The organism is Roseobacter sp. OBYS 0001 (assembly GCF_019654895.1).
Taxonomy (GTDB): domain Bacteria; phylum Pseudomonadota; class Alphaproteobacteria; order Rhodobacterales; family Rhodobacteraceae; genus Roseobacter; species Roseobacter litoralis.
Map to the genome: position 1 here is coordinate 344,069 of NZ_BPES01000004.1, position 57,288 is coordinate 401,356.

A 57,288-nucleotide genomic window follows, 5' to 3' on the forward strand; every position below is an offset into this window, starting at 1 on the left:
GATCGACAATACCATGCGCCGTCATCGCGGCTCCATCGCGAGTGTGATGGATGAACTATGCCTGCCCAGACGCACGCTGAACGAAAAAATGGCGAAATATGGTCTGCAGCGCTCGGATTACCTTTAAATGCTGGTATTTGGTGAGCAAAAGCAGCGGTTTATGCGATTCAATTCAGGGTTGAGGCAGGTTATTGTCGATTGACCATTGTGTTTTTCAGGCATGTGGCATTATCTAGCACTGTAGAGAAGTGAACAGTTATGGTTCGATTTCTACAGAGAGATTCGCTGTCGCGGGCGCGGTTTGACACAGCTCATGCACCCCACGGCAGACCGATTGGACCGGAAACGGTTAAGGAACCGCTGACGTATTATTGGGTTTACAACCTGGATTGCGCAGTAAAAAATGGATGCGAGGCCGTAAAACGTGCCCGTGTCGGAGAAGAAACGCGATGACGCGCGCAAATGCATTGAGCAGATCGGCAAGGGCCTCAAAGGCCCGGCCATGCAGTGCGTCTCAGATCGCCCTGACAAGACATACCCCCCATTGCAACGCTCCCCCGGGGGCTGTGCGGTCGCGGCTATGCAATTTGGAAATATGGCTAAGAAAATGCTTATCGATGCCACCCACGCGGAAGAAACCCGCGTTGTGGTGGTGGATGGAAACAAGGTTGAAGAGTTCGATTTTGAATCCGAAAACAAACGCCAGCTTGCTGGCAACATCTATCTCGCAAAAGTAACACGGGTCGAGCCGTCCTTGCAGGCGGCCTTTGTGGAGTATGGGGGGAACCGCCACGGTTTTCTCGCATTTTCGGAGATACACCCCGATTACTATCAAATCCCCGTCGCTGACCGTCAGGCCCTGATGGAAGAAGAACGTGCCTATGCCGAAGCGCAAAAGGCCAAGGAAGACGAGGACGAAAAGCCCAAGCGCCGCAGATCGCGCAGTCGGACAAAGGCCAAGGCCGAAGACACCACGTCAGAGGACGCGGTCGCGACAAAGGACGTGGAATCCGATCAGATCGGCGGGATGGAAACCATTGATCTGGATGACAGCGAAGAGGGGTCCTCTCCGATGGAGCGGGTCGCCGAGACACCTGTCGAAGAGCCCGAAGGCGATGATGCAAGCGCGGAGGCTGCGCAGACGGCTGACGCGTCCGATGATCACGTCGCACAAGCAGCGTCTGAGGATGCCTCGGAAGACGATACCGCGTCTGAAGATGGCGACGATGATGACGACGACGATGCGCCGCGCAAACCTGACGCATCCTCCAAAGACGATACCATCGAGTCTGTCGCGGATGACGATGATCACGAGGACATCCGTCCCGTGCGCAAGCCCCGCCCACGGCGTTATAAAATTCAGGAGGTCATCAAGGTCCGCCAGATTTTGCTGGTGCAGGTCGTCAAGGAAGAGCGCGGCAACAAGGGCGCGGCCCTGACCACATACCTCAGCCTCGCAGGGCGCTATTGTGTCCTGATGCCCAACACGGCGCGCGGCGGTGGTATTTCGCGCAAGATCACGAATGCCGCAGACCGCAAGAAGCTCAAGGAGATCGCAAATGAGATCGAAGTGCCGCAAGGCGCGGGTCTCATCGTGCGCACCGCCGGGGCTAAACGCACCAAGGCCGAGATCAAACGCGACTACGAATATCTGCAACGCCTGTGGGAACAAATCCGCGAGCTGACGCTGAAATCCGTTGCACCTGCCAAAATTTATGAAGAGGGCGATCTGATCAAACGCTCGATCCGCGATCTTTATAACCGCGAGATTGACGAGGTTTTTGTCGAAGGTGAGCGGGGCTATCGCATTGCCAAGGACTTCATGAAAATGATCATGCCGTCTCATGCGAAAAACGTGAAACTTTACACCGAAGGCCTGCCGCTTTTCGCGCGCTATCAGGTCGAAAGCTATCTGGCGTCGATGTTCAACCCGACTGTGCAGCTTCCGTCAGGGGGCTATATCGTGATCGGTGTGACCGAGGCCTTGGTGGCGGTCGATGTGAACTCTGGTCGCGCGACCAAAGAGGGGTCGATCGAACAGACTGCGCTCAAGACCAACCTCGAGGCCTCGGACGAAGTGGCGCGCCAGTTGCGCCTGCGGGATCTCGCGGGCCTGATCGTGATCGACTACATCGATATGGACGAGCGCAAGAACAATGCGGCCGTCGAAAAGCGCATGAAAGACAAGCTCAAGACGGATCGCGCGCGCATTCAGGTCGGTCGTATCTCTGGCTTTGGTCTCATGGAAATGTCGCGCCAGCGTCTGCGCCCCGGCATGATCGAGGCAACAACGCAGCCGTGTCAGGCCTGTCATGGTACCGGTCTGATCCGGTCTGATGATAGCCTTGCACTTTCTATCCTGCGTCAGATCGAAGAAGAGGGCACGCGCAAGCGGTCCCGTGAAGTGCTGATCAAGGCACCCGTTGGCATTGCCAATTTCCTCATGAACCAGAAGCGGGAACACATTGCGCATATCGAAGCGCGATATGGGCTGTCGGTGCGGATCGAAGGCGACCCCATGCTGGTCAGCCCTGATTTCAGCCTTGAAAAGTTCAAGACGGCCACACGGGTTGTGCCGGTTGCTGCGCAACATGTTGTTTCTGTTGATACTTCCTTGATGGATCAGGTGGATGCAGATGACGAAGAGATCCCGGCAGAGGTTGCCGAACATGCTGTAGAGACGCCAAATACGGAGAATAACGTCGAGAATGATGGCGAGGATCGGCCCAAACGCCGTCGTCGGCGTCGTCGGCGTCGCAACAAGAACGGCAATGGTGAGGCGCAGACCGCATCCGATGAGACTAATGCGGAGGCGTCCGATGCCCCGACTGCTGAGGCTCCAAAGGAAGCAGAGCCAACACCTGAAAGCCCTGTAGAGGCGTCTGCTGCGAAAACCGATGACGCACCAGCCGCTGCCGCAGAGCAGGAAGAAACACCCGCGAAACCGAAAAGAACACGGTCACGCACGCGTAAACCTAAGGTTGAAGTCGTTGCAGAGGATGCTCCAGAAGCAGTGGTGAAGACGGAAACCGCCGCACCAGTGGAAGAGGCTGAACCCGCCGAGGCAACTGAAGAAGCCCCTGCAAAACCAAAGCGCAAACGGGCCAGCCGGGCCAAAAAGGCCGATCCGGTTGAAGCTGCACCAGACGCGGATGCCGCGCCCGTGGCGCCGGAAGTCGAGTCTGCGCCCGTGGCAGAAGAGCCAGCGCCCGCGGCTCCTGCACCGGAACCCGCAGGTGCTGAGCCTGAACCAGTGGCGGCCGAGGCCGCGCCTGAGCCAGCCAAGCCCAAGCGGCGCGGGTGGTGGTCGATCGGGGGCTAAAGGCTTCCCATCGCCGGAAACTCAAAAAGCGCGTCCCAAGTGGGCGCGCTTTTTCTATGTCACCTCACTTTTTGCGGATGACATAGACCTGCACCGGCCCATCCAGTTCGCTTGACACAAGGTGATGCCCTGTCTCGCTGCAAAAATGGGGCACATCGACAATTGCCGCGGGATCATCCGCGTGCATCGTCAGCATCTCGCCCGACGTTAACGATTGCAGTCTTTTGCGCGCCTTGAGAACAGGCAAGGGGCACAGCAGACCAGTGGCGTCCAGTACGTTTAAGTCTTTTGTCATACCGCTCAGATAGGCGCGATGTTTCGTCCTGTCCACAAGGTTGTGACCGGGGGCGGGGTGACGCTATCGTTTGGATAGGCTAAGGGAAGCTTATGTTCGGAATTGAAATCATTGATGCGGGCCTGTTGCCTGCCATGACGGTGGCGCTACTCGCGGGAATAATCAGCTTTCTCAGCCCCTGTGTCCTGCCAATCGTCCCGCCTTATCTTGCGTATATGAGCGGTGTCAGCCTGAATGAAATGAGCGGAGAGGGTGCAGCGCGGCGACGCGCCATAATCGCGGCCTTGTTCTTTGTGATGGGCCTGAGCACGGTGTTTCTGATTCTGGGCTTTACGGCCTCGGCCTTTGGCGCCTTTTTCCTACAGAACCAAATACTGTTTGCCCGTATTTCAGGCATTGTCATCATCATCTTTGGGCTGCATTTCCTTGGTATATTGCGGATCCCCTTTCTCGACAGAGAGGCGCGCATGGATGCCGGGGACAAGGGCGGCTCAAGCTTTGGGGCCTATGTGCTGGGGCTGGCGTTTGCCTTTGGCTGGACGCCTTGCATTGGCCCGCAACTGGGCGCGATCCTGTCGCTGGCGGCCTCCGAGGCCTCTGTGACCCGTGGGACATTGCTTTTGGGGGTTTATGCGGCGGGCTTGGGCATCCCCTTTCTGCTGGCCGCCATGTTCATCACACGCGCGATGGGGGTCATGGACCGGCTCAAGCGCCATATGAAGATGATAGAGCGCGTGATGGGTGGGCTGCTGCTTGTGGTCGGCGTTGCGATGGTCACTGGTGCGTTCACAACGTTTTCCTGGTGGCTTCTTGAACGGTTCCCGGCTTTGGCGACTCTGGGCTGAATTGCGTGCCGTGACGCCTCAGGGGCGCAATGGGCTGCGGCTTGTCCGGCGCTAACATATATCATCTTTTGACAGCTTGATTTAAGGACGGGTGATCGTTCGGAATCATAGGAAGAGGTAGGAATGTCAGACCACAGTAAGATGCGTGAACAAATGAAATCGGGCGCGGGCTTTGTTGCCGCGCTGGACCAATCTGGCGGGTCCACGCCAAAAGCGCTGAGCCTGTATGGCGTTGAACCCACGGATTATGAGGGTGACGAGGCGATGTTCAAGGCGATGCATGATATGCGCGCGCGGATTATTCTTGCGGATGACTTTACCAATGCCAAGATCATCGGTGCCATCCTGTTTGAGCGCACGATGCATGATGAAATTAACGGCACGCCCGTCGCGGAACTGCTTTGGAACAGCCGGGGTATTGTTCCCTTCCTCAAGATCGACAAAGGTCTGGAAGAGCAGGCGAACGGTGTGCAGATGCTCAAACCGATGCCGGGTCTCAACGAGGTGCTGGCCACTGCCAAAGGCAAAGGCGTGTTCGGAACAAAAGAGCGTTCCGTAATCAATGAGGCAAATGCTGAAGGGGTCGCGGCAATTGTGGCCCAGCAATTCGAGGTGGCCCAGACTGTGCTTGCAGCAGGTCTTGTGCCGATCCTTGAGCCGGAAGTTAACATCCACTCAGAGACCAAAGCTGAAGCCGAGACGCTTTTGGAGGCGGAGATCGCAAAGCATCTTGATGCGTTGGATGATGGTGTGGATGTGATGCTGAAACTGACATTGCCGGACCAACCGGGCCTCTATGATGGGCTTGCGCAGCACCCGCGCGTGTTGCGTGTTGTTGCCCTGTCGGGGGGGTATTCAACGGATGTCGCATCGGCGAAACTCTCAGAAAACACGCATATGATCGCGAGCTTCAGCAGAGCGCTGAGCGAAGGTCTGAACGTCAAGATGACAGATGCTGAGTTTGGTGCCGCATTGGGCAGCAACATCGACAAGATCTATCAGGCGTCCATCTGAGCGCGCTCAAGCTGCGCCTTTAAATCTTCGAGAACAAACACCCGGATCGCGGAGGCCAGCCCAAGTCTGGTCCCGCGTTTCACATCAATGTCGGCTACTAAGGCATTGATTGGTTTGTTGGTTTCTGCCGAAATACGCCGCAGTTCCATCCAGAACGCGTCTTCAAGCGATATGGACGTTCGGTGACCTTTCAGGGTCACCGAGTGTTTGACCGGCCGCCCGCTCATGTTTCTCGCTTATGGGCGTCCAGGTTGCGCGCGATCTTGTCGGCCTTTGCTTTCAACAGTTCTTTTTGTGATTTGCTCTGGCCGAAATTGACAGCGTTTTCATCAGCCCGTGCCTTGCGCGATGCGCGATTGCGTTCTTTCTTGACCTTGTTGAGGTTAACGGGCGTGATCATTTGGGTCCAATCATGTTTTCCGGACGCACAACGCGTTCGAAGGTTTCTGCGTCGACAAAACCCAGCGCAATGGCTTCTTCCTTGAGGGTCGTGCCGTTTTTATGCGCTGTCTTGGCGACTTTGGTGGCGTTGTCATAGCCGATTTCCGGGGCCAGAGCTGTGACGAGCATCAGGCTTTCGCGCATCAGGCGCTCGATGCGGTCCGCATCCGCTGTCAGCCCGTCAATGAGGTTGTCCGTAAAGGTTGATGCTGCATCCCCCAACAGCTGCATGGATTGCAGGACGTTATACGCCATCATCGGTTTATACACATTCAATTCGAAATGCCCTTGCGAGCCGGCGAACCCAACGGCTGCGTCATTGCCGAAGACATGCGCGCAAACCTGCGTCAGGGCTTCGCACTGCGTCGGGTTGACCTTGCCGGGCATGATGGAAGAGCCGGGTTCGTTTTCGGGCAGCACCAGTTCACCCAGACCGCACCGCGGTCCTGACCCCAGAAACCGGATGTCATTGGCAATTTTGAACAGGCTCGCGGCAACGACCTTCAGCGCACCCGATATTTCAACCATGGCATCATGCGCGGCGAGCGCCTCGAATTTGTTCGGCGCGGTGATGAACGGCAGCCCCGTGATGTCGGCCATGTTCTTGGCGACCATCACATCCCAACCCACAGGCGTGTTCAGACCAGTGCCCACGGCCGTACCCCCCTGTGCAAGCTCATAAATCCGACCCAAGGCATCCTTGACACGCTGGATTCCCATGGCAACCTGATGCGCATAGCCCGAGAATTCCTGACTGAGGGTCAGAGGGGTCGCGTCCTGCGTATGCGTGCGCCCGATTTTGATGATCCCGTCGAATTCTGCGATTTTGACTTCAAGAGCGGCATGCAGTTTTTCCAACCCCGGCAACAGAACGTCGCGGGCCGTCATGGCTGCAGAAATATGCATGGCCGTGGGGAAGGTATCGTTTGACGATTGCCCCATGTTACAGTGATCATTCGGATGAACGGGGTCTTTGGAGCCGATTTCCCCGCCCATGATTTCAATCGCGCGGTTGGCGATGACCTCATTGGCGTTCATGTTCGACTGGGTCCCGGACCCGGTCTGCCACACGACAAGCGGGAAATTGTCGTCAAACTTGCCCGCCACCACTTCGCTTGCGGCCTGAATGATCGCGTCACCGCGTGCATCATCCAGTTTGCCCAGCTCAAGATTTGCCTGCGCACAGGCCTGTTTGATCACCCCCAGGGCGCGGACGATCGCGACGGGTTGTTTTTCCCATCCAATGGGAAAGTTGATGATCGACCGCTGCGTCTGAGCACCCCAGTATTTGTCGGCAGGGACCTCAAGCGGGCCAAAACTATCGGTTTCTGTGCGGGTTTGGGTCATTCTGCGCTCCGTTACACTGGCTTTCTATGCGGTTTAGCGGTGCCGACCGTATCGTGCAACAGCACTGCGGACAGCCATAGCCATTGTTTGACCATCCAAAGGCATTATCTGATATCTTGCAGCTACCGCTTGGGCTAGACTCAAGCAGCGAAGAGGGTCCAGCCTTGGAGGATTTCATATGAACCGCCAATTCTTGCAGTGTCGTTGGGGTTTTGCCTGTACGGCATTGATCATGTGCCTGTTGATCGCGGCCTCTTCCGCAACTGCTGATATTTCGCGGTTTGTCGGGAGCTTTGTCGGGTCCGCTGATGTCCAATCCGCTGATGGTTCAACGCGACCGCGGGATATGAGTGTTCAGATATCTGAAACCAAAGAAGGGTTTCGGGTCTATTGGAAGTCGACAACCTATCGCAAAGATGGCACCGCCAAAGAAAAAGCCTATACCATTGATTTCGTACCGAGCGCGCGCCCCGGGGTCTTCGCCTCAGCCATGAAGCGCAACGTTTTCGGACATACAGCGCAGCTTGATCCGATGAAGGGCGAACCCTACGTCTGGGGACGGATCGTCGGAGAAACGCTGAGTGTTTACTCAATGTATGTTACCGAAGACGGGGGCTATGAAATTCAGCAGTTTGACCGGTCGCTGGCCTCACGCGGACTAATGCTGGAGTTCCAGTCCATTCGGGACGGTGAAATCCAACGGACGGTTTCAACCCTTTTGAAACGCGAGTAGCGCGCGCCTACTTGCGGAAACTGTCCAGTGATACGATCTCAGCATCTTTGGTGCCATCGTCAGTTTCTGCTTTCGCCGTGTCAGGTTTTTCAACCTGCGATGTGGCGGGCAATTGTGACTGCGCTGCCTCTTCGTCCTCATCACTTTGCGTCTCAAAACGCAGCCCGAATTCAACCGACGGATCAACGAACGTCTTGATTGCGTCATAGGGAATATACAGTGGCTCTGGCGCATCGCCAAAATTCAGCGTGACGGAAAACCCTTCGTCGGTCACCTCTAGGTTGTCATACCAATGCTGCATCACCACCGTCATTTCGCCAGGGTAGCGGTCAAACAACCAATCGGCCAGTTCTGCATCGGGGTGCCCGGTGTCGAAGGTGATGAAAAAATGATGCTCCCCCGGCAGGCCGTTATCGCACACATCCAGCAGCACTTTACGGATCAGGCCACGCATGGCCTCGTGCATCAAGTTGCCGTAATCAATGGAGCGGGTCATCTTATTCCTTGAAGCAAAGAATTCTTCTGTTGCAAGCATAGCCGATTCCTCCGGGGATAAAAGAGGTGTCTGCGTCAATGCGTGCGTCGTCTTAAAGAAGGCTCAGGCCGAGCCCCGCAAGAGCCAATATGCCCAAAGTTTCCGCAATACCGCGCTTGAGCAGCAGCAAAATGACAGTGGCCAGCATCGTCAGGCCGAGCGCTTTGAGATCCAGCGATGTCAACACGGGGGCAGGGGCTTGCAAACCGGGCAGGGTGGTGACCTGCGCAAACAGCACATGGATCGAAAACCACACCGCGAGATTTAGGATCACCCCCACGACCGCTGCGGTAATGGCCCTGAGCGCGGCCGACAGGCGCGGGCGGTTTGCGATCACATCCAGATAGGGACCGGCGAGGAAAATCCATAAAAAGCAGGGAGTAAACGTTACCCAGAGCGCAACGGCACCCGCGGCCAGCGCTAAAAGAGGCCCGCTTTCATTGAACCCGGCAATCATTGCGACAAATTGCGTGACCAGAATGAGCGGCCCGGGCGTGGTTTCCGCAAGACCCAAGGCATCCATCATCTGCCCTGTCGTAATCCAGCCGTAATCTGCCACCACAGTTTGGGTCATATAGGCCAGCACAGCATAGGCCCCGCCAAAAGTCACAATCGCCAACTTTGAAAAGAACAGCGCAATCTGCATCAGGAACGTATGGTCCATCAGCGCCAGCAAGATGATCGGACAGGACCACAAGACGCCCCAGATCAGAAGGGTGGAAATGGGATTTGTTGCTTTGGGTTTTGCGTCGATGACCTGCGGTTCTGTTGTTTTCATTGCGACAGCCCCGACAGCGGCGGCGCTTGCGATAATGATCGGGTAGGGAACACTGAGGAAATACAAAGAGACGAAAGCCGCGCCTGCAAGCGCCCATGCACTTTTGCTGGTCAGCGCTTTGTCAGATATTTTGACCAGCGCTTGCAGGACGATCACGATGACGGCCGCTTTAACCCCGGTGAAAGCGGCCTGAACCAGCGGCACTTGACCAAAAGTCGCATAAATCAGGGCGAGGGCAAGGATCACGACCGCGCCGGGCAGCACAAACAAAAGCCCTGCGATCAGCCCACCTCGCACACCGTGCAAACGCCAGCCCGCGTAGGTTGCGAGTTGCATCGCCTCGGGTCCGGGCAGGAGCATGCACAGCGAAAGCGCACGCAGAAAGACATCTTCGGACAGCCATTTGTTTTCTTCAACCAGCGTTCGGTGCATCAGCGCAATCTGCGCAGCCGGTCCCCCAAATGATAAAACGCCGATACGGGCAAAGACCCGGCATAACTGGATGGGTGTTGGCGCGGTCATTTCCGTCACTTTCATGGCTTGCCATGGTGGTGCGGGATGTTACGCGAAGGGACGCATCGCCAACCGCTCTGGCCTCGGTGCTAGATGTGACACATCGCCATGCTTTGGGTCAATTGTGAACCGTTACTTGAGGACCGTACCGCTGAGCAGCAACTCAAAACTGTTTGGCGGTAACTGGCCCAGCTGTTCAAAAAGCGACACGAAATCAACCGCCGGATAGCTCTCAACGATAATTTCTTTGTCAAGGCGCACCATGGTCAGCCACCGCATGTTGATGGGTTTGTCAGTGCCCGCCTTGAACCCATACATCTCAACCAGAGCAGAAACCCACTCACCGTCTGCGACGCAATGGACAATCCGGATCTTTTGATCCGTGATCAGGTTGTTGAAAATTGTAACCAACTCGCGTGCTTCGAGCGTGTCGATCAAACCACCCGGTATGAGCGATTCACTTTCAGGCGCAGGTCGGTAGATCTGGTCGATCATACCCCAGTTTCCCTTGACCCATATCTCTTCATACCATCTTTGGATGATTTCAGTTTTGCTCAGCATTTGTTTTCCCGCCTATACAGGTGGAATACCACCTATCGGCGTATAAAGAGTAAATTTATGCAACCTAAAGTTGCTCTAGGAGAAATTCATTGGGGGAGAGGTGTAAAGTGCAGGCTTCTGTTGCCAGGTGCCTGCGAACCCCGCCCTAGGTCGCTAAACCCAGGGAGTTAAGTTTCAGTGGCTGAAACCGCTTACGCGGCCATCGCTACTGGAGCACGATTGTCATTTGCAATTGTACATGTTTCGCCGATAACGGTGGCAGACAGCCGAAACAAAGCAAACCCCTTTAGACGTTCGTCGATCCTGTTTCGACCCCATGATCCCCAAATGAAGGATGTTTGGTGGAGTCGCCGGGTACCGCCCCCGGGTCCGATCCGCTTATTACGAGCGCGTTTATGTTCATAGTCCCGAGGGACATCGATTACATAGGCGAAGTGTTCGCAAATCTCAAGAGGCAACGATCTTACGGCGAAACTGGACTGCAAGCCGCATAAGGAAATAATAGTGTTTAAATACAGTGTTTAAAGATGTTTTTTTAATGTAAATTCTGCGTCGCGGCCACGACAATTTTTGCGGCTGTCGTGTTTCAGGTCGAATCTAAGGACGAGTGGCGCGCAACAGGCCTGTTGTCTTATCAATCCTGAGCAGTACAATTTAGGAATGAACATCTGGCGACCACGGCAGAACATAGAGGTCAAGGCTTTGGGACTTGTCTGGCGTGACGGTCTGTTGCTCGCGAGCGAGATTTGCCGTGATGATGGCACTGTCGATGGGGTCAGACCACTGGGCGGTCGGGTGGAATTCGGTGAAACCTGGCGCGACGCGTTGGTCAGAGAGTTTCGTGAGGAACTTGGTGTTGTGGTCGAAGTGGTTGGTACCCCAATGGTTCTGGAAAATATCTACATGCACCAAGGTATGGTTGGACATGAGGTCGCGTTTGTTTGTGATGTCACATTTCCAGCAGATGCTTATGTGAGCGAAGGACCGATTGAGTATTTTGAGGACAATGGCGACAAGTGTCTCGCCCGCTGGTACGATGTGGCGCAACTGGATTGCGGGGCTTTGGAATTGTACCCCACTGGCCTCAAGACCCAGCTTCGGGAAAGATCACAATCAACGTAGTATCGTAAGCTGTTCTGTCGGCACTCAAAGCGCTGGTGGGCAGCGTGGTAATGGATGCAGTCCAAGGACAACCCTGTGCTCTCCATTCGCCCTATTCGAAGCAGTCGGGTGAACGAATATCTGTGGTGTCAGCCCAGATTGGCGATCAGGAACCACGCGGCCAGCGCCGCCTCGATCCCGCCAAAGATCAGGACTTTGATCACAGGTGGCTTGTCAAAGATCAGCGATAGCACGCGGCCCAAAGCAGCCCCCGCAAAGGCAAAACCGATCATCGCATAGGCCAGCGGGTCGCCCAGCCAGATGGCAGCGAGGCCGGCCATCACAAAGAGCCCACCGACCGAGGCGCGCAGTTCCGATAGCCCCATGGTCGAGGTGGTCGGTTCCAGATCAAGCACGGCGGCGGTGTAACGCGGGGCGAGAAAGCCGAAGAGACCAAATCCGATGGTGAGTATTGCGCCGATCAGGTTGAGAATATCTGTCATGGTATCGCATCTAGCCGGGATGCGCGTCGATGCAAGGGGCAGCGACCGGGGCATGTGCTGGCGGGAAGTCCCTGCGCCAATACCACGAGACCTGTGGGCTCAGGATTTGCCGGCACGGGCGGCGAACACGCTTTGGGCGAGGTGTTGAGTCTCTTGTTCCAATGCCGAAAGGGCGCGGACAGTGGCATCGCCTTCGGCGCGTTCAATGGCGTCAGCGATGTCTGTATGCAGAGCGACAATGCGCGCGCGGTCGCGGGCAGTGAAGGTGATCATGTTCATCAAGGGTTGCATGGCCTCAACCGCCCCGGCGAGTTGATAGCTCAGCACCGGATTACCTGCACCATCCACCAGTGCACGATGGAACGCGACATCGGAGGCGCAAAAGGCTTCATCCGTCAGGCCCGGTTGATTTTGGCGGTGAATTTCGGCCCGCATGGTCGCAAGGTGATCCGCCGTGCGCCGCTCTGCCGAAAGGGGCGCGCAGGCGCGCTCCAGCGCATAGCGCGCTTCGCAGGCGGTGCTGAAGCTGACGGCATTCATCGACAACAAAAGGGTCGAGGTGGTGATTTGCTGGGGATAGGCATCCTGAAAGGAAATCCGGTTCACAAAGGCCCCGCCCGTTGCGCCGCGCTGCGTGCGGATCAGCGATTGCGCGGCCAGCCGTTTGAGTGCCTCGCGCACGGTCGGGCGCGAGACGTCGAATTGTTCCGCCAGTTCGGCCTCCGACGGCAGTCGTGCATCCACCAGCAACGTGCCGGCCACGATGGCATCCCGGATCGCGGCTGCAATCTGGGCGGATAGATCAGCGGGGTTTTCAGGATCAATTTTCATATGTCTTACATTTAATGTTTGCCCGTTTTCTAATTGTCTGGCATTTGAAGTGCAAGGAAAAGGAATCCCCCCGTGCACGGTATTATGCGCTCCACCCTCTGGCTTGGTTTTTTCGGTGCCATTCTGGCGGCGTGGTGGGTGATGTATACAATGGCGATTGACATGGATGTGGATATGCTGGGGCGTCCGGGTGAAATGGGCGCGCGGATGGCGGCCATGGACCCGCGCATGCCGATGTATATGCCGATGGCAAATTTCGGACCGCTGTTCTGGATGTGGGCGATCATGATGGCGGCGATGATGCTGCCGACGCTGGTGCCGACGCTGCGCGCCTATGAGGACCTGATGGTAAGCGCGACGGGAACGCGGGCCGGGTGGTCGGGCGTGTTGGTGGGGTATTTCATCGTCTGGGTTGCTTTTGCTGCGCTGATCACCGGGGTGCAGCTGGCGCTGTTGTTTGGCGGCGTGATCGATATGCTGGGCATCGCCAAAAGCCCTTGGGTGGCAGGGGGCTTGCTGATCCTTGTGGGAGCGTTCCAGTTTACCCGCACCAAAGAGATTTGCCATGGCGTGTGTCATTCCCCGATGATGTATTTTCTGGGCCACTGGCGTGAGGGCTTTGCGGGTGGTTTGCGCATGGGGATTGGCCTTGGTGCGTTCTGCGTGGGATGTTGCTGGGGGTTCATGGCGCTTGGCTTTGTCGGCGGGGTGATGAACCTGGCATGGATGGGGCTGGCCACATTTTTCATGGTCATCGAGAAATTGCCCCAGATTGGGCATTACGTAACAAAACCAATGGGGTTTGCCTTGATCATCGCGGGACTCGCGGTGTTGGGCTGGCCCGTCTTTTCGGGAGGATAAGGCATGGCGAAGAACAGAAGGGCGGATGCGGATCGGTTGCCGATCAGTCAGCGCATTGATCAACGAATGCCGAACCCAAAACGTCGGCAAAGCAGCCCGACCGAATGGGCGATCAAGGGCGAGTTGTTTCTCAACTGCTCCTGCACGGTTTTTTGTCCCTGCGTGGTGAGCCTTGGTGCGCACCCGCCCACAGAGGGGCATTGTCATGCGTGGATGGCCATTGCCATCGACGAAGGGCATTACGAGGGCGAAGACCTGTCGGGCCTTAATATCGGTCTGCTCGTCGATATTCCGGGCCGCATGGGAGAGGGCAACTGGAAGGTTGCCGCCTATGTGGATGAACGCGCCAGTGGTAAGGCCTACAACGGTATTCTGCAGATCTTTTCGGGTGCTGCGGGCGGTACGACGGGACTGTTCACCATGCTGGTGAGCGAGATCATCGGGGCGGAACGTGCACCGGTTGAGATCGTGCGCGAGGGCAATCGCCGCTCCATCATGATCGGGCGCAAGATACAGGGCGAGATCGAGATGCTCGCGGGCAAGGACCCGGAGCACCCGGTGATGGTCAGCAACTCCAAATACTGGATGGGCCCGGATATTATCGCGGCCACGGGGCTCAAGAGCCGGGTGCGTGACTATGGCCGGATCTGGGATTTCGGCGGCAAATCGGCAGAGATATGTCCGATCGACTGGAAAGGTCCCAAGCCGTGATCGACCCGCGCTATGTGCAAACCATGGCGCGCTACAACAGCTGGCAAAACAACCAATCCATGCCAGTGTTGGAGGCCATGTCACACGATGAGCTGACCAAAGATCACGGGGCGTTTTTCGGCAGCCTTCTGGCGACCGCGAACCATCTTCTGTGGGGCGACATCCTGTGGATGAGCCGTTTTGACCCTTCCGTCCAGCCGCCCGAGGTGGGCGGCGCGGACAGCACGGGCCTGCACCCCACGGTGATGTCGTGGGCGGCGGATCGGTTCCGTCTGGATGGCAAGATCCGGTTCTGGGCCGATGGTTTGCGCGCTGTCGATCTTATTGGCGACCTGACGTGGTATTCCGGCACAGAGGGGCGCGATATGACCACGCCAATTTCAACAGCTGTTATTCATTTTTTCAACCACCAGACCCATCACCGTGGTCAGATCCATGCGATGCTGACCGCTTCGGGGCGCAAAGCTCCGGTAAGTGATCTGGTCTTCATGCCGCAGGATATCTGATATGGCACTTATCTCTCCATCGCGCAGACTACGCCGCACACCTTTTTCTGATGGTGTGGAGGCCGCAGGGGTCAAGGCCTACACGGTCTACAACAGGATGCTACTGGCAACCGTTTTTGAAAGTGTGGAGGCTGACTACCGTCACCTCAAGGAACATGTGCAGGTCTGGGATGTCTCGGTCGAGCGTCAGGTCGAACTGCGCGGCCCGGATGCGGCACGCCTGATGCAAATGCTGACCCCGCGCGATCTGCGTGGCATGTTGCCGGGGCGGTGCTTTTACATCCCGATCGTGGATGAGACAGGCGGCATGCTCAATGACCCGGTGGCGGTCAAACTGGCAGAAGATCGCTGGTGGATTTCCATTGCGGACAGTGATCTGCTGTTGTGGGTCAAGGGGATATCCAATGGCTATCGGCTGGATGTGCTGATTGATGAACCGGATGTCAGCCCGCTGGCCATTCAGGGTCCTAAGGCGGACGAGCTGGCCGCCCGTATCTTTGGCGACAGCATCCGTGACATCAAGTTTTTCCGCTTTGGTCTCTTTGAATTTGACGGGCGTGAAATGGTGGTGGCGCGTTCGGGCTATTCCAAACAGGGCGGTTTTGAGGTCTATGTCGAGGGCGCAGATATCGCGATGCCGCTATGGGATGCGCTGTTCAAGGCGGGCGAGGACCTGAATGTGCGGGCAGGGTGCCCCAATGGCATTGAACGGATCGAGGGCGGATTGCTGTCTTATGGCAACGACATGACGGATGACAACACGCCACATGAATGCGGGCTTGGGCGCTTTTGTGATACACAGACGGCCATCGGCTGTATCGGTCGGGATGCCTTGTTGCGCGTGGCCAAGGAAGGCCCGGTCCAACAAATCAGAGCGATTGCGGTCGAAGGCGACCAGTTGCCGCTGTGTGACCGTGCCTGGGGGCTCTACGCCGGTGATACGCGGGTCGGGCAGCTCACATCTGCCGCCTGGAGCCCGGATCATCAGACCAATGTCGCCATCGGCATGGTGCGCATGACCCATTGGGATACCGGCACCAAGCTGCGCGTTGAAACGCCGGATGGCGCGCGCGAGGCGACCGTGCAGGCCGGTTTCTGGCACTGACAGGTTTTGCTTTTGCCGCGGTTTTCGGCAGAGGCGTCCAACACAATAACAGGGGCACAGTCCCCGGATAGGAGAACTGAATGTTTAAGGCGCTTGTGGTCAACAAGGACGAAGAGAGCGGCAAGACGTCGGCGGCAGTCGAAGAGATGACCGTTGATCAATTGCCCGCTGGTGAGGTCACGGTTGCGGTCGAATATTCGACGGTGAACTATAAGGATGGCCTGTGCATTGGGCCTGGCGGCGGTTTGGTCCGTCATTATCCGCATATTCCGGGGATTGATTTCGCGGGTACAGTCGAGACGTCCGAGGACGCACGTTACGCGCCCGGCGACAAAGTCGTGCTGACAGGCTGGCGCGTGGGCGAGGCGCATTGGGGCGGATATTCTCAGAAGGCCCGCGTCAAGGCGGATTGGCTGGTGCCACTGCCTGCGGGTCTGGACACGCGGCAAGCCATGGCCGTGGGAACGGCAGGTTTCACCTCGATGCTGGCGGTCATGGCGCTTGAAGATCACGGTCTGACACCGGGCAACGGGCCGGTTCTGGTGACCGGGGCTGCAGGCGGTGTCGGGTCGGTCGCGGTCGCGATCCTCGCAAATCTGGGCCATGAAGTGGCGGGTGTCACCGGGCGGCCCGAAACCGGGGATTACCTTCAATCCCTTGGGGCTACGCAGATTGTTGCGCGTGATGAGATCAACGAGACCGTCAAACGCCCGCTTGAAGCTGAGACATGGGCCGGCTGCGTCGATGCGGTCGGGGGTGCCATGCTCGCGCGGGTGCTGGGGCAGATGAAATACGGTGCATCGGTGTCAGCGGTTGGATTGGCCGGGGGCGCGGGCCTGCCTGCCACAGTGATCCCGTTTTTGTTGCGCGGTGTGAACCTGCTGGGCATTGATTCCGTCATGCAGCCCTATGACAACCGGGTACGGGCCTGGGAACGGATCGCGCGTGATCTGCCGATGGACAAGCTCGAAGCGATGGTGCAGCCCGCAACCCTTTCGGACCTGCCCAAGCTCGGCAGCGATATCCTCAAAGGTCAGGTAAAGGGCCGGGTGGTGATTGACGTAAACGCATAAACCAAGCGGTTTCGTTCTTCCGGATTGTTTGTCCGGCCTTGGGTCACCGGGTGATCCGACACCTTTGGAATGCGCTGAATGTTCCGGCAACCGGGCGCATTAAAACGCACGCAAAAGACAAGACAGCGCGCCACACTGTGGCGCGCTAGCGTATTTAGATCAGACGGGGTTATTCGGCTGGCTGTGCTGCGGCATCGCCGATACCTGCTTTGTCACGGCGCCCGTCGTTGAACAGCGCCTTGATGAGCGACAAGACCATCAACACCATAATCATGGTAAAGGGCAGCGCCCCGATGATCATGGCGTTTTGCAGCGCGGATAACCCGCCACCGCCCGCCAAAAGCAAGGTGCCAATCACCAAAGTCAGGATAACACCCCAGATGATCCGATGCTTGACGCCGGTTTCTTCTGCACCACCGGACATGATGGTGTTCATGACCAGAATACCGGAGTCCGCCGACGTCACGAGAAAGGTCATGATCAGCACAACGCACATGATGATCAGCGCTTGCAGCACGCCACCAGACAGCATTTGCTCAAGCGTGACGAATAACTTGGCCGAATTTGAGGCCGCAATGATCACGCCATCCGCACCGCCATTGATCTCAAGATCAATCGCGGTACCGCCCAAGATCGTCATCCATGCAAAACACACAAGCGCAGGCGCGAAAACGGCGCCCAGCACAAATTCGCGCACCGTGCGGCCCCGCGAGATACGCGCAAGGAACAACCCCACAAAGGGCGAGAATGCAATCCACCACGCCCAGTAGAATGTCGTCCATCCTGCTTGCCATCCGAACAAACGGCCCTGTTCGCCAGCCGCATAGGCGGCGTCCAGATCGGCAGCGGGCAGGGCGGCAGCGGCCCCTTCAAGCCCGCCTGTAAAGCCTGCATAGCTGCCCCACTGGTTGGTGGCGCCCGAATAGACGGCGGACAACTCTTCGGCGGGCAGGGCCTGCACCGCAGCAGGCGCTGCGGTTGCAAAGGCATCCTGCGCCAGCGGCGCATAGGCCTCAAAGCTCAGGTTCACAAAATGCAGCAGATAGTCGATCAGGGCGGTCGCATAGGTCGTCATGGCAAAAAAGAACGAGCCAAAGATCACGAATGTCATCAGCAGGATCAGCGACAGGACGAGGTTGAGGTTCGACAGGTATTTCACGCCGCGCCCCACACCTGACACGGCCGAGATGATCGACATGCCCATGATGACAACAAGCGCTGCAATCAGGCCCGCCTTGGTCGCAACAGGGGTGTCGCCCGTTGTATCCATCATCCATTCGGCACCGGTGATTGAATATACACCATCCACCAGCTGGCTGACGCCGAAACCGATCGTGACCGACACGCCCAGAATGGTCGCCACAACGCCCAGAACGTCGATCAGGTGGCCAAAGGCCCCGTTTGCAAACCGACCGATCAGAGGTGTCAGCGCCGAACGGATCGTCAATGGCATGCCGCGGGTGTAGGCGTAATAAGCCAGGCTCAACCCGGTCACCACATAGATGGCCCAGGCATGGAACCCATAGTGCAGGAAGGTGTAGCGGAACGTGGACTGCAGCGCTTCGGGTGTGTTGCCCGTGACTTCACCCGATACCACCGAGGGATTTGATCCCCACAAACCAAGCGGTTCTGCCGTTGCGAATGTCATCAGACCCACGCCGAGACCTGCGCCGAACATCATGGAGAACCAGCTGAAATTGGAAAACTCAGGCCTTTGTCCGGGTGTTCCGAGAACGCGTTTTCCTGTCGCGGGGATGATTGCGACAATGATCAGAAAAAACGCAAAGGCCCCCACAGAGAGGATGTAAAAAGTATTGAATGAGTTCAGCAACGTGCTGTTCACATCCGCCAAGATCGCCCCTGCACCTGCAGGAAAAACCAATGCCCAGAGGACCAGAAGCACCATGCCGATCTTTGAGACCAGCGCGATGGGAAGGCTGTAGCCTTCGTAAAAGCCGGAGTCCTGAGTGTTGATCTCAAGGTCCGTGAATGGGGGTTTGACTGTCATTTTTGTTTCCCTGTTTTCGAAACGCTGTTTCAGCGTGTTTTTTATTTCTGAGACAGAGTAGCACAAATGAGTCCATTTTTCGCAGGATGAGTGGTTTTGGACTTAAACGGGTGACATCCGTTCTTTTTTTGTGCAACTATTGCTGCCTACCGATGGGCAGGATCATGATGCTGACCCCAAGAGCATAAGGGGCGGTTTTTGTATCTTCATGACTGATTGCGGCGTTTTGGCCTGCAAAACTGTCGTTTCTCTTCGTTGTCCGTCGGGCAGCTCAATTAGCGTTAAGAAACAATAACGAACAGGGAACAGTAAAAAAATGGCTCTTAAACCCCCACTTTCTGATCTGCCGATCAAAACGGCAGACAAGGGATTTTACCGCGGCTTCAGCGTCGATGTGACGGTGGCCAGTAAAATCATCATCAGCGTATTGGTCGTCTGGTGTATCTTCTGGCCGACGCAGTCAGGCCGGGTCCTCAGTGATCTCAACACCGTTATTCTTGCGAATGCGGCGGGGTGGTACATCTGGACGGTCGCTTTCTTTATCATCGTCTGCCTCGGGTTGGCACTATGGCCGACAGCGGGCAAAATGAACCTCGGCATGGATGGTGAAAAACCTGAGTTTTCAAATTTTTCGTGGTTTTCGATGATGTTCGGTGCCGGTATCGGCGTGGGCATGTTGACCTGGGCCGTGGCCGAACCGGTCGCACATTTCGGCAGCAATCCTGAAACAATTCAGGGCCTTACGACGGGTGGCGCCGCCGACAACGTGCGGATGGCCTATAAATGGTCCTTCTTGCACTGGGGTCTTGGGGCCTGGGCCTGTTATGCGGTTTGTGGCTTGTCTCTGGCGTTTTTCAGCTACCGACGCGGATTGCCACTGACGATCCGGTCAGCGCTGACGCCTCTGTTTGGCAAAGCTTTGTCGGGCAAATTGGGCCATATGATCGACATCGTCGCCGTGGTTGCGACCATTCTTGGTGTCGCGCAAACGCTCGGCTTTGGTGTTGAGCAATTCGTGGCTGGTCTGACGCGGATCGGTATTGGTGGTCTGGTCGATGCAGAAGGGGGTGCCACCTTTGTTGGTATTGTCGTCGCATTGCTTGTGATCATGGGCGCTTCAACGCTTTCAGCACTTTCGGGTGTGGGCAAGGGGATCAAGTGGCTGTCCAACATCAACATGGTGCTGTCCATATTCCTCCTTGGCTTCTTCATCCTGTTTGGAGCGACATGGTTCGGGGCGTCAGCGATGTTCCTTGGGCTGATTGATTATCTGCTGGCCTTGCCACAGATGAGCTTCAACGTCTGGCAGTCTGATGGTGTCGAGGGATCGCAAGCCTTCCTGTTGGCGCAGTGGCAGGGCTGGTGGCCCGTGTTCTACTGGGCTTGGTGGATCGCATTTGCACCCTTCGTGGGACTGTTCCTTGCGCGTATCTCGCGCGGTCGCAGCATCCGTGAATTCGTGCTGGGCGCGATGATCGTACCATCGCTGATGTGCTTTGTCTGGTTCGCATGGGCTGGCGGCACCGCGATTGATCTTGAATTGAACGGTGGCGCGAATGGTGTAATTTTTGATGCCGCCAATGGTGACAAGATCTTTGCAATGACCGAATTCATGCTCGCACCGATTGCCGACGCGCTGGCATGGGGCATGGCCTTTTTGATCGTTGTTCTGCTGATGACGTTCCTCGTGACGTCTGCTGACTCTGCGGTACTGATCGTAAACACGATCAACGCCGGGGGCGACGAAGGTCCAAAAGCACGGCCTCATATCCTTTTCTGGGGTGCCGCTTTGGGTCTCGTGGTCGCAGGTCTGTTGCTGTCGGGCGGGACATCCGCCATTCAGACCGCCATGGTCATCGGTGCATTGCCATTCTCGATCGTGATGGTGCTGATGTGCATTTCGTTGATCAAAGCGATTTACAATGACGGGCGCCGTGAGGCAGCTGGCATTCCGGCTGTCATCGACACGGATGCAACGCCTGCCGAGTAAAGGCCTGTATCAACGTGAAAGAGGGCCGCAGTTCACGCTGCGGCCCTTTTTCGTGCAGAGTTCGGTTTCTCATGCAGAAAGGTGCTTGACGCTCCCTGCGCCGCGGACAACTTTGCCATCATGAGACTAGATTCAGATTTCGTGCGCGCGCAGTTCCCCGCGTTTCAGGTGCCCGCCTTGCAGGGTCAGGCGTTTTTCGAGAATGCGGGGGGGTCATATACGTGCAAACATGTGATCGACCGCCTGACGCGATTTTACACGGAACGTAAGGTGCAACCCTACGCTCCTTATGTGGCCAGCACGCTTGCAGGCGAGGAAATGGATGAAGCGCGCAGCCGCATGGCCGCTCTGCTTGGTGTTGAAACCGATGAGCTGAGCTTTGGTCCGTCCACGACGCAAAACACCTATGTGCTGGCGCAGGCCTTTGCCGAGTTCCTGCAACCGGGCGAAGCGATTGTCGTCACCAATCAGGACCACGAGGCAAACACCGGGCCATGGCGGCGCTTGGCCAAACGCGGCATCGATATCCGCGAATGGCGTGTGGACCCGGTCACCGGGCATCTTGACCCGGAGGACCTCGAAGCCTTGCTGGATGAAAACGTGCGTCTTGTGTGTTTCCCGCACTGCTCAAATGTCGTGGGAGAGATCAACCCGGTGATCGAGATTACCGCGCTTGCCCATGCGGCAGGCGCCTTCGTCTGTGTGGATGGGGTGTCTTATGCGCCGCATGGGTTTGTGGATGTCGGCTCTCTCGGGCCGGACATCTATCTGTTTTCGGCCTATAAAACCTATGGTCCCCATCAGGGTCTGATGGTGATCCGCCGCGTTCTTGGGGGGCTGTTGCCCAATCAGGGCCACGAATTTAACGGCGATGCCTTATACAAAAGGTTCACACCCGCCGGACCCGATCACGCACAGGTTGCTGCCTGCGCGGGCATGGCCGATTATATTGACGCGCTGTTTGATCATCACATCGGCGGACCTGCCAGTCCCGCAGAGCGGGGGCGCGCGGTGCATGACCTTATGCGCGCCCATGAAGAAGCGTTGCTTGCGCCCTTGCTCGATGCGGTGAGCGGGCGCAATTCGGTGCGTCTGATTGGCCCCACGGAGGCCGCAGGTCGCGCGCCAACGGTGGCCCTCGCGCTTGAGCGTCCGGGCGAGGATGTGGCAGCTGAACTGTCGCGCCATGGGGTGATGGCGGGTGGCGGTGATTTCTATGCAGGCCGCGCGCTTTCGGGCATGGGGGTCGACGACAGCCTTGGCGTGTTGCGCCTGAGTTTCACGCATTACACGACCGCTGAGGAAGTCGCGCAGCTGATTGATGCTCTGGACAAGGTGTTGTGAGCGGCAGGACTGATCCAAGGCAGGATCGCGCGCGTAAAAGTTATAATAAATTCAGAAGGGTTACGGCTTGAGCACATCTCCCGTTTTGGTCTGGTTCCGGCGCGATCTGCGCCTGAGCGATCACCCCGCATTGAACGCTGCCGTCAAATCCGGCAATCCGGTCATTCCCGTATTCATCCACGACGATCAGGTTGAGACGCTTGGTGCGGCACCCAAATGGCGTCTCGGTCTTGGGGTCGACCATCTGTCAGAAACGCTGGAGGGCCTCAACAGCCGCTTGATCCTGAGGCGCGGTCCGGCGATTGAAACGGTCCGAACGCTCGTTCAAGAGACGGGGGCAAGGGCCGTGTTCTGGACACGCCTCTATGACCCGGCTGCGGTGGAACGCGACACCGAACTCAAGGCGGCACTCAAGCACGACGGCATCGATGCGCGCTCCTTCGGGGGGCACCTGATGTTTGAACCCTGGACCGTGGAAACCAAGACGGGCGGGTTTTACAAAGTCTATACGCCCTTCTGGAACATGGTCAAAAACCGCGATGTTGACGCGCCCCTGTCGGCACCGGCAAAGATCCCGGCACCCGACGCGTGGCCAAGCAGTGAAGCGCTCAGCGATTGGAACATGGGCGCTGCGATGGATCGTGGCGCGGCAGTGGTTGCACCCTACGTCCGGCTGGGGGAGGCCGCCGCACAAACGCGCCTCAGCACTTTTATCGACAAGATTGTTGCACGCTATGACACAACCCGCGATCAGCCTGCTGTCGATGGCACATCGGGGCTGTCGGAAAACCTCGCCCTTGGAGAAATAAGCCCGCATCAATGCTGGCACGCCGGGCTGCGCGCGCGCCAAGAGGGAAAACCCGGCGCTGAGACGTTCCTAAAGGAACTGGTCTGGCGCGAATTTGCCTATCACCTGATGCACCGCACGCCGCGCATTCTGACGGACAACTGGAAAGAGGGCTGGGATAGTTTCCCCTGGAACCGGGATGAAACGACCGAGGCCGTCATGCGCTGGCAACAGGGGCGCACGGGTATCCAGTTTGTGGATGCCGCCATGCGAGAGCTTTATGTGACGGGCAGGATGCACAACCGGGGTCGCATGATCGTGGCGAGTTACCTGACCAAACATCTCCTGAGCGATTGGAAGATCGGATTGAAATGGTTCGAGGACTGTCTGATCGACTGGGACCCGGCCAGTAACGCAATGGGCTGGCAGTGGTCTGCAGGTTCTGGCCCCGACGCGACGCCCTATTTCAGAGTGTTCAACCCCGTGACACAGCTGGATAAGTTCGACAAGGACCGCCAATACGTAAAGCGTTGGATCGCGCAGGGGCGGCGTGCGCCCTCAGAAACCGCGCTGTCGTTTTATGATGCAATCCCGCGCGCATGGGGTCTGAGCGGCGATCAGGAATATCCCGCCCCGGTTGTGGCGGCAGATGAGGGCCGTAAACGTGCTTTGGAAGCCTATGAAAATAGAGGGTTTTAATCGTTTGAAACGCTTGATTACAGCCCTAACTCTGTCTTAATGATCTGTTAACACGCGGCAAGAAACGAGCACCTCATTCATGATCCTGACATCGACAGACGGCCAGACAAACTTGCCGCGCTATTTCGTGCAAAGCTTTAAAGTTGCTCAGAAAATCAAGGCCGGGCGTCTGGACATCATCCTGCCGGATGGACGGACGTTTTCCGCCAGCGGAACCTTGCCCGGCCCAATCGCTGTGCTTGAGGTCAAGAATACCGACCTTTTCGCGCGGCTGGTCCGAGAGGGATACGTCGGGTTTTCAGAGGCCTATATGGATGACTGGTGGTCTACGCCTGACCTGCAGGCCTTCATGGATCTTGTGAACAGCGACAATGACGACATGTACAACGGCTATCCCGGGCAGAAACTGGTGCAATTGTTCGAACGGCTGCGGTTTTGGCTGCAACGCAATCACAAGGCGCAAGCGCGCAAGAACATCAGCTATCACTATGATCTGGGAAATGATTTCTACGGATTGTGGCTCGATGACAGCATGACCTATTCCTCGGCGCTGTTTGAAACGGGGCAGGAAAGCCTCGAAGCAGCACAAACTGCAAAATACAAGCTCATGGTGGATGAAATCGGCGCTAAACCGGGCGATCATATTCTGGAGATAGGCTGTGGTTGGGGCGGTTTTGCGGAATACGCCGCTAAGGAGCGTGGGCTTAGGGTAACTTGCCTCACAATCAGTGAAGAGCAGTTTAAGTACGCCAAGGAACGAATTGAAAAAGCTGGACTTTCTGATCTGGTAGATTTCAAACTGCAAGACTATCGGGATGAAAGCGGGTCCTACGATGGCATTGCCAGCATCGAGATGTTTGAAGCCGTGGGTGAAAAATACTGGCCAACCTACTTCAGTAAAGTCAGGGACCGGTTGAAACCGGGCAAATCCGCGACGCTGCAAATCATTACCGTCGCAGATGACCGCTGGGAAGCCTATCGCAGCGACGTCGATTTCATTCAGAAATATATCTTTCCCGGCGGCATGCTGCCCAGCCCCAGCGCGCTGAAGGATCAAGTCGTGCGTGCGGGCATGGGGGTCGAACGCTCCGTCGAGTTCGGCCAGAGCTATGCGATCACGCTCAAGCGCTGGCACGAGACGTTTAATGAAAAGTGGGATCAGGTCAGTGCAATGGGCTTTGATGAACGTTTCAGGCGCATGTGGAACTACTATCTGACGTCCTGTGCGGCGGCGTTCGAAACCGCAAATTGCGATGTGACGCAGATCACGATCAAGCGTCCGGCCTGATCTCGCGCGCAAAAGTCGCCACGCTTCTGCCTTAGTTTTTACACGCTTCAGTGACATGATCGGACCATTCTCGGCTTAGCAAAAAGCCGGAGATGAGGTTCGCACATGAGTATCCGAGGTTGGTTATGCCCGACGCCGCCAGATTGATCGCCGCCATTTGCATTGGCGCGCTTGCCTATGTCGTGTCACTGCAGATCAAGCCGCTGATGCCGGAAAGCACGGCCTTCGGATCATTCGCCTATATCAACGCGATACTGGGCATTGTCTGCGGCTGGACAGTGATGGGCAAACGCGCTGGTCGTGGTGTGGTTGCGGCGATCAACAACGGGTTGAGCAGCGCGTTGGTCCTCGTTATTTGGGGTTTGCTGCTGCACGCCAGCTACCAGATGTTCGACCGGGCGATGGACAATTGGTACAACGGCTTCTTTACCGCGATGGCGGCGATTTTTCAGTTCATGGCGGAATACGCGCTTGTCATGGTGGACCCGCTGGTTCTGTTTTCCCTGATGGCGGGCGGTATCATTGCGGGGCTTGCCACGGAATACGCTTGGCGCACGTGGCGATAGCCTTTAACAGTCGGGCATGAGATACCTTTTCCTGTTCGGAACACTTCAACATCGACCGCTGCTGGATGCCGTATTGGGGCACAGCAATGACGTGACAATCGCTGCGGCTGTGTTGCCGGGATATACGGTTCAGGCCGTCGCCGAGGGGCCTTTCCCCACGATTATGGCGCAAGACGGCGCGCGGGCCGAGGGGGCCGTGATCAGCGGGCTCACCCCGGACGATCACGCGCGGCTCGGCTTTTACGAAGCTGCCTTTGGATACGCTCTTGCGCCCGTCACCCTTGAGAATGGTGATACTGCCGAGGCTTATTTTCCGCAATCGGACATGTGGACACCGCAAGGCGCGTGGTCGCTCGATGATTGGATCAGGGACTGGGGCGAGTTGAGCGTGCGCGCGGCAATCGAAGTGATGCACTATCTCCATTCAAAGCGGCCCCATGAGGTCGCTGGGATGTTCCCGATGATCCGCGCGCGGGCGTGGTCACAGATCAACGCCAAACAGTCGCGTCACGGTGCCATGACGCTGATGGGTGACACACAGATTGACGCCGTGCGGCGACCCTATGCGCATTACTTTGCGCTTGAGGAATATGACCTCAGGCATCAGCGCTTTGACGGGACCATGACGCCACAGGTGGAGCGCGCGGTGTTTCGCGCGCCCGATGCGGCATTGGTCCTGCCCTACGATCCGGCCCGGGACTGTGTCATGCTGGTGGAACAGATGCGCATGGGCCCCCTTGCACGGGGGGACCGGGCGCTGTGGCAACTTGAACCCATCGCGGGCCGTCTGGACCCCGGCGAGGCACCCGAGGCGGCGGCAAGGCGCGAAGCGGTCGAAGAGGCCGGTCTTGAGATGGGCGAACTGATTGCCGTGGCTGAAACCTATTGCTCACCGGGCAATTCATCAGAGTTTTATTACATATATGTGGGGCTTGCTGATCTGCCGGAACGCGCGGCCGGTCTGGGTGGGGAAGAGGCGGAGGATGAAGACATCCGCTCGCATATCCTGCCTTTTGAGCAGCTGATGCAGATGTGTGATGATCTGCTGGTGGCAAATGCGCCTCTGGTCATGGCTGCATATTGGCTGGACCGTCATCGTGCGCGGCTCAGAAAAGCGTAAATTTAAAGCGGCGTATGGCGGCGGTTCATCACATTCTTTTGCACAGCGCCATCACAGGTCCGCGTTGCTAAGCCTTGAGGTCGGGCGGGTGCCCCGATAGAGGTAAATGAAATTCGGCTAAAAAGAGGACAGGCTGATGCGTGTCGCGCGCGATCTTGAGCAGGCAATCGGAAACACCCCGCTGATCCGGCTGAAAGCCGCAAGTGAGGCAACAGGGTGTGAAATCCTCGGCAAGGCCGAATTCATGAACCCCGGGCAATCGGTCAAGGACCGCGCCGCCCTGTTCATTATCAAGGATGCCATCGCAAAGGGTATGTTGAAACCCGGCGGCACGATTGTGGAAGGGACCGCGGGCAACACAGGTATCGGTCTCGCCCTTGTGGGGGCGTCGATGGGCTTCAAAACCGTGATCGTCATTCCCGAAACGCAAAGTCAGGAGAAAAAGGACATGTTGCGGCTGGCCGGTGCGGAACTGGTGCAGGTGCCCGCAGCACCCTATCGCAACCCCAACAACTTTGTGCGGTACTCGGAGCGACTGGCCAATGAACTGGCGCGCACGACAAACGAAGGCGTGATCTGGGCCAACCAATTTGACAATACCGCCAATAGGCAGGCGCATATCGAAGGCACAGGGCCGGAAATCTGGGAACAGACAGGCGGCAAGGTCGATGGTTTCATCTGCGCCGTGGGCTCAGGGGGAACGCTTGCGGGTGTGTCCGAGGCGCTCAAGCCCAAGGGGGTCAAGATCGGTCTGGTCGATCCGGATGGCGCGTCGCTTTATAATTACTACACGCGCGGTGTGCTCGAAATGAGCGAAGGGTCCTCGATCAACGAAGGTATCGGGCAAATCCGGATTACCAAGAACCTTGAAGGGTTCACGCCTGACTTCAGCTATAATGTGCATGACGCCGAGGCGCTGCCCATCGTTTTTGACCTGCTCGAACACGAGGGCCTGTGTCTGGGCGGCTCATCCGGAATGAATATCGCGGGGGCCATGCGTATGGCGCGCGACATGGGGCCGGGACATACGATTGTGACCATCCTGTGCGATTTTGGCACGCGCTATCAGTCGAAACTTTTCAATCCTGAGTTTCTGGCGAGCAAGGGCCTGCCTGTTCCGGCGTGGTTGGATCGCGCGCCTGCCAGCATTCCGGGCGTATTTGAAGACGCATGAGACGTTTCATACCCTTTTTGCTGACGTTGACCGTTTTGATGTGGGCGGCCGTGGCGCAGGCACAGGATCTGGCGGTCCGCGACGAGGACGACTCGCTTTATTCGTTTTGGGAGGATGCAGCATCCCGGGCGGAAGAACGCATCGATGCGGCCGAAGATCTGAGCACAGAAGACCTTGAAACGCTCAGGCAACGGCTTTCGACGTTTCGAGGCGAGTTTGATCTGGCACGACAGGCCAATTCGGCGCGCATCGCAACCATTCGATCCCAGATCAACGCGCTGGGACCCGTGCCCGAAAGCGGCGAGGAATCCGCGGAGATATCGGCGACAAGGGCGGACCTTGATCAGCAATTCGAAGACCTGCAAGCGCCCATTCTTGCGGCGGATGTTGCGTTTCGTCGCGCAGACGGTCTGATCAACGAAATCGACGCCATCGTAAGAGAGCGTGACACACGCCGTCTGCTGTCTTTGGGGCCCTCGCCGTTAAATCCGAAAACCTGGCCCATTGCTTTCGCGGACAGTGAGCGCATCCTGCGGGATCTGGCGAATGATCTCGCCAGTATCACAGACGAGCGCAATCAGGAGAATTTCCAGAACAAACTGCCCCTCGTGCTGTTGTTGCTGGCGATTTCACTGACCCTGATTGTCAGGGGCCGTTTATGGGCCGGAATTGCGGTAAATTACATGCGCCGCTTTGGCGGGCGTGGGTCCGGGGTATGGAGCTTTCTGGTCTCCTTGCTGCGGATTTTTCTACCACTTGCGGGCATCTATATTTTTTCCCATGCCATTCTACTGACTGGCGTTTTCGACGACACCTTCGAAAAACTGATATCCCTGATGCCTGTCCTGGGCTTTCTGTTGTTGGGTTTTCGGTGGCTCGCTGAACGACTGTTTGCGCGAGAAGAAGAAGACGCATTGATCTGCCTGACGCAGGAAGGCCGGCGGGCCGGTCGGTTTTACATGCTTATTCTGTCGCTGCTGTTCGTGGCGCGCGGGGTAATCGCCGTCTTGTTTGATCTTGAGCAGGCAGCACCCGAAACACTCGCGATCACGGCGTTTCCCGTTGTTGTCCTCTTTGGCGTTGTGCTGTTCTTCCTCGGGCTGTTGCTGCGCAAATACGACATTGTGGACGTTGAAGAGGGCGAAGATCACGCACAGAAACCGGGCGTCGGGCGTGTCGTGCGTTTCTTTGGCACCGTTTTGATCGCAGTCAGCCTGCTTGCCCCGGTGATGGCAGCCATCGGCTATTCCGAGGCCGGTAACGCGATGCTATACCCCACCATTCTAAGCTTGTTGGTGCTTGGGCTGGTGATGGTGCTTCAGCGCTTTGCGGCTGATGTATACGGGCTGATTGTGGGGCAGGGTGTGGAAGCGCGCGATAGTCTGATCGCGATATTCGCCGGGTTCCTCCTTGTTATGACGAGCATTCCGTTGCTGGCGCTGATCTGGGGCGCGCGTGTCACCGATCTGACAGAACTCTGGGGCAGGTTTCTGGCAGGGTTCGAAATTGGCGGGACACGGATTTCGCCTTCTGACTTTTTGACCTTCGCAATTGTCTTTGTCCTTGGCTATACAATCACGCGCCTTTTGCAGAGCACGTTGCGGGTGAATGTGCTGCCGAAAACGCGGCTTGATATCGGTGGGCAGAATGCCCTGATTTCGGGTATCGGCTATGTGGGGATTTTTCTGGCAGCACTTATCGCCGTTACGGTTGCGGGTGTTGATCTCTCTGCCTTTGCGATTGTTGCGGGGGCCTTGTCTGTTGGGATCGGCTTTGGCCTGCAAACCATCGTGTCGAACTTTGTCTCCGGAATAATCCTGCTGGTTGAACGGCCTATCTCCGAAGGAGACTGGATCGAGGTCGGTGGTCAAATGGGGGTGGTGAAACACATCTCCGTGCGGTCCACCCGCATCGAGACGTTCGACCGCACGGACGTTATCGTGTGCCCAACTCTGACCTGATCGCAGGGACAGTCACCAACTATACGCGCGGCAACACCATAGGTCGCCTGATCGTGAAGGTCGGGGTCGCTTACGGCACGGACACCAAGCGCGTTGACAGGATTTTGCGCGAGATCGCCAACGCTCAGCCGATGGTTTTGAATAATCCTCCCCCCAACGTCGTTTTCATGGGCTTTGGCGCGGACTCGTTGGATTTCGAAATCAGGGCCATCCTGCGGGATGTAAATTGGATACTCTCGGTCCAGAATGACATTAACCATGAAATTGCCGCGCGCTTTACAGAAGAGGGCATTGAAATACCCTTCGCGCAGCGCGACGTATGGTTGCGCAACCCGGAAGTTCTGCAGACCAATACAAGCGAGAGTGACTGACGTCAGCTTGTTCGGGGCCGTCCCGAAAGCAGAAAGAGGTTTGGTTTTCGAGCGTGTTTTTGTGTTCGTATTCTCAGTCCGCGATCTAATTCAGTTCACTTTTTTAGGCGCATGCTTGAGACTGTGCGGTTTTTCAAAAGTCCGAGTGCCGGATCACCCACTGACAAATCACACACCCGGAAGCCAAACCCTAATTTGCCTCTTGCAAAGAACATCATCGCCGGGCTACACCGCGCCCACGGAGCGGTGGCCGAGTGGTCGAAGGCGCACGCCTGGAAAGTGTGTAGGCGGGAGACCGTCTCCAGGGTTCGAATCCCTGTCGCTCCGCCATTTACCTTAAAGAAACGTTTCTCCCGATCCGGCTGCTGCCGGATTTTTCTGTTTTTTTGAACAGTTATGAGGGAGGGGCTGTTCACCGGCACCGGTGCGACGAGGGTCCAAAGCATCTCTGCCGGCTGATATTCTGCGGACTTATTACCTGCGCTGATCCAGTGAATTTTTTACAAGGCTGTGAAAATAAAACGTGTTCGGCGATATGGCTGAATGCTTCGACAGCAGTGGCGCTCGCGAGAGCGAACTCAGATTGAATTTTCCATTTGCACGGCTCAGGTCAATCCGGCGCGGGTACAAGCGCAGTAAATGGTGTTTTCAGCATGTTTCTACCATTCAAAAGGAGCAGTTATGACGCGGCGGCCAAGAGTGAAGGCGTCGGCAACATGCGTCATGGGAGAGAGGTCAACTTCCCTCGTTCCTGCGGCAATTAGTTCGGCAAAACGGGCGTAAAGCGCTGGATATTCCTGATCCTCACCCGCGGATGTTTCATGTCCATCGATCGTCAATCGCGCGCCACCCTCGCTGAGGATCGCGTTTCCGGCATCTGTGTCGATGTGGATGTTCCATTTTGGCGGACCTTGTTCCAACCAGTCGAACGCAGCAGTAATGGGCGCACCACCCAACGGCTCAAATGTCAGATCAACAGCCACAGGCGTATCGCGATTTGCCGGGAAAGAAAGGGTCGCTTTTTGCAAGTGTACCGGTTCAGGCAGGATCGCGGTAAGCACCGAGAGCGCGTTGATACCGGGATCAAAGACGCCCAGACCGCCTGCCTCCCAGATCCAGTCTTGTCCCGGATGCCAGTGCCTTACGTCCTCCCTCCAGTCGATGTGCAGCCTCTGTATTTTGCGATCCGCCAGCCAGTCGCGGGTTGCAGCCACTGAGGCCGCATGGCGCGAATGCCAGGTCGCGAAAAGCGTGACACCTTTTTCAGCAGCCAGCCGTTCCAGGGCCTGTACCTCCGAAAGGGTTGCGCCGGGTGGTTTTTCGAGCATCACGTGCCGTCCTGCTTCAAGCGCACGCCGGGCGTCGCCATAGCGTACTTGCGGTGGCGTTGCGAGCGAGACGCAGGTGATATCCGGCGCAGCCTGAAGCAGATCAGCGAGGCTGCGGTAGGCGGTGATGCCTCCGACTTCTGCGTTGCGGCTGGCTGTCGCGCTAAGGGTGAAGTCAGCGTTTCCCGCGATTGCGGGAATGTGTTGGTCGCGGGCGATTTTCCCGATGCCGACGAGAGCGATTGAATGTGGCATTAGTGGCTATCCTTTGGAACGTCGTTGCCCCGGCACCCGACGAGAAAGTCAAAGTCCGCGCCGGTGTCCGCACCTAAAACGTGATCATGAAACAGCAGCCCATACCCTCCCGGAGGTGCGAGATCTGCAGGTTTCAGAGCTTCAATTCGCGCAGCAAGCTCGGCATCCGAAATGTTCAGGGTCAGGCTGCGGTTTGGCACATCAACGGTGATTGTGTCGTGGTTTCGCACGACGGCTAAAGGCCCACCAAGTGCTGCCTCGGGCGTGGTATGCAGGATGACTGTGCCATACGCGGTGCCGGACATGCGCGCATCCGAGATCCGGATCATGTCTTTGATGCCTTTTTTGAGCACCTTGGGTGGCAGGCCCATATTGCCCACCTCGGGCATGCCGGGATAGCCACGCGGGCCGCACATTTTCAGCACCAGAATGCAGGTTTCGTCCACATCCAACGCATCGTCGTTGATCTGTGCCTTATAATCGTCGATGTCTTCGAACACGACTGCGCGCCCGGTATGCGTCATCAGTGCAGGCGTGGCCGCAGAAGGTTTGAGCACCGCGCCCAGCGGGGCGAGGTTCCCCCTCAAAACAGCGATGCCACCGCTTTTTGTAAGCGGGCGGTCGACGGGGCGAATGACATCTTCGTTCCAGTTTTGGGCGTCTTTGACTTCGTCCCAGATGGAACCTCCCGAAACAGTAAGGGCTTCTTTGTGCAATTTCCCGGCCTCGCCAAGGCATTTCAGGACAACAGGCAAACCGCCTGCATAGTAAAACTCCTCCATCAGGTATTTGCCCGAGGGTTGCAGATTGACGATGGTGGGGACATCGCGACCAAGACGATCCCAGTCATCAAGGGTCAACTCAACCCCAGCCCGACCTGCCATAGCCAACAGGTGCACAACAGCGTTTGTTGAACCGCCAATCGCACCGTTCACCCTGATCGCATTTTCAAAAGCTTGCTGGGTCATGATGTCGGAAGGTTTCAGATCGTCCTTTACCATCTGAACGATCCGTCGCCCTGTTATTTGGGCCATCACGCGGCGGCGTGAATCCACGGCTGGGATGGCCGCATTGCCCGACAGAGCCATGCCAAGAGCTTCGGTCATGCTCGCCATCGACGAGGCTGTGCCCATGGTGTTGCATGTGCCGGATGAGCGCGTCACCGCGGCTTCGGCTTCGATGAAGTCGTCTTGCGTCATTTCCCCGGCTTTCACGGCCTCTGAGAAACGCCACAGGTGTGTACCGGCGCCGACGCGCTCGCCCCGAAACCATCCATTCAGCATTGGCCCTCCCGTTACCACGATTGAGGGCAGGTCGGTGGAGGCTGCACCCATAATCAGTGACGGTGTCGTCTTGTCACAACCCACCATCAAAACGACGCCGTCAATGGGTTGCGCGCGCATGGTCTCCTCGACGGTCATGGCTGCGAGATTGCGATACATCATTGCCGTGGGGCGATAGGTATTTTCAGAGGCGGAAAACACGGGCACTTCCAATGGAAAGCCGCCGGCTTCCCAAACGCCGGCTTTTACTTTCTCGGCCAGTTCCCGAAGGTGCCCGTTGCAGGGTGTCAGTTCCGACCATGTGTTGAGAATGCCGATGACAGGGCGACCGTCGAACAGATCATGAGGATGGCCCTGATTTTTCATCCATCCACGGTGATAAATGTGATCGCGGCTGGTGCCGCCATACCATTCCTGAGAACGCAGTTTGCGGGGCCATTTGGCGGGTTTGAAAGTCATATCAACCCTGCTTTTGTTTGTTGTAAACGTCGAAAATGACGGCGGCGAGCAGCACAAGACCCTTGATCATCTGCTGGTAGTCAATCCCGATACCCATGATGGACATGCCGTTGTTCATCACGCCCATGATGAATGCCCCGACCACCGCACCGACGATTTTGCCAACGCCACCGGACATAGATGCACCGCCAATGAAGACAGCCGCAATGACGTCAAGTTCAAGCGCGAACCCTGCTTTTGGCGTGGCGGTGTTCAGGCGCGCGGCAAAAATCAAGCCAGCAAGTGCCGCAAGAAATCCCATGTTGACGAAAGTCAGAAACGTCAGCCGTTCGGTTGCCACACCCGAGAGTTTGGCCGCCTTCACGTTACCTCCCAGCGCATAAATGCGGCGACCCAATGTCGTGCGTTCGGTGATAAAGGCGTAGATCATCGTCAAGATACCCATGGTGACAAGCACGTTTGGCAGGCCACGGAAGGTCGACAGTTTGTACAGCAAGAACAGAATAGCACCGCCCACGATAACGTTGCGGGCAATGAAAAAGGCTTTCGGCTCACCTTCGACGCCGTAGGTTTTATTTTGAGCCCGCGTGCGCATACCCGTCCAGACAATCACGATGACGGCCACAAAACCCACCGCGATTGATAGCCCGTTCACCCGCTTGTCACCGGTCACCGACTTTACCGCATCGCCCAAGGGAGAAAGCAGGTCGGGTACAAAACCAGTTGAGAGAAGCTGAAAGCCGGAAGGGAAGGGGCCAACCGATTGACCTTCCAGCAGCCAAAGCGAGGCTCCACGGAACACCAGCATCCCCGCAAGCGTGACAATAAAGGACGGAATGCTCCAATAGGCGACCCAGTACCCCTGCGCGGCACCGATTAACGTGCCTGCCAGCAGGCAAACCGGGATGGCCACAATGGCAGGCAAATCATAGTTGACCATCATGACAGCGGCCAATGCCCCGACAAAGCCCATCACCGATCCCACAGACAGATCAATATGGCCGCCCACAATCACGATCAACATGCCAAGCGCCATGATGATGATATAACTGTTTTGCAAAAACAGGTTGGTGATGTTGACCGGCTTTAGCAGCGTACCGCCAGTGACAATCTGGAAGAATGCCATGATCGCAATCAATGCGAAAAGAAGGCCGTATTCCCGCAGGTGCGCAACAAGGTATTTGACGATTCCCGTGTCCGGCCCTGATCCGGCGGTCTCGTTTGTGGATGTATCCGCCATTTCGCTCCTCAATCCGTTACAATCAGCGACATAATGCGCTCTTGGCTGGCGTCTTCGGCGGACAGTTCTCCGACGAATGCGCCTTCGTTCATGACGTAAATGCGATCGCACATGCCCAGCAGTTCAGGCATCTCCGAGGAAATCATCACAACACCTTTGCCTTGCTGTGACAGATCGTTGATGATGCCGTAGATCTCGAATTTCGCACCGACGTCTATACCGCGGGTTGGCTCATCAAGAATGAGCACGCGTGGTTCGGAAAATAACCATTTTGAAAGAACAACCTTTTGTTGGTTGCCGCCTGACAGGTTCATAACTTTCTGGAACACACTTGGCGTGCGTATGTTCATCGCGGTGCGATAGGTCTCGGCGACCTGTGTCTCAGCGCGAGCGTTGAGGACGCCGGTATTGGAAACGGCCGGAAGGTTTGACAGTGTGATGTTCTTGCGGATGGTCTCATCCAGAACCAACCCAAGCGCCTTGCGGTCCTCGGTGACGTAGGCCAACCCTTCATGGATAGCGCGTATGACGGTTGACGTGTTGATTTCGATACCGTTCATCCGAACAGTGCCCGTTGCATTGCGCCCGTAGCTTCGCCCAAACAGGCTCATGGCCAATTCTGTGCGACCTGCGCCCATCAATCCCGCAATGCCGACAACTTCCCCGGCACGAACATTGAAAGAGACATCTTTGACGACTTGCCGCTCAGCGTGTTCGGGGTGGGTAACGGACCAGTTCTCGACCTCGAACAGCACATCGCCCGCATTTCGCGCGCGGGTGGGGTACCGGTTTTCCATGCTGCGACCGACCATGTCGCGCACAATTTGATCCTCAGTGATTTTTTCCGCACGTGCATCGCGGGTGCCAACGGTCGCGCCGTCTCGCAACACTGTAATTGTGTCGGCTACGCGACGAACTTCGTTCAGCTTATGGCTGATGATGATGGAGGTGACGCCTTGCTCTTTCAGCTCAAGAATAAGATCGAGCAGGGTCTGACTGTCAGATTCCGAGAGCGCCGCCGTCGGCTCATCAAGGATCAAAAGCCGCACCTCCTTGGATAAGGCTTTTGCGATCTCGACAAGTTGCTGTTTGCCGACACCAATTCGGTCCACCGGCGTTTGTGGCGCATCGCTTAAGCCGACCTTTTTCAGAAGGTCACCTGCACGCCGGTTCGTCTCTTGCCATGATATAATGCCAGAGGTGGCGCGTTCATTGCCAAGGAAAATGTTTTCCGCAATGGACAGCAGGGGGATCAGCGCAAGTTCCTGATGAATGATGATGATCCCGTGGCGTTCGCTGTCACTGATGCCGCCAAAGGTCATGTTTTCGCCGTCATAGACGATTTCGCCCTGATAGTCCCCATGAGGATAAACGCCGGACAGCACCTTCATCAAGGTGGATTTGCCCGCGCCGTTTTCCCCGACGAGCGCATGAATTTCGCCCTCTTTGACAGAAAAAGAGACGTTTTCGAGCGCGCGGACCCCGGGGAAGGTTTTCGTGATTTCACGCATTTCAAGAAGCGTCGTCATATGGTGCAGCCCTCGAAAAAACAGGGCGCGCCTGACGGCGCACCCCGGGGAGTATCATTTGATCTGATCTGCCGTGTAATAGCCCGACCCAATCAGAATTTCTTCCCAGTTGCTTGCATCGACGGAGACCGGCTCAAGCAGATAAGACGGCACAACCAGCACACCGTTATCATAGGTTTCGGTGTCGTTGATTTCTGGCTCGCCACCCTGCAGCAAGGCTTCGACCATGCCGACAGTTACACGGGCCAACTCGCGGGTGTCCTTGAAGACTGTCGAATACTGCTCCCCGGCGAGGATCGATTTGACCGAAGGAACCTCGGCATCCTGACCGGAAACGATCGGCATCTCTGTACCGCCAGAGCCATAGCCGACACCCTTGAGGGACGACAGAATGCCGATGGACAATCCGTCATAGGGTGACAGAACACCATGGACCTGAGCATCCGTGTAGTGGGCCGAAAGCAGGTTATCCATACGCGCCTGCGCCACCGCGCCATCCCACCGCAGCGTGCCGACGGTATCCATGCCCATCTGGCCAGAGCTTACATTGATTTTGCCGCTATCGATCAAGGGCTGCAGCACGCTCATCGCGCCATTGTAAAAGAAATAGGCATTGTTATCGTCGGGCGAGCCGCCGAACAGTTCGACATTCCAAGGTGAAACATCTGGAAAGCGCTGTTCGAGCCCGCCAACAAGAGAGCTTGCCTGCTGAACGCCGACCTTGAAGTTGTCAAACGTCGCGTAGTAATTGACGTCACCGCTGTCGCGTATCAGGCGGTCGTAGGCAATCACCGGAATGTCCAGAGCCGCCGCATTGGCCAGTGCGTTTGATAATGTCGTACCATCAATCGCCGCGATCACCAAGGCGTCCACTTCTTTGGTGATCATGTTCTCGATCTGGGCAAGCTGGTTCGGGATGTCATCTTCTGCATACTGCAGGTCGACTGCGTAGCCTGCGGCTTCAAACTGCTTGACCATGGACTCGCCGTCTGAAATCCACCGCGCGGAAGATTTGGTCGGCATAGCGATACCGACTGTTCCTTTGTCTTGGGCAATAACCGGAGCGGCCAGTAGTCCAAGCGAGATCGCAAGGGCAGAGAGCCCTTTTACATAGGTTTTCATGAATATCCTCCCATTGGTGTCAAGCGTTAACGCCGTTCAAAAGCGGCCTTGAGTTGGCCGAGTGGAGATCACAGTCTAACCAAATTGCATAACAATCAAATTACATCTAAGGTCATTAACATACCAATTTTGATATGCGGTGCTTGTGAAACTTGACGTCCAGAACCTAAACCTGCGGCATCTGCGACTGGTACACGCCATCGCGGACACAGGGCAGCTTTCTGTGGCGGCCAATCAACTGGCAATTTCGCAACCTGCTGCATCGCGCACGCTTGCGGAGATTGAGCGGTTGGTTGGAGAAACGTTGTTTGTTCGCAATCCAAAAGGAATGATCGCTACTGAAATCGGCCGCGTTTTCTGTCGTCATGCCGATGCAATTGTCGGACAGTTGGGCTCGACCGTCTCTGATCTGAACGCTTATCAAGCCGGGCAGGCGGGGACGATCAGGATAGGTGCAGTAACTGGCCCAGCCGTTGGATATGTGGTGCCCACAGTTCAGGCCCTGAAAAAGGAAGCGCCGCTCGCTGAAGTCAGTATTGATGTTGCACCTAGTATGGAGCTTTTGGACGGTCTGCTGCGCGATGCCTATGATATCGTTCTGGCACGCATTCCGTCGCACATAAACTCAAACCGACTGGAAATCAGCCGCGGTCGCGTTGAAGAAGTGCGCGTGTTGGCGCGTGCCGGGCACCCTCTGGAAAACGACGGTGGCCTTGGGTTCAAGGATCTGGTCGATCAAGCTTGGATCATCCAAGGCGCTGGCATGCCAATCCGGGATGCGATTGAACAGGCCTTCGTTAATCGTAACCTATCCGCGCCACTGGACGTAATCGACACTGCATCGCTTGTTTTCACCGTCGGCTATTTGTTGAAAAGCGACACCCTTGCGGCTGTCACAGCGGAAGTGGCAAATCTCTTACTGTCCACACGTCCGGATGGGCTCATAGAAATAAAGTTGAAAGAAGAACTTATACTGTCGCCGTATCACCTGATCCGGCGAAACGGCCATGCAATGTCACCCATTTGCGATCGTTTGCATCGTCTTCTGACAAAGGAACTTGCGATCTGAGGTGCGGATGACGTTTGCCCAAAGTCGTTTTAATGCAGTGGTGAAGGGAGCCAATTATTCTTGTCAGGTGACCTCGCTTGAGTAGGGCGGGGTATGGTTGAGGCTAACCGATCAGGCTTTTTAGTTAAACAAATTGAAACTGAGGGACTTACGTCGACATGCCGTCACGCGCGCGCTGGCGGAGGCTTGTGCCGCCAAATTTTTGATCCGGCTGAAATCCGCACCTTTGGCCTCTGGTTGGTGAAGAGTAATCTGCTGGCAGTTCTTCGTGGGGATAGCGCGAGGATGTTCTGCCATTTTCTTGCTTGGACGCCTTGGTTTGACTGCGCGTCCCAAGGAACACGAAGACACGCCAAGGCCTCTGATGCCAATCTCCCAAATCGGGCGCAGCGCTAGGAGGCGGTTTTTTCGATTTGTGAACAGGGCAAATATTGACCGCCATGGAGTAGGGCCCGAAATCGACATTCGACGCAAGCGAAACCAATTCGACTGGTTGGGTTGCACGCGGACTTTCAAACGCGATGGAAGCCGCGCACCGTCGCTCGCGGTGTCCGGCAGAATGCAGGCAATTGTTCTTTTGACAGACAGCACGCAATCTGCCGTCATCGATTGGGCAATTATTGCGCTGCTTATGATCAGCGTTCTAGTCGCCGCCTGCCTGTATATGTTGCTTGCCGATCAGAAACTGGTGCGCAGCCAAAGAGGAAAAGAAACTATCGATCAATTTTGATGCTTCGGCTGCGTGGGCTTTTGATCGGATCGCGATGTTCACGAACACCGTTGTCGGGGCTGCGGTGTTCAGCGGCGTGCGCCGGCGCAAGAGGATGTCGTTCACGGCTGAAAACATCCAGCCCGGCGCAGACCGGATGACCGAGGAATAAAGGGCCGACTATCAGGCAGCCAAGCCTGGAACCTTCATCACCTGGCACGTCCGCGACGGATAAAAACCGACGAACCTCGCTCTGCTTGATGCCCCCATGGGCGCGTGATCCGCTGGAGCGTTGCAGATAGAACACCGCCGCCCAACCAGCACATTCTTGTGCAATTGGAAATGCGCGGCAATCCATGCTACCAGCATCTCGGGTTTGGCTGTCTTGATGGCGTGCCTGTCCCGGATGTGAACGCCAGAACAGGGGCGCGGTGGGCCGATTTTTTCGATTTGGACGAAATGGGTACTCAACATACCGATAATATTGGAAAAAACCCTGTTCGCCGTGCCTGCCTTTTGAACTGTTTGCGTCGTGCCGGGTATACTGCGCGGCACATCATGCAGGGGGCGCGGCTCGCCGTCTGGTACGGGCGTGCGCCGGTCTGCGTCCCTCTTACGAGGGGCACCATGGCAGGCCGTGCAAGTTTGGTTTTGGATAGCTCCACCGCATGCACGGTTCGGGGCATTACGGTCGGCCTTGGGTGGGGCTTGGCCTAGGGCGAAAGAGCAACCCTGCCGCCCCAGCAAGATTGAGCCATATTGTCATTGAACAGGCACTGCCCGCAGCCCCGTCTGTGCGCTTTCGGGTGTGCTTTTGTCTGGGTTTGGTGGCGCCCATCTGCGCAGGCGGAGCGCGTTGGCAAGCACGAAAACCGAACTGAGAGCCATTGCTCCCGCTGCGAACATAGGAGACAGCAGGATGCCGAATGCCGGGTACAGCGCGCCCGCAGCGACTGGCAACAACGCGGTGTTATAGGCAAAGGCCCAGAACAGGTTTTGCCGGATGTTGCGGATCGTGGCCGCCGATAATGCAATGGCCTTGACCACGCCGCCAAGCGCGCCTGACATCAGCACCACATCCGCCGCTTCGATGGCGACATCGGTGCCGGTGCCGATCGCCAGCCCCACGTCGGCCTCCGCCAGTGCGGGCGCGTCATTGATGCCGTCGCCGACAAAGGCCAAACGCCCGTGGCGCGATTTCAGGGCACGTATGGCCGCAACCTTGCCTTCGGGCAGCACGTCGGCGACGACCTCGTCAATGCCGAGCCGCCGTGCGATGGCGTCGGCTGTGCGCTGATTGTCACCGGTGATCATGGCGACTTTCAGCCCCAGCGCATGGAGCGCGGCGATGGCTGCCGGGGTGGTGTCCTTGATCGGATCAGAGACGGCGATGATGGCCGCGAGACGGCCGTCGATGGCGGCGTAGAATGGCGACTTTCCATCCGCCGCCAGCCGCTCCGCCGTTTCAGCAAACTGCGCCACGCAATGGCCAAGCTGCGCCATATAGCGCGCAGCACCGATCTCGACTGTCGTGCCACCTGCGCGGGCGCTGACGCCCATGCCGGTGAGGCTTTGGAACCCGGACACCTCAGGCAGTTCGCAGCCCTCGCTGTCAGCTGCCGCGACAATGGCGCGTGCGATGGGATGTTCGGATTTCGCCTCCACAGCGGCAATCCGCGCCAGCACCTGCCTGCGCTCAAAGCCTTCTGCCACATGCAGGTCCGTCATCCGGGGGGCGCCTTCGGTCAATGTGCCGGTCTTGTCAAAGCCGACAACCTGCACATCCGACAGCGCCTGCAAGGCTTCGCCCTTGCGAAACAGAACGCCCATCTCCGCCCCGCGCCCCGTGCCAACCATGATCGAGGTCGGCGTCGCCAACCCCATGGCGCAGGGACAGGCGATGATCAGAACCGCCACCGCGTTGATCAAGCCAAAGCTCAGCGCAGGTTCAGGGCCAAAGAGCAGCCAGACACCAAAAGTCAGGACCGCGAGGGCAATCACAGCCGGGACGAAATACATCGTCACCTTGTCCACCAGCGCTTGTATCGGCAGTTTGCCGCCCTGTGCGTCTTCGACCATGCGAATGATCTGGGCAAGCATCGTGTCGCGGCCCACAGCTGTCGCCCGGAACACGAAATGCCCGGTTTGGTTGATCGTGCCGCCGACAACATGTGCGCCCGCCGCTTTGGCGACGGGCACGGGTTCGCCGGTGATCATGCTTTCATCGACATAGCTGCTGCCCTCCAGCACCGCGCCGTCCACAGGCAGTCGCGCCCCCGGCTGCACCTCGATAACATCGCCGATGACGACCTGCGCGACGTCTATATCCAGCGTTTCGGTGCCGCGGCGGACGCGCGCCGTTTTTGGGGCGAGCCGTACCAGCCGCTGGATGGCCTGCGACGTGCGTCCCTTGGCCCGCGCCTCCATCCATCGCCCCACGAGGATCAGCGTTACGATCACCGCAGCCGCTTCGAAATAGACGTGCACCGTGCCAGCCGGCAAAAGACCCGGCGCAAAGGTGGCGATTACGGAAAACAGGTAGGCCGCAGCCGTGCCCACTGCCACAAGGCTGTTCATGTCCGGTGCCCCTTTGATCAGCGCGGGCAGGCCGTGAATGTAAAACCCGCGCCCCGGACCCAAAAGCACGGCGGTGGTCAGCGCGAACTGGATCAGCCAACTGGCCTGCATGCCGATGCTGGTCATGATCAGATGGTGCATGCCGGGCACCAGATGGCTGCCCATTTCCAGCACAAAGACCGGCACTGTGAGCAGAGCGGCCAGAGCCACGCGCCCTCTCAGGCTGCGGGCTTCTTCATCTCGCTTGGCGACCTGATCGACGGGTGGCGTTTCGCGGCTCAGCGCGTGGGCGGTCTTGCCGGTGCGCGCGACCGCTTCGATGAGAGCTTGCACAGGTGCCGCCCCGGTAACAACCGCGCGTTCTGTCGCCAGGTTCACATGCGCCGCCATGACGCCCGGCACCGCCAGAAGTGCGTGCTCAACACCGCCCACACAGCTTGCGCATTTCATACCGTCAACGCTAAGCGTCAGGGCGCGGCTGGGCACCTGATAGCCCAAGTTCTCGATGGCTTTTACCAGCGCACTTGGATCCACCGCATCATCAAACCGCACGTCCGCGCGCTCAGCGGCCAGGTTCACGCTGGCTGCCGACACACCGGGAACCGCCTTAAGCGCGCGCTCAACGCGACCCACGCATGAGGCGCAGCTCATGCCTTGGATGGGCAGTGTCAGCGACTGCGCAGCTCCGGGCTCGGCCTTCACTGTGGGTCTCCTTCTTTTCATTGAATATTCTGCTCGACCCATAGATAGGGCTTCCAGTTGCTGGAGGGTCAAGGGCAAATATGCTATTGACTCTCCAGTAGCTGGAAGCCGTACACCAATGCTCAGGAGGTGCCTTGCACATGAATATCGGAGACGTGTCGCGCGTCAGTGGATTGCCGACAAAGACGATCAGATACTACGAAGACATCGGCCTTGTGAACCCTGCGCGCGGGGCCAACGGTTATCGCGATTTCAGCGAGCAGGACGGGCACAAGCTGGCCTTTCTCGGGCGGTCCCGCTCGCTCGGTTTCTCAATCGAGGAATGCCGAACCCTTCTGTCGCTTTATGAAGACCGCGATCGCGCCAGCGCCGACGTAAAGGATGTTGCTGCCCGGCATCTGGAGCGCATTGCGCAAAAGATCGAAGAACTCGAGGCGATGAAATCCACGCTGGAAACGCTTGTCACGCGCTGTCACGGTGATGACCGCCCCGACTGTCCGATCCTGAACGATCTCGCTGGTGGTGAAGTGGTGACTGCATGATGGTCGCATCCGACATATGTCCTGTCACCGCTTCCTTTGCTCCCCCGTCGGTGTGCTGTGATAGGGCTGTGACCTTGGACAGCACCGGGGCCCACTCGACGCCGGAGGGGGAAGCAACGCGCGGCACTAGCCAAGCGATGCATGCGTGCCGTGAGCAGCCGGTGCAGCATTGGATCTGTCAAGGGAGAGAGCCATGAAATCACCTCTGCGCCTTGCCATCGCAGTACCGTTTTTAAGCGGTGCGGCCTTGGAACATGCCCAGAAGTCAGGGACCACTCCTGCGGACGGGGCGCAGATGGCCCGATGCGCATCACCATGGTGCGGTGCTGGTGCACGCGTCTTTGCGCCCGTTGAGTGATGGCGGGCGCAAAACAGTGACGCTCACCACCGTGACGTCACCGCCGCGCAAAGGCCCCGGCGCATCGACACCACCTATTTCGCCACCCCTCGGGGCGGCACGTCACACATCAGGAGACGCGTCATGACAGGGTTCACCCGCAGGCAGTTTCATCAATCGGTTCTAAGTGCCGCAGCGGCAGCAGCACTGCCGCGCGTCGCAGGGGCTGAGACTGCGCCCTTGCTCCGTGCGCGGACAGGCAGCGCGCGGCTTGCGCCTGCTGAATATCCGGAAACGCGGATATGGGGTTATGACGGCACCGTGCCGGGGCCGATCCTGCGTGCCCAACAGGGACAGCGCATCAGCAGGGTGTTTCAAAACGACCTCCCTCAAGCGTCATCCGTGCACTGGCACGGCATCCGGATCGACAACGCCATGGATGGGGTGCCGGGCATGACGCAAGCGGCGGTGGAACCGGGCGCGACGTTTCTGTATGATTTCGTGCTGCCGGACGCGGGCACCTATTGGTATCACCCGCATAACCGCACCTATGAGCAGATGGCCCGTGGCCTTTATGGCGCGCTGATCGTGGATGAGGCGACAGGCGCGCCCGAGGTCGATCTGGACGAGGTGCTGCTGCTGGATGATTGGCGTCTGAGTGATGACGCCCAGATCGCCGAAGGGTTCGGTAACATGCGTGACTGGTCCCATGCGGGCCGGATCGGCAACTGGATCACGGTGAACGGCGATGGCGGCTGGTCGCGCGCGGTGCCGTGTCTTGCCCGGATGCGGCTGCGCCTTGTCAACACGGCCAATGCGCGGATATTCACGCTGGCGGCGCGCGGTCTTGAGGGCTGGGTGGTCGCACTGGACGGGATGCCGCTTGAGCCTCCGCAGCCGCTGGCTGAACTCACCCTTGCCCCGGCACAGCGCGCCGATATCATCGTCGATGTGGTGGCTGGTGAGGGGGAAGAAGCCTTTCTCGTCAGCTTTGAGCGCGATGGCGGCTATGCCATCGCGGCTTTTCGGGTCACCCATGCTGCGCGGGAAACCCGCATGACCGCCCCTGATGCCTTACCCCCAAACCCGGTGCCTGCACTCGGCCCGCTGGAGAGCGCGCGGCGCGCTGATTTGCTGATGGAGGGCGGGGCCATGGGCGGCATGGCGGGCGCGATGATGGGCGGTCAAATGATGGAGATGCGCGAGATGATCGCTGCCGGAAAGGTCTGGGCGTTTAACGGCATGGCCGATATGGGTGACACCCCCCTGATCGAGGCAAACCGTGGTGAGACGGTGCGGATTGCGATGACCAACGACACCCGCTGGCAGCATGGGATTCATCTGCACGGGCATCATTTCAGGCAGATTGGCCGCGATGGCGCTTTGGGTCCGCTTCGGGATACGTTGCTGATGAACCGGGGCGAGACGGCGGAAATCGCGTTTGTCGCGGACAATCCAGGCGATTGGCTGCTGCATTGCCATATGCTGGAGCATTCCGCGGGCGGGATGATGACCTGGCTGCATGTCCTGTGACGCGCCATCTGACAAACTTACCTATCAGGAGATATAAAATGAACCGCAGACGCTTTATCTTTTCCAGTCTCGCCTCCGGCCTTGGGGCCGGGATGCTCGCCTCTCCGGCACGTGCGATGTCGGCCCGGATTGAGGTTTTCAAATCACCGACCTGTGGATGTTGCACCGCCTGGGTCGAGCATATGACCCAAGCAGGGTTTGAGGTTGAGACCCGTGATGTCGATCAGGAAACGCTCTGGTCGATGAAGGCCCGCGCAGGTGTCACACCGGAGCTGAGTTCCTGCCACACGGCCTTTATCGCGGGCTATTTCATCGAGGGCCATGTGCCGGGCACAGATGTCCAGCGGCTGTTGTCACAGCGCCCCGATGCGCTTGGACTGACGGTGCCCGGCATGCCGCTTGGCTCACCGGGGATGGAGATGGGCAACCAGCGCGACGCCTATGACACGCTGCTGGTGCTGCCCAACGGTATGACCGAGGTCTTTGCGCGACACGGCTGAGGGGTGAAACATATCCGCAGCACACGGCCCCAGTGCAGGTCGGATCAACGCAACGGACGGACAAAGGTCATCCGAATGCTGTTGTTTGAGTGACATCGCCACGCGCGACTTGGCCGAGAGGTGCACCCCGTAGGTGTATCTCCACAGAAAGCTCAGCCCTCAAGGGTGACAGCTTGCCCGGTTGACGCAGAGCGCTGCGCGGCCATCCCCATGCGCACAGCCCACAGGCCATCGCTAAAGGACACCTCCGTTTTTGTGTTGCTGCCCTGCACAAGCGCCATGAACTTTTGATGCTGAAAATAGGTGGCCCCATTGTGATCCCCCGCGTTGAGCAGCACCGGATCGACAGGTATTTCATGCACTTCGATCTGTTTTGACAGGCGGGGGCTGATTTCGATCAGGGGGACGGGCGGGGCGCCCAGATCACCGGGCCAGAAACGCGTCGGCCCGGGTACGAAAGCTTCGATTTTCCCGTCCGGCCCGACGGCTGAAATGGTTTCCTGATATCTCGCGCCATCCGCAAACATACAGAGTTCCAGCATCGCCCGTGCGCCGCCATCGAAGTCGACAATGACATATCCATTGTCAATAATGTCGGGGGTTTTGCCGTCATAGCGCTCGTCCAGATGGTTTACGGATTGCGCGGCACTTGCCATGACGCGCACGGGATTGCGCCGCAAGACCAACCGCATCAGATCAAAGAAATGGCAGCATTTTTCCACGAATGTGCCGCCCGTGTTGGCATTGAACCGGTTCCAATCGCCCACCTTTTCCAGAAAGGGAAACCGGTGTTCGCGCAGGCTCAGCATCTTTATGCCACCGGTCACGGTCTCAGCACGCTCCAGCAAGGCAGCGATCGGCGGCATGTAGCGATACTCCATCGCGACCCAGATCGGGGCTGGGTAACGTTCTGCCGTTTGCGTCAGCCGCGCGATATGGGCGGGGTCAGTCAGCAGGGGTTTTTCAACAAGAAGGGGCAGGGGGCGCATGGCGGCGATTTCGACGATTTGATCGGCGTGGCAGTAATTGGGGCTGGCAATAACGAGGCAATCAATATCGGCTGACCCCAGCATGGCGTTGACGGACGGAAAAAAGGCAGCTTTTGGTGCGATGTCTTTGGCCGTTTGGCGCATTGCTGCATCTGGTTCAAAAATCGCGCTGACACATGCGCCGTCTAACAGGGCGATATTTCGCAGGTGTTCCTGTCCCATCATGCCGCAGCCAATGATGCCGTATCTTACCAATTGGGTCATCGGGCATTTCCTTATTTCAAGCGCTGCACATATACAGCGCGGTCCGGGTCAAACCATGTGCGCGAGAATTCGACCGGTTTGTGTTCATCCGACCAGCCATAACGCTCGATATATCCGCAGGCATGATCCATGCGGGCAAAATCGCAAGGTGTCCAATTCGGAAAACTGCCAATTGATACCCGGTCTTCGGCGCGGGTTATCCATAGATTGAGCTGTTTCAAATAGGTTTGATACAGGGAATCAGAAACTGCATTCGCGTTCAATGTACCAACCGCCGCATCCAGCCAGATCTCTTCGACGGCGATTGCGATGTCGTTCAGGTAGCGCAGACGTCTGATGCGCGTGGCCTTTTCCGAACGCCCAAACCGGGACAGAGTGGTGGGTTTTTCCATGACCGCAATTGATAGGACGCGCGCAGTTGGCAGCCCGCCGCCGGCCGGCAGTTCCAGACGAAACATGGCATATACACCGCATGGATTGTGGCCTTTGCGGATGTAGTTGCCAGACCCCTGAACGCGTTCCAACAATCCTTTGTCATGCAGTTCCGCGAGCGCCTTGCGCAGCGTGCCGATGGAGACGCCATAGCTGCGCGCCATTTCGCGTTCGGGGGGCAGGCGTTCTGCGTCCAGCAAACGACCAGCATCAATCTCGCGAATAATGAGTTCGCTAAGCTGGATGTATTTGGGCAAAGCGCCGCGCGTATCGCTTGGGTTTTTCAAACGGACCACTGGGGTGAGTTAAAATTGATATATGATTGATCTACATATTTTGCAGTGCTATTCAAGGAAAATACGACACGCTTCAGAGAGTGCAAAGATGACCGTTGTACCGATTACATCCGCCGACCTGATGGCTGCAGAAGTGTCGTGGTTCTCCGCACTTTGCTCGGATGATTATCAATTTCTGGGTGTGCCGGACGGTGATTTGCGCTCCAGCTGGGCGCATTGTTCGGACATCGTCAAGACGGCAGAGGCGCAGGGGTTTCGCAACATACTTTGCCCCTCCTCCTATCAGGTCGGTCAGGACACGCTGAGCTTTGTGGCCGGATGCGCGCCGATCACCCAAAACATCAATCTGCTGGCGGCGGTGCGCTGTGGCGAGATGCAGCCGATCATGCTCGCGCGCACCCTCGCCACGCTTGATCACATGCTGGAGGGCCGCTTGACGGTCAATATCATCTCATCTGACTTTCCGGGCCAGAAAGAACCCAGCTCCTATCGCTATCAGAGGTCGCGTGAGGTCGTGCAGATCCTCAAACAGGCCTGGACCCGCGATCAGATTGACCATGCCGGTGAAGTCTACAATTTTTCAGGCCTGACCACCGATCCGGTCAAACCCTATCAGACGGGCGGGCCGCTCTTGTATTTCGGGGGCTATTCCCCGGATGCGCTGGATTTATGCGCTGAATATTGCGACGTCTACCTGATGTGGCCGGAGCCGAAAGATGCTCTGGCAGACAGAATGCGGGCGGTGCATGATCGCGCGGCCGCGCGGGGCAGGACGCTGGATTACGGGTTGCGGGTACATGTGATCGTGCGCGACACGCAAGCCGAAGCGCAGGAATATGCCGAATACATCGTGTCAAAGCTTGACGATGAACAGGGGCGCAAAATACGCGAACGGGCTTTGGATGCAGCGTCACTGGGCGTCGCGCATCAATCAAAGAACCGCGATATCGCAGACGATTACGGCTATATCGAGCCGCATCTGTGGACTGGGATCGGGCGCGCGCGGTCCGGATGTGGCGCCGCTTTGGTTGGTTCGGCCGATCAGGTGCTCAGCGAGATTGAAACCTACCGCAAAATGGGCATGCGGGCATTCATCTTTTCGGGTTATCCGCATATTGATGAGGCGGAACACTTTGGCCGGCTCGTGCTGCCTGAGCTGGAAACATGTTCGTTGCCGCATGCCTATGGTCGGGTGCCTGACACATGCCCCGCAACGCCGCTTGGAACAGGAGAACGCCGCTGATGGAACGGGTAAATCTGTCCGCTGATGTCGACGTCAGCCGGATCATTTATGGCATGTGGCGTCTGGCCGATGACAGCGATACATCACCGGCGCATGTGCGGGCCAAGATCGACGCTTGTCTTGCGCAGGGCATTACCACTCTGGATCAGGCCGATATCTATGGCGGATATGCAGCGGAGGCGGTTCTTGGGGCCGCATTTCAGCAAAGCCCAGGTTTGCGCGACACGCTGGAGGTTGTAACCAAATGCGATATCGTCGCGCCGGTGGGCAAATACGCTGACGCCCGGGTCAAGTATTACGATACATCCGCGGCCCATATCACGGCATCGGTGGAGGCATCGCTGTCCAACATGCGCATTGAACAGATCGATGTTTTGCTGATCCACCGCCCGGACCCGATGATGGATGCGCGCGAAACGGGCGGGGCCCTTGATGCGTTGATTGACAGTGGCAAGATCAAAGCGGCGGGCGTGTCGAATTTCAAACCCTGGGATTGGGATTTGCTGCAGGCGCATATGAAACATCCCCTTGTGACCAATCAACTCGAACTCAGCCTTGCGGCGCGCGACAGTTTCACCAACGGGGATCTGGCGCATGCGCAACAACATGCCGTACGTCCGATGGCATGGTCGCCCTTGGGCGGTGGCAGCCTGATGACACAGCAGACCAAACCAGCGATCACGCTGGATAAAGTCGCACAGGCGCAAGGCGTTGATCGCGCAGCGGTCGCAATTGCATGGCTGCTGGCGCATCCATCGGGGATTTTGCCGGTGATGGGCACCAACACACTGTCGCGCATTGCGACCTTCAGTGATGCAACGAAGGTTGAGATGGATCGCCAGACGTGGTTTGAGCTTTTTGAAGCCGCGAACGGGCATGAGGTGCCTTGATGCCGGATGGAACCAGTCAAGGAACGGCAATGCTGCACTTCGACCCTACAGACGACAATCACCGCATGTTCCGTGACGCGCTGGGGCGCTTTTCGTCAGGTGTGACAATCGTGACGGCCAATACACCGGAGGGCCCGGTGGGCATGACGGCCAATTCCTTTACCAGCGTCTCAATGGAACCGCCGCTGGTGTTGTGGTGCCCGGCGAAATCATCCAGCCGCTATGCGCTGTTTGTTGATGCCACTGATTTTGCCATTCATGTGCTTGAGGCAGAGCAAAAAGAACTGGCGCTTGCGTTTGCGCGCTCGGGCACGGCGTTTGATTCCGTTGATACTGCCCGCAGCGACCGGGGTGTCCCGGTTTTTGATAGCTGTCTGGCGCGGTTTGAATGCGAAACTTATGGTTTCCACGATGCAGGCGATCATTCGATCATGGTGGGTTTGGTACGCCACGCGGCCTTCAGGCAGGGCGCGCCACTGATATTTTCGCAAGGCACGTTCGGACAATTTGACAAAGAGGTTGAAAAAGCCAACGTATAAAAACTGCGGGGACACCCGCGCGCGACCGGCAGAATGTCGGTTGCAGGGAGGAGGCCCATTCATGGGGGCACTGCTGCTGGTGCTTGCACCGCTTCGGATGATCAACGAAAGCGTGTTGGCCATTGGCCGTGCGATCGGAATTTTCGCCGTCGCAGCGATGGTCATCGCGATTCTGGTGCAGGTGTTTTTTCGGTATGTTCTCAACAGCGCCCTGCCATGGCCAGACGAGGCGGCGCGTTTTTGCATGTTATGGATGACGGGTCTTATGGCGCCCACCGCATTCCGCCGGGGTGGGTTTGTGGCGATTGACACGCTGGTGATCCTTTTGCCCAAACTGTTGGGCAGCCTTCTGGCGCTCTTCCTGCTCTTTGTCAGCCTTGCCGTGCTTGTCGTGGCCGTGCAGATCGGGTGGTCCGAGGTTACGGGTTTTGCAGGACGGTTCGCAACTGCGTCCCTTTATGTTCCAACTGATTTGAGCTTGGAAAGCTGGTTCCGGGTGCCGCGCAGTTGGATGATGGCCTCTTTGGTGGTCGGACTGATCATGCTGATATCTGTCAACGTGGAACTGATCCTGCGGGCAATTGTCAAAATGCTGGGCGGGGCTGACAGTTTGCCGACAATCCCGCTCGATGAAAAAATAGGGGCGGAATAGATGCTGGTCTGGTTTCTGCCACTCTTCTTACTGTTTCTGCTCATCGGGTTGCCGGTCTTTTTTGGCCTGCTCGCAGCACCGGGTCTGTTGCTTTACCTGAATGGGCAGGAAAAGGACATCACACTGCTTTATCGCAATGTTTATAACGGGATGGACAGCTTTCCGCTGATGGCGATCCCCTTCTTCATGCTGGCCGGAGAGTTGATGAACCGGGGCGGGATCACCATGCGTCTGGTTGAATTCAGTCAGGCCATGATGGGGCATTTTCGCGGCGGGTTGGCGCATGTGAATATCCTGTCCTCCATGCTGTTCGCCGGGCTTTCGGGGTCAGCTGTGGCCGATACATCCGCACTGGGATCGATGTTGATCCCCGCGATGGAAAAACAGGGCTATAGCCGCAAATTCGCCGCCGCGATCACAGCGGCAAGTTCCGTGATCGGGCCGATCATCCCACCATCGGGCATCATGATCATCTATGCCTATGTGATGGGCGAAAGTGTCGCCGCCCTGTTTCTGGCGGGCATTGTTCCGGGGGTGATGGTGGGCCTTGGGCTGATGTTCATGGTCAAGATCATGGCCGACAAATATGATTTTCCTGTCGCCACCAAAAAGCACACATGGGGCGAACGCGGGCAGGCCAGCCTCAAGGCGTTTTTCCCCTTGCTGACCCCGGTGATCATTCTGGGCGGTATTCTGGCAGGCGTCTTTACCCCGACCGAAGCGGCGGCGGTGGCCGTGGCCTATGCGCTTTTCATCGGCCTGTTCGTGATGCGCAGCCTCAAGCTGAGCGAGTTGCCGGATGTGTTGGGCCGCGCGGGGCTCACATCGGCGGTTGTGCTGTTGCTGGTGGGTGCGGCGATGGCGTTCAAAACCGTTGTCAGCCTCAGTCACGCGCCCGAAGCCATGGCCGAATTTGTATTGGCCCTGACGTCCAACCCGCTCATCCTGCTGTTTTTGATCAACCTTTTGCTTTTTGCGGTTGGGATGTTCTTGGATGCGGGGCCTGCGATTATCATCCTTGGGCCAATTCTGGGGCCGATTTTTGTCAGCCTTGGCGTGGACCCGATCCATTTTGCCATCATCATGAGCGTGAACCTGACCGTCGGGCTGGCCACGCCGCCGATGGGGCTGGTGCTCTTTGTCGCCTCCTCGGTTTCGGGCGAGCGGGTCGAGGCGATTTCAAAGGCGATCCTGCCGTTTCTGGCGGTCGAAATCGTGGTGATTTTCCTGATCACCTACATACCGGCAATTTCCATGACCATCCCGCGACTGACGGGCTTTGCCAACTGACACATCATCCAACTGGGAGGAATAAATGATAAAACAAACCCTGAAATGCGCACTCCTTGCGGCTTTGCTCGCTGGTACGACAATTGCGGCACAGGCGCAGGAATATACGATCCGCGCCACCGCCAATTCCAACGAAAACGATGAAGACTACGACGGTCTCGTCGTGTTCAAAAACTATGTGGAATCCGCGTCAAACGGCGCCATCGCGGTTGAACTTTTCATCGGCACGCAGCTCTGCAGCAATGGGGCTGAATGTCTGCAAGGCGTGGCGGATGGCACGATTGACGTTTATGTCTCCACATCCGGCGGCGCGTCGGGCATCTTCCCTTACGTGCAAGTGCTTGATCTGCCCTATCTGATGGCGGACGACCGCATTGCCGAACATGTGCTGTCGGGTGATTTTACCCGTACTATGCGGGCGATGGCGCTGGAGGATTCAGGCGACATGATCCGCCTGATGACGATTGGAAATACCGGTGGGTGGCGCAACTTTGCCAACACCAAACGCCGCATCGCTGAGCCCTCTGATATGGAAGGTTTGAAAATCCGTACGGTTGTCGCGGATTTGCCGCAGGAGTTGGTCAAAGCGCTGGGTGCGGCCCCGACACCGATCCCATGGCCTGAGCTTTTCACGTCCTTTCAGACCGGCGTGGTTGAGGGGTCCAAGAACGGCATCACGGATATCATGGGCATGAAATTTCCGGACGCCGGGCTAAAATATGTCACGCTGGATGGGCATGCCTACATGGGCGCGCTGTGGTGGATGAACAACGCGAAATTCACCGGCATGCCAGAGGATATGCGCCGGGTGGTCGTGGATGGGTTTTATGCGCTGCAGCAGGCGACTTTTGCCTCGCCCAAGCGCAAATCCATCGCGGCCTATGAGGAATTCGTGGCCGATGGCGGTGATCTTTACGTGCCCACGCCTGAGCAGAAAGCGGCCTTCAAAGAGGGAGCCGCCCCTGTGTTCGACTGGTTCAAAGCCAATGTGGGGCGCGGGGATGAAATATTCGACGCGCTGACAGAGGCTGTGGCGCAGGCCGAAGCCGAAGTGGGTGCCGCGCGTGCTGCCGATCTGAATTGACCACAACGGGGCGGCCTCCGGGTCGCCCCGATCATCTGAACGGATACATCCACACCTTATAGTCAGCGACGAGAACATGGGCCTTGTTGATTTCTTCCGCCGTCATTTTCTTGGCAACCTCTTCAAGGCTGATTGCCGCGTCAGGGTCCCCGCCAATCGCGGAAAGCGTGTACCACATATAGGCGCGCATAAGGTCCGGTGCGGGCAGGCCGCGGCCCACTTCGTAATACCAGCCGACACCCGATTGCGCACCGGGATGGCCCTTCATGGCCGCGCGCAAATACCATTCAAACGCGCGCTGGTCATCGCGGGGCCGTCCCAGACCCATGGCATAGATGACACCGATCAGTTCCTCCGCTTCGGCATTGCCCGAACGCGCAGCGGGCCAAAGCGCCGCATAGGCCTCGTCAAATCGACCCGCATCCATCAGATCGCGCGCCGCTTCCAATTCCGCCGCGACCGGCGTGGCCAAAAGAGCGAGGGCAAAAGCTATTGTGCGCATGGGGTCGTTTTGTCCTGTTTTGCATCACTTGCCGCAGCCGCAGATTTACCACCGCCGCTGACGGACGAGGATTTCATCGAATTTGACGTAGCACAAGCCGCGCTTGGGCAAGCGCTGTTTTATGATCCGATCCTGTCGGGCAATCGCAATATCACCTGTGCTCATTGCCATCATCCGGAATTTGGCACGGGCGACGGGCTGTCCCTGGGGATCGGTGAGGGCGGGCAGGGGGTGGGGCCTGATCGCACGCCCGGTGCGGGCGCGGATCGGGTTGCCAAACGCATCCCACGCAATGCGCCGGGCCTGTGGAATCTGGGTGCGCGTGATCTGCACACGATGTTCCATGACGGGCGGCTGAGCCTGTCAGATATCTACGGCAACGGGTTCAATTCACCCGCGCAGGAGTGGTTGCCCGAAGGGTTGAATTCGCTGCTGGCCGCCCAGGCGCTGTTCCCCCTCGTGGCCCAGTTCGAAATGGCGGGTAATCCGGGCGAGAATGACGTAATCGGCGCTGTGCATGACCGCATTGATGCGGCATGGCCGATCCTTGCAAAACGGGTGCGCACGGATGCTGACTATGGGCCGGCCTTCGTGGCGGCCTTTGACGAGATCGACACGGCGCAGCAGGTCAGCATCGTGCACATCGCAAATGCGCTGGCGGCCTTCATGGCGCTGGAATGGCGCAGCACCGACAGCCCCTTTGACGCCTATCTTGCCGGGGATGAGGCGGCGTTGAACCGTGGTGAACGGGCGGGGATGGCGTTGTTCTACGGCAAAGCCGCTTGCGCTGACTGCCACGCGGGATCGCTGATGAGTGATCAGAAGTTTCATGCCTTGGGCCTGCCGGTATTCGGGCCGGGGCGCACGCGCGCATTCGATCCTTACGCCCGCGATGTGGGGCGCATGGCCGAAAGCAACCGGCTGCGCGATGCCTATGCTTTTCGCACGCCGATGCTGCGCAATGTGGCTTTGACCGCCCCTTATGGGCACAACGGTGCCTATCCGACGCTTGAAGGGATTATTCGCCATCATTTGGACCCGGCGGGGGCAAGGGCTGCATGGCAGCGTGACATGGCGCAGCTTCCCGATATTGCGTGGCTGGCGGCAACGGATTTCATTCTGGGCGCTGACGCATTGGAAATGGCCCGACAGGAACGGGCAATAGCGGTGACACCCATGCACCTGACGGATACTGAAATCGCGCAGTTGGTCGCCTTCATGCATGCGCTGACCGGGGCAAGCGTCAATACGCCGGCGTTTGGCATACCGCCGGATTTCGTGCCTTAGAGCGTCTGACGAAATACCTGAAACATCGGGTATCACGTAACGCGTTGAAATCTTTGATTTCAGGCAGCGTTACGTGATTCAGGTTTTTCGCATGACGCTTTAACGCGCCAACGCACGGGCAATTGCGTGATAGGATGCCTTGGGCGTGCGCTGCAGCGTGTCAAAATCCACATGCACCAGACCAAAGCGTTTTTCATAGCCCAGCGACCATTCGTAATTGTCCATCAGGGACCAGAACGTATAGCCCGCCAAGGGCACGCCCACCGCGATGGCGCGTTGGGAGGCTGCAAGATGTGCATCCAGATAGTCCATGCGCGCGTCATCGGGGGTGGTGGTGTCATCGGCATTGGCCATGCCGTTTTCCGTTACGTAAAGCGGCAGTGCGCCGGTGTAGTTTTGTTGTAACCACGTCAGGATATGCTCAAGGCCTTCAGGTTTAATCTCCCAACCCATCTGGGTTTTCGGCAGCGGCCCTTCGACCTCGCGCAGCGATGGCCATGGGCCGCTGTCCGCCGCAATCCGTTTGCAGGTGTAATAGTTGACACCGAACCAGTCGAGTTTCTGCCCGATCAGGTCAAAATCATCTTCCCAGCCTTTGGGCATATGGGGCCCGAGCCCTTCGAGCACCTCATCTGGATAGGCCCCCTGAAACAGCCCGCCCACGAAAAAGCGGTTGTAAATCGCCTCATAGCGGCGCGCGGCCTCCGACGCCTCGGGCGTGTCAGTTGCGGCTTGTACATATTCAAAATTGCACACGGCGCCGAGGTTGTTCATGCCAATGGCGCGCATGGCCTGAATGCAACGCCCATGCGCGGTCAACACGTGATGCATGGCATGGGCGGTGGCGCGAATATCGCGCAGACCCGGGGCTTGCAGGCCCATGAAATGGGACAGCCATGCAACGCACCATGGCTCGTTTATCGGGGCGGCACTAAAGACGCGATCGCCGATGCGTTCCATCACAATGGTGGCAAAATCGGCAAGCCAATGGGCAATATCAGGGTTGCGCCATCCCCCCAGATCCGCCAATGCAGCGGGCAGTTCCCAGTGGTAAAGCGTCGCCATAGGTTTCAGATCACGCGCCAGCATGCCGTCAACAAGGCGGTCGTAGAAATCCAGCCCCTTCTGATTCACCGTGCCACGCCCCTCAGGCAGGACACGCGCCCAGCTTGTGGAAAAGCGATAGGCATCAAGGCCCATCGCCTGCATCAGATCGAGGTCCTCCTCCCAGCGGTTGTAGTGATCGCAAGCGATCTGCCCATGTTCTGCCCGCACCACATTGCCCGGCGTTGCGGCGAATGTGTCCCAATGCGTCGGGCCAGCGCCCCCGAACCCATGTCCTTCGATCTGATAGCTGGATGTCGCAGCGGCAAACAGAAAATCTTGCGGAAAGGTGGAGCGCGAAAAATCCATGATAAGACAGGCCTTTATGCGTGAGGTCCGGGTCCGGTAGAGGCCCCTTGGACAAATTCGGCTTCCCATAGCTCAGATGATGGCGGCGCACCGGGCGTCTTGATCCGCTCAAGAAGCAATGTCGCACAGCGCGCGCCGGCCGCGTGCACAGAAGACCGCATCGCCGTGAACTGCGGCGTGCGACCAGCATTGGGCAGATAGGAAATATCGTCATCAAAACAGATCACCGACACATCTTTTCCGATTGTCAGCCCGTGCTCTTCGATGGCGCGTTTCACGCCCAATGCGATGACGATAGAGGAGGCAACAAAAGCCGTGGGTGGGTTCTGGTATGCCAAAACCTCACATGCCGCTGTATATCCATTGGGCTCTGACATATCGCCTGAACGCGTCAGCGCAGGGTCCGCTGGGATGCCCGCATCTGCCAGTGCCGCCTCATAGCCCGCCCGCCTGCGCAGGGCAAAGTCCATTTGCTCGCGCCCGTTGATCAGGCCGATACGGCGGTGGCCCAGGTCAATCAGGCTCTGCGTCGCCGCTTTGATGGCGCGATGGTTGTTGACGTCCAGCCAGGCATAGGGGGTCTCAATCCCGGACGCGCGCCCGTGTACAACAAAGGGGATATTCAACTTGAGCAGACGCGCAATGCGGGGATCGTCACAGGTCGGACCCTGCACGATCACACCATCCACCGCGCCTCTTTCAGCAAAGGCGCTATAGGCGTCCAGTTCATCGTCATCCCGAACAATCGACAGGGTCATGGTGTACCCATGCTCGGCATAGACCAGTCCCGCACCGGCCATGAAATCCGAAAACACCATATTGACCAATTCGCTTTGCTT

The 57,288-nt window shown here is 57.6% G+C and carries 54 protein-coding genes, 1 tRNA gene and 1 other RNA gene (2 of these 56 only partly in view); 34 read left to right on the forward strand and 22 right to left on the reverse strand.

What is annotated here, in order from left to right:
* On the forward strand, window positions 1-127 hold the final stretch of the coding sequence (locus tag K5Q35_RS11525; RefSeq protein ID WP_013962151.1) for a sigma-54 dependent transcriptional regulator. It extends 1,208 nt beyond the left edge of the window; 127 of the gene's 1,335 nt are visible here — the last part of the coding sequence; its start codon lies beyond the left edge, outside the window; its stop codon occupies window positions 125-127.
* A 468-nt stretch (window positions 128-595) separates the two neighbouring features.
* Window positions 596-3,322, forward strand: a complete 2,727-nt coding sequence (locus K5Q35_RS11530; protein ID WP_220799660.1) for a ribonuclease E/G — start codon at window positions 596-598, stop codon at window positions 3,320-3,322.
* A gap of 64 nt (window positions 3,323-3,386) precedes the next feature.
* Here the strand turns inward: K5Q35_RS11530 and K5Q35_RS11535 are convergent, their stop codons facing one another.
* Entirely contained in the window at window positions 3,387-3,617 is a 231-nt protein-coding gene (locus tag K5Q35_RS11535) for a sulfurtransferase TusA family protein (RefSeq protein ID WP_013962149.1), read from the reverse strand.
* Between the two features lie 92 nt (window positions 3,618-3,709).
* Here K5Q35_RS11535 and K5Q35_RS11540 point away from each other — a divergent pair, with 92 nt between their 5' ends.
* Window positions 3,710-4,462 (forward strand): cytochrome c biogenesis CcdA family protein, encoded by a 753-nt coding sequence (locus K5Q35_RS11540; protein ID WP_220799661.1) that lies wholly within the window; start codon window positions 3,710-3,712, stop codon window positions 4,460-4,462.
* A gap of 123 nt (window positions 4,463-4,585) precedes the next feature.
* Window positions 4,586-5,476, forward strand: coding sequence for a fructose bisphosphate aldolase (locus tag K5Q35_RS11545; RefSeq protein WP_220799662.1), 891 nt, complete (start codon window positions 4,586-4,588; stop codon window positions 5,474-5,476).
* On the opposite strand, the gene K5Q35_RS11550 is transcribed toward K5Q35_RS11545, so the two are convergent.
* The 3 genes from K5Q35_RS11550 to fumC are packed head-to-tail and all read right to left on the reverse strand — an operon-like array spanning window position 5,461 to window position 7,264.
* Window positions 5,461-5,703 (reverse strand): ribbon-helix-helix domain-containing protein, encoded by a 243-nt coding sequence (locus tag K5Q35_RS11550; protein WP_013962146.1) that lies wholly within the window; start codon window positions 5,701-5,703, stop codon window positions 5,461-5,463. The genes K5Q35_RS11545 and K5Q35_RS11550 overlap by 16 nt on opposite strands.
* Window positions 5,700-5,876 (reverse strand): DUF4169 family protein, encoded by a 177-nt coding sequence (locus tag K5Q35_RS11555; RefSeq protein WP_044025310.1) that lies wholly within the window; start codon window positions 5,874-5,876, stop codon window positions 5,700-5,702. The genes K5Q35_RS11550 and K5Q35_RS11555 overlap by 4 nt, the downstream gene beginning before the upstream one ends.
* Window positions 5,873-7,264 (reverse strand): class II fumarate hydratase, encoded by a 1,392-nt coding sequence (fumC, locus tag K5Q35_RS11560; protein WP_013962145.1) that lies wholly within the window; start codon window positions 7,262-7,264, stop codon window positions 5,873-5,875. Before fumC ends, K5Q35_RS11555 begins: the two co-directional genes overlap by 4 nt.
* 178 nt (window positions 7,265-7,442) lie before the next feature.
* Between fumC and K5Q35_RS11565 the strand changes: the two genes are divergently transcribed.
* Window positions 7,443-7,997 carry a hypothetical protein gene (locus K5Q35_RS11565; protein WP_220799663.1) on the forward strand — a complete coding sequence of 185 codons (555 nt, stop codon included), beginning with the start codon at window positions 7,443-7,445 and terminating at the stop codon, window positions 7,995-7,997.
* A gap of 7 nt (window positions 7,998-8,004) precedes the next feature.
* Here K5Q35_RS11565 and K5Q35_RS11570 read toward each other — a convergent pair whose 3' ends face one another.
* From K5Q35_RS11570 to ssrA, 4 genes are all read right to left on the reverse strand, one after another.
* Window positions 8,005-8,493, reverse strand: a complete 489-nt coding sequence (locus K5Q35_RS11570; protein ID WP_220799664.1) for an SspB family protein — start codon at window positions 8,491-8,493, stop codon at window positions 8,005-8,007.
* 91 nt (window positions 8,494-8,584) lie between these two features.
* Window positions 8,585-9,832 (reverse strand): chromate efflux transporter, encoded by a 1,248-nt coding sequence (gene chrA / locus K5Q35_RS11575; protein WP_220799665.1) that lies wholly within the window; start codon window positions 9,830-9,832, stop codon window positions 8,585-8,587.
* 123 nt (window positions 9,833-9,955) lie between these two features.
* A complete protein-coding gene (locus K5Q35_RS11580; RefSeq protein ID WP_220799666.1) occupies window positions 9,956-10,384 on the reverse strand; it encodes an ester cyclase in 429 nt (142 codons plus the stop codon).
* A 106-nt stretch (window positions 10,385-10,490) separates the two neighbouring features.
* Window positions 10,491-10,839, reverse strand: a transfer-messenger RNA (tmRNA) gene (ssrA, locus tag K5Q35_RS11585).
* A 205-nt stretch (window positions 10,840-11,044) separates the two neighbouring features.
* Here ssrA and K5Q35_RS11590 point away from each other — a divergent pair.
* A complete protein-coding gene (locus tag K5Q35_RS11590) occupies window positions 11,045-11,506 on the forward strand; it encodes an NUDIX hydrolase (RefSeq protein ID WP_220799667.1) in 462 nt (153 codons plus the stop codon).
* 128 nt (window positions 11,507-11,634) lie between these two features.
* Here K5Q35_RS11590 and K5Q35_RS11595 read toward each other — a convergent pair whose 3' ends face one another.
* Together K5Q35_RS11595 and K5Q35_RS11600 are read right to left on the reverse strand one after the other, a co-directional pair.
* Complete coding sequence (locus K5Q35_RS11595) at window positions 11,635-11,988, reverse strand: DUF4345 family protein (protein WP_220799668.1); 354 nt, start codon at window positions 11,986-11,988, stop codon at window positions 11,635-11,637.
* 99 nt (window positions 11,989-12,087) lie between these two features.
* Window positions 12,088-12,819: a FadR/GntR family transcriptional regulator gene (locus K5Q35_RS11600; RefSeq protein ID WP_013962138.1), complete on the reverse strand. Its 732-nt coding sequence runs from the start codon at window positions 12,817-12,819 to the stop codon at window positions 12,088-12,090.
* A gap of 72 nt (window positions 12,820-12,891) precedes the next feature.
* Here K5Q35_RS11600 and K5Q35_RS11605 point away from each other — a divergent pair, with 72 nt between their 5' ends.
* The 5 genes from K5Q35_RS11605 to acuI all read left to right on the forward strand — a co-directional run bounded on the left by K5Q35_RS11605 (window position 12,892) and on the right by acuI (window position 17,075).
* The gene (locus K5Q35_RS11605) at window positions 12,892-13,680 is read left to right on the forward strand and encodes a DUF2182 domain-containing protein (protein WP_220799669.1); all 789 of its coding nucleotides are present in this window, start codon (window positions 12,892-12,894) and stop codon (window positions 13,678-13,680) included.
* A 3-nt stretch (window positions 13,681-13,683) separates the two neighbouring features.
* Entirely contained in the window at window positions 13,684-14,391 is a 708-nt protein-coding gene (locus tag K5Q35_RS11610) for a DUF1326 domain-containing protein (protein ID WP_013962136.1), read from the forward strand.
* Window positions 14,358-14,897, forward strand: a complete 540-nt coding sequence (locus K5Q35_RS11615; protein ID WP_220799670.1) for a DinB family protein — start codon at window positions 14,358-14,360, stop codon at window positions 14,895-14,897. The genes K5Q35_RS11610 and K5Q35_RS11615 overlap by 34 nt, the downstream gene beginning before the upstream one ends.
* 1 nt (window position 14,898) lies before the next feature.
* Entirely contained in the window at window positions 14,899-16,002 is a 1,104-nt protein-coding gene (locus K5Q35_RS11620) for a dimethylsulfoniopropionate demethylase (protein ID WP_220799671.1), read from the forward strand.
* Between the two features lie 80 nt (window positions 16,003-16,082).
* Window positions 16,083-17,075: an acryloyl-CoA reductase gene (gene acuI / locus K5Q35_RS11625; protein ID WP_220799672.1), complete on the forward strand. Its 993-nt coding sequence runs from the start codon at window positions 16,083-16,085 to the stop codon at window positions 17,073-17,075.
* Window positions 17,076-17,244: 169 nt separating this feature from the next.
* On the opposite strand, the gene K5Q35_RS11630 is transcribed toward acuI, so the two are convergent.
* Window positions 17,245-19,083: a BCCT family transporter gene (locus tag K5Q35_RS11630; protein ID WP_013962132.1), complete on the reverse strand. Its 1,839-nt coding sequence runs from the start codon at window positions 19,081-19,083 to the stop codon at window positions 17,245-17,247.
* 316 nt (window positions 19,084-19,399) lie between these two features.
* Between K5Q35_RS11630 and K5Q35_RS11635 the strand changes: the two genes are divergently transcribed.
* The 10 genes from K5Q35_RS11635 to K5Q35_RS11675 all read left to right on the forward strand — a co-directional run bounded on the left by K5Q35_RS11635 (window position 19,400) and on the right by K5Q35_RS11675 (window position 30,713).
* Window positions 19,400-21,073 (forward strand): BCCT family transporter, encoded by a 1,674-nt coding sequence (locus K5Q35_RS11635; RefSeq protein WP_013962131.1) that lies wholly within the window; start codon window positions 19,400-19,402, stop codon window positions 21,071-21,073.
* 120 nt (window positions 21,074-21,193) lie between these two features.
* Window positions 21,194-22,417 carry an aminotransferase class V-fold PLP-dependent enzyme gene (locus tag K5Q35_RS11640; protein WP_220799673.1) on the forward strand — a complete coding sequence of 408 codons (1,224 nt, stop codon included), beginning with the start codon at window positions 21,194-21,196 and terminating at the stop codon, window positions 22,415-22,417.
* 67 nt (window positions 22,418-22,484) lie between these two features.
* Window positions 22,485-23,903, forward strand: coding sequence for a deoxyribodipyrimidine photo-lyase (locus tag K5Q35_RS11645; protein ID WP_220799674.1), 1,419 nt, complete (start codon window positions 22,485-22,487; stop codon window positions 23,901-23,903).
* 79 nt (window positions 23,904-23,982) lie between these two features.
* Window positions 23,983-25,191: a cyclopropane-fatty-acyl-phospholipid synthase family protein gene (locus K5Q35_RS11650; protein ID WP_220799675.1), complete on the forward strand. Its 1,209-nt coding sequence runs from the start codon at window positions 23,983-23,985 to the stop codon at window positions 25,189-25,191.
* Between the two features lie 92 nt (window positions 25,192-25,283).
* On the forward strand, window positions 25,284-25,757 hold the full coding sequence (locus tag K5Q35_RS11655; protein ID WP_308443348.1) for a TrgA family protein: 474 nt from the start codon (window positions 25,284-25,286) through the stop codon (window positions 25,755-25,757).
* Window positions 25,758-25,773: 16 nt separating this feature from the next.
* Window positions 25,774-26,877 carry an NUDIX domain-containing protein gene (locus K5Q35_RS11660; protein ID WP_220799676.1) on the forward strand — a complete coding sequence of 368 codons (1,104 nt, stop codon included), beginning with the start codon at window positions 25,774-25,776 and terminating at the stop codon, window positions 26,875-26,877.
* 136 nt (window positions 26,878-27,013) lie between these two features.
* Window positions 27,014-28,051: a cysteine synthase A gene (locus K5Q35_RS11665; protein WP_220799677.1), complete on the forward strand. Its 1,038-nt coding sequence runs from the start codon at window positions 27,014-27,016 to the stop codon at window positions 28,049-28,051.
* On the forward strand, window positions 28,048-30,012 hold the full coding sequence (locus K5Q35_RS11670; RefSeq protein WP_259650527.1) for a DUF3772 domain-containing protein: 1,965 nt from the start codon (window positions 28,048-28,050) through the stop codon (window positions 30,010-30,012). Before K5Q35_RS11665 ends, K5Q35_RS11670 begins: the two co-directional genes overlap by 4 nt.
* The gene (locus tag K5Q35_RS22665; protein WP_259650528.1) at window positions 29,994-30,383 is read left to right on the forward strand and encodes a mechanosensitive ion channel family protein; all 390 of its coding nucleotides are present in this window, start codon (window positions 29,994-29,996) and stop codon (window positions 30,381-30,383) included. Before K5Q35_RS11670 ends, K5Q35_RS22665 begins: the two co-directional genes overlap by 19 nt.
* A 240-nt stretch (window positions 30,384-30,623) precedes the next feature.
* Window positions 30,624-30,713 (forward strand) — tRNA-Ser (locus K5Q35_RS11675).
* 329 nt (window positions 30,714-31,042) lie between these two features.
* Here the strand turns inward: K5Q35_RS11675 and K5Q35_RS11680 are convergent.
* The 5 genes from K5Q35_RS11680 to chvE are packed head-to-tail and all read right to left on the reverse strand — an operon-like array spanning window position 31,043 to window position 37,599.
* On the reverse strand, window positions 31,043-31,966 hold the full coding sequence (locus K5Q35_RS11680; protein ID WP_220799678.1) for a Gfo/Idh/MocA family protein: 924 nt from the start codon (window positions 31,964-31,966) through the stop codon (window positions 31,043-31,045).
* On the reverse strand, window positions 31,966-33,708 hold the full coding sequence (araD, locus tag K5Q35_RS11685) for an L-arabinonate dehydratase (RefSeq protein WP_220799679.1): 1,743 nt from the start codon (window positions 33,706-33,708) through the stop codon (window positions 31,966-31,968). Before araD ends, K5Q35_RS11680 begins: the two co-directional genes overlap by 1 nt.
* Window position 33,709: 1 nt before the next feature.
* Entirely contained in the window at window positions 33,710-34,948 is a 1,239-nt protein-coding gene (mmsB, locus tag K5Q35_RS11690; protein ID WP_220799680.1) for a multiple monosaccharide ABC transporter permease, read from the reverse strand.
* 8 nt (window positions 34,949-34,956) lie between these two features.
* Window positions 34,957-36,477 carry a multiple monosaccharide ABC transporter ATP-binding protein gene (mmsA, locus tag K5Q35_RS11695; protein ID WP_220799681.1) on the reverse strand — a complete coding sequence of 507 codons (1,521 nt, stop codon included), beginning with the start codon at window positions 36,475-36,477 and terminating at the stop codon, window positions 34,957-34,959.
* A gap of 54 nt (window positions 36,478-36,531) precedes the next feature.
* On the reverse strand, window positions 36,532-37,599 hold the full coding sequence (chvE, locus tag K5Q35_RS11700) for a multiple monosaccharide ABC transporter substrate-binding protein (RefSeq protein WP_013962094.1): 1,068 nt from the start codon (window positions 37,597-37,599) through the stop codon (window positions 36,532-36,534).
* A gap of 145 nt (window positions 37,600-37,744) precedes the next feature.
* Here chvE and K5Q35_RS11705 point away from each other — a divergent pair, with 145 nt between their 5' ends.
* Entirely contained in the window at window positions 37,745-38,668 is a 924-nt protein-coding gene (locus K5Q35_RS11705; RefSeq protein WP_220799682.1) for a LysR family transcriptional regulator, read from the forward strand.
* A 559-nt stretch (window positions 38,669-39,227) separates the two neighbouring features.
* Entirely contained in the window at window positions 39,228-39,398 is a 171-nt protein-coding gene (locus K5Q35_RS11710) for a hypothetical protein (RefSeq protein ID WP_220799683.1), read from the forward strand.
* Window positions 39,399-40,139: 741 nt separating this feature from the next.
* Here the strand turns inward: K5Q35_RS11710 and K5Q35_RS11715 are convergent.
* Window positions 40,140-42,677: a heavy metal translocating P-type ATPase gene (locus tag K5Q35_RS11715; RefSeq protein WP_374758611.1), complete on the reverse strand. Its 2,538-nt coding sequence runs from the start codon at window positions 42,675-42,677 to the stop codon at window positions 40,140-40,142.
* A 119-nt stretch (window positions 42,678-42,796) separates the two neighbouring features.
* Here K5Q35_RS11715 and cueR point away from each other — a divergent pair, with 119 nt between their 5' ends.
* The 4 genes from cueR to K5Q35_RS11735 all read left to right on the forward strand — a co-directional run bounded on the left by cueR (window position 42,797) and on the right by K5Q35_RS11735 (window position 45,568).
* Complete coding sequence (gene cueR / locus K5Q35_RS11720; RefSeq protein ID WP_013962089.1) at window positions 42,797-43,198, forward strand: Cu(I)-responsive transcriptional regulator; 402 nt, start codon at window positions 42,797-42,799, stop codon at window positions 43,196-43,198.
* A gap of 193 nt (window positions 43,199-43,391) precedes the next feature.
* Window positions 43,392-43,556: a hypothetical protein gene (locus K5Q35_RS11725; protein WP_158308153.1), complete on the forward strand. Its 165-nt coding sequence runs from the start codon at window positions 43,392-43,394 to the stop codon at window positions 43,554-43,556.
* Between the two features lie 123 nt (window positions 43,557-43,679).
* Window positions 43,680-45,068: a multicopper oxidase family protein gene (locus tag K5Q35_RS11730; RefSeq protein WP_220799685.1), complete on the forward strand. Its 1,389-nt coding sequence runs from the start codon at window positions 43,680-43,682 to the stop codon at window positions 45,066-45,068.
* 38 nt (window positions 45,069-45,106) lie between these two features.
* Window positions 45,107-45,568, forward strand: coding sequence for a DUF411 domain-containing protein (locus K5Q35_RS11735; protein ID WP_220799686.1), 462 nt, complete (start codon window positions 45,107-45,109; stop codon window positions 45,566-45,568).
* Between the two features lie 152 nt (window positions 45,569-45,720).
* Here K5Q35_RS11735 and K5Q35_RS11740 read toward each other — a convergent pair whose 3' ends face one another.
* On the reverse strand, window positions 45,721-46,821 hold the full coding sequence (locus K5Q35_RS11740; RefSeq protein WP_220799687.1) for a Gfo/Idh/MocA family protein: 1,101 nt from the start codon (window positions 46,819-46,821) through the stop codon (window positions 45,721-45,723).
* An 11-nt stretch (window positions 46,822-46,832) separates the two neighbouring features.
* Window positions 46,833-47,540: a GntR family transcriptional regulator gene (locus K5Q35_RS11745; protein WP_374758612.1), complete on the reverse strand. Its 708-nt coding sequence runs from the start codon at window positions 47,538-47,540 to the stop codon at window positions 46,833-46,835.
* 97 nt (window positions 47,541-47,637) lie between these two features.
* On the opposite strand from K5Q35_RS11745, the gene K5Q35_RS11750 reads away from it, so the two are divergent.
* The 6 genes from K5Q35_RS11750 to dctP all read left to right on the forward strand — a co-directional run bounded on the left by K5Q35_RS11750 (window position 47,638) and on the right by dctP (window position 53,247).
* Window positions 47,638-48,792, forward strand: coding sequence for an LLM class flavin-dependent oxidoreductase (locus K5Q35_RS11750; protein WP_220799689.1), 1,155 nt, complete (start codon window positions 47,638-47,640; stop codon window positions 48,790-48,792).
* Window positions 48,792-49,682 carry an aldo/keto reductase family oxidoreductase gene (locus K5Q35_RS11755; protein WP_220799690.1) on the forward strand — a complete coding sequence of 297 codons (891 nt, stop codon included), beginning with the start codon at window positions 48,792-48,794 and terminating at the stop codon, window positions 49,680-49,682. Before K5Q35_RS11750 ends, K5Q35_RS11755 begins: the two co-directional genes overlap by 1 nt.
* 29 nt (window positions 49,683-49,711) lie before the next feature.
* A complete protein-coding gene (locus K5Q35_RS11760) occupies window positions 49,712-50,221 on the forward strand; it encodes a flavin reductase family protein (RefSeq protein WP_220799691.1) in 510 nt (169 codons plus the stop codon).
* A gap of 61 nt (window positions 50,222-50,282) precedes the next feature.
* The gene (locus K5Q35_RS11765) at window positions 50,283-50,873 is read left to right on the forward strand and encodes a TRAP transporter small permease (protein ID WP_220799692.1); all 591 of its coding nucleotides are present in this window, start codon (window positions 50,283-50,285) and stop codon (window positions 50,871-50,873) included.
* On the forward strand, window positions 50,874-52,163 hold the full coding sequence (locus tag K5Q35_RS11770; protein WP_013962080.1) for a TRAP transporter large permease: 1,290 nt from the start codon (window positions 50,874-50,876) through the stop codon (window positions 52,161-52,163).
* Between the two features lie 25 nt (window positions 52,164-52,188).
* Entirely contained in the window at window positions 52,189-53,247 is a 1,059-nt protein-coding gene (dctP, locus tag K5Q35_RS11775) for a TRAP transporter substrate-binding protein DctP (protein WP_220799693.1), read from the forward strand.
* Between the two features lie 31 nt (window positions 53,248-53,278).
* On the opposite strand, the gene K5Q35_RS11780 is transcribed toward dctP, so the two are convergent.
* Window positions 53,279-53,749 carry a tetratricopeptide repeat protein gene (locus tag K5Q35_RS11780; protein WP_011568513.1) on the reverse strand — a complete coding sequence of 157 codons (471 nt, stop codon included), beginning with the start codon at window positions 53,747-53,749 and terminating at the stop codon, window positions 53,279-53,281.
* Window positions 53,750-53,758: 9 nt separating this feature from the next.
* Between K5Q35_RS11780 and K5Q35_RS11785 the strand changes: the two genes are divergently transcribed.
* Complete coding sequence (locus K5Q35_RS11785; RefSeq protein WP_220799694.1) at window positions 53,759-55,036, forward strand: cytochrome-c peroxidase; 1,278 nt, start codon at window positions 53,759-53,761, stop codon at window positions 55,034-55,036.
* A 99-nt stretch (window positions 55,037-55,135) separates the two neighbouring features.
* Here K5Q35_RS11785 and K5Q35_RS11790 read toward each other — a convergent pair whose 3' ends face one another.
* Both K5Q35_RS11790 and K5Q35_RS11795 read right to left on the reverse strand, forming a co-directional pair.
* On the reverse strand, window positions 55,136-56,449 hold the full coding sequence (locus tag K5Q35_RS11790) for a GH1 family beta-glucosidase (RefSeq protein ID WP_220799695.1): 1,314 nt from the start codon (window positions 56,447-56,449) through the stop codon (window positions 55,136-55,138).
* Window positions 56,450-56,463: 14 nt separating this feature from the next.
* A protein-coding gene (locus K5Q35_RS11795; protein ID WP_374758613.1) for a LacI family DNA-binding transcriptional regulator crosses the window boundary here: on the reverse strand, window positions 56,464-57,288 show its 3' portion. Its footprint extends 204 nt past the window's final position; the window shows 825 of its 1,029 coding nt (coding positions 205-1,029); its start codon lies beyond the right edge, outside the window; it ends in the stop codon at window positions 56,464-56,466.

Coding starts and splice junctions, on each gene's coding strand:
- K5Q35_RS11770 (WP_013962080.1), top strand. CDS start 50,874: ATGCTGGTCTGGTTTCTGCCACTCTTCTTACTGTTTCTGCTCATCGGG.
- K5Q35_RS11640 (WP_220799673.1), top strand. CDS start 21,194: ATGAGACTAGATTCAGATTTCGTGCGCGCGCAGTTCCCCGCGTTTCAG.
- K5Q35_RS11655 (WP_308443348.1), top strand. CDS start 25,284: ATGAGGTTCGCACATGAGTATCCGAGGTTGGTTATGCCCGACGCCGCC.
- K5Q35_RS11565 (WP_220799663.1), top strand. CDS start 7,443: ATGAACCGCCAATTCTTGCAGTGTCGTTGGGGTTTTGCCTGTACGGCA.
- K5Q35_RS11550 (WP_013962146.1), bottom strand. CDS start 5,703: ATGAGCGGGCGGCCGGTCAAACACTCGGTGACCCTGAAAGGTCACCGA.
- K5Q35_RS11790 (WP_220799695.1), bottom strand. CDS start 56,449: ATGGATTTTTCGCGCTCCACCTTTCCGCAAGATTTTCTGTTTGCCGCT.
- cueR (WP_013962089.1), top strand. CDS start 42,797: ATGAATATCGGAGACGTGTCGCGCGTCAGTGGATTGCCGACAAAGACG.
- K5Q35_RS11595 (WP_220799668.1), bottom strand. CDS start 11,988: ATGACAGATATTCTCAACCTGATCGGCGCAATACTCACCATCGGATTT.
- K5Q35_RS11615 (WP_220799670.1), top strand. CDS start 14,358: ATGTCCGATCGACTGGAAAGGTCCCAAGCCGTGATCGACCCGCGCTAT.
- K5Q35_RS11555 (WP_044025310.1), bottom strand. CDS start 5,876: ATGATCACGCCCGTTAACCTCAACAAGGTCAAGAAAGAACGCAATCGC.
- K5Q35_RS11730 (WP_220799685.1), top strand. CDS start 43,680: ATGACAGGGTTCACCCGCAGGCAGTTTCATCAATCGGTTCTAAGTGCC.
- K5Q35_RS11750 (WP_220799689.1), top strand. CDS start 47,638: ATGACCGTTGTACCGATTACATCCGCCGACCTGATGGCTGCAGAAGTG.
- K5Q35_RS11735 (WP_220799686.1), top strand. CDS start 45,107: ATGAACCGCAGACGCTTTATCTTTTCCAGTCTCGCCTCCGGCCTTGGG.
- fumC (WP_013962145.1), bottom strand. CDS start 7,264: ATGACCCAAACCCGCACAGAAACCGATAGTTTTGGCCCGCTTGAGGTC.
- chrA (WP_220799665.1), bottom strand. CDS start 9,832: ATGACCGCGCCAACACCCATCCAGTTATGCCGGGTCTTTGCCCGTATC.
- K5Q35_RS11765 (WP_220799692.1), top strand. CDS start 50,283: ATGGGGGCACTGCTGCTGGTGCTTGCACCGCTTCGGATGATCAACGAA.
- K5Q35_RS11600 (WP_013962138.1), bottom strand. CDS start 12,819: ATGAAAATTGATCCTGAAAACCCCGCTGATCTATCCGCCCAGATTGCA.
- K5Q35_RS11780 (WP_011568513.1), bottom strand. CDS start 53,749: ATGCGCACAATAGCTTTTGCCCTCGCTCTTTTGGCCACGCCGGTCGCG.
- K5Q35_RS11530 (WP_220799660.1), top strand. CDS start 596: ATGGCTAAGAAAATGCTTATCGATGCCACCCACGCGGAAGAAACCCGC.
- K5Q35_RS11620 (WP_220799671.1), top strand. CDS start 14,899: ATGGCACTTATCTCTCCATCGCGCAGACTACGCCGCACACCTTTTTCT.
- K5Q35_RS11710 (WP_220799683.1), top strand. CDS start 39,228: ATGCAGGCAATTGTTCTTTTGACAGACAGCACGCAATCTGCCGTCATC.
- K5Q35_RS11535 (WP_013962149.1), bottom strand. CDS start 3,617: ATGACAAAAGACTTAAACGTACTGGACGCCACTGGTCTGCTGTGCCCC.
- K5Q35_RS11660 (WP_220799676.1), top strand. CDS start 25,774: ATGAGATACCTTTTCCTGTTCGGAACACTTCAACATCGACCGCTGCTG.
- chvE (WP_013962094.1), bottom strand. CDS start 37,599: ATGAAAACCTATGTAAAAGGGCTCTCTGCCCTTGCGATCTCGCTTGGA.
- K5Q35_RS11715 (WP_374758611.1), bottom strand. CDS start 42,677: ATGAAAAGAAGGAGACCCACAGTGAAGGCCGAGCCCGGAGCTGCGCAG.
- K5Q35_RS11740 (WP_220799687.1), bottom strand. CDS start 46,821: ATGACCCAATTGGTAAGATACGGCATCATTGGCTGCGGCATGATGGGA.
- acuI (WP_220799672.1), top strand. CDS start 16,083: ATGTTTAAGGCGCTTGTGGTCAACAAGGACGAAGAGAGCGGCAAGACG.
- mmsA (WP_220799681.1), bottom strand. CDS start 36,477: ATGACGACGCTTCTTGAAATGCGTGAAATCACGAAAACCTTCCCCGGG.
- K5Q35_RS11630 (WP_013962132.1), bottom strand. CDS start 19,083: ATGACAGTCAAACCCCCATTCACGGACCTTGAGATCAACACTCAGGAC.
- K5Q35_RS11635 (WP_013962131.1), top strand. CDS start 19,400: ATGGCTCTTAAACCCCCACTTTCTGATCTGCCGATCAAAACGGCAGAC.
- K5Q35_RS11680 (WP_220799678.1), bottom strand. CDS start 31,966: ATGCCACATTCAATCGCTCTCGTCGGCATCGGGAAAATCGCCCGCGAC.
- K5Q35_RS11755 (WP_220799690.1), top strand. CDS start 48,792: ATGGAACGGGTAAATCTGTCCGCTGATGTCGACGTCAGCCGGATCATT.
- K5Q35_RS11760 (WP_220799691.1), top strand. CDS start 49,712: ATGCTGCACTTCGACCCTACAGACGACAATCACCGCATGTTCCGTGAC.
- K5Q35_RS11610 (WP_013962136.1), top strand. CDS start 13,684: ATGGCGAAGAACAGAAGGGCGGATGCGGATCGGTTGCCGATCAGTCAG.
- K5Q35_RS11570 (WP_220799664.1), bottom strand. CDS start 8,493: ATGACCCGCTCCATTGATTACGGCAACTTGATGCACGAGGCCATGCGT.
- K5Q35_RS11665 (WP_220799677.1), top strand. CDS start 27,014: ATGCGTGTCGCGCGCGATCTTGAGCAGGCAATCGGAAACACCCCGCTG.
- araD (WP_220799679.1), bottom strand. CDS start 33,708: ATGACTTTCAAACCCGCCAAATGGCCCCGCAAACTGCGTTCTCAGGAA.
- K5Q35_RS11650 (WP_220799675.1), top strand. CDS start 23,983: ATGATCCTGACATCGACAGACGGCCAGACAAACTTGCCGCGCTATTTC.
- K5Q35_RS11580 (WP_220799666.1), bottom strand. CDS start 10,384: ATGCTGAGCAAAACTGAAATCATCCAAAGATGGTATGAAGAGATATGG.
- mmsB (WP_220799680.1), bottom strand. CDS start 34,948: ATGGCGGATACATCCACAAACGAGACCGCCGGATCAGGGCCGGACACG.
- K5Q35_RS11545 (WP_220799662.1), top strand. CDS start 4,586: ATGTCAGACCACAGTAAGATGCGTGAACAAATGAAATCGGGCGCGGGC.
- K5Q35_RS11540 (WP_220799661.1), top strand. CDS start 3,710: ATGTTCGGAATTGAAATCATTGATGCGGGCCTGTTGCCTGCCATGACG.
- K5Q35_RS11670 (WP_259650527.1), top strand. CDS start 28,048: ATGAGACGTTTCATACCCTTTTTGCTGACGTTGACCGTTTTGATGTGG.
- K5Q35_RS11725 (WP_158308153.1), top strand. CDS start 43,392: ATGAAATCACCTCTGCGCCTTGCCATCGCAGTACCGTTTTTAAGCGGT.
- K5Q35_RS11590 (WP_220799667.1), top strand. CDS start 11,045: ATGAACATCTGGCGACCACGGCAGAACATAGAGGTCAAGGCTTTGGGA.
- dctP (WP_220799693.1), top strand. CDS start 52,189: ATGATAAAACAAACCCTGAAATGCGCACTCCTTGCGGCTTTGCTCGCT.